This window comes from Streptomyces longispororuber, from assembly GCF_014656095.1.
Lineage (GTDB): Bacteria > Actinomycetota > Actinomycetes > Streptomycetales > Streptomycetaceae > Streptomyces > Streptomyces longispororuber.
This window is the reverse complement of record NZ_BNBT01000046.1, coordinates 1-55,555: the sequence shown is the minus strand read 5'-3', so window position 1 is coordinate 55,555 and position 55,555 is coordinate 1. Positions and strand designations below refer to the sequence as shown.

Annotated in this window: 44 protein-coding genes and 2 pseudogenes; 19 read left to right on the top strand and 27 right to left on the bottom strand. The window is 74.5% G+C overall.

The genetic code is table 11. The annotated features are described in order from the left end of the window. The 3 genes from IE330_RS16905 to IE330_RS16895 form a co-directional block, all read left to right on the top strand. Nucleotides 1–1,754 (top strand): protein-arginine deiminase family protein (locus IE330_RS16905; protein ID WP_190136844.1); only part of this gene is annotated, 1,754 nt, incomplete at its 5' end. 144 nt (nucleotides 1,755–1,898) lie between these two features. After that, nucleotides 1,899–2,915, top strand: a complete 1,017-nt coding sequence (locus IE330_RS16900) for a DUF5954 family protein (protein ID WP_190136843.1) — start codon at nucleotides 1,899–1,901, stop codon at nucleotides 2,913–2,915. A 444-nt stretch (nucleotides 2,916–3,359) separates the two neighbouring features. After that, a complete protein-coding gene (locus IE330_RS16895; protein ID WP_190136842.1) occupies nucleotides 3,360–4,157 on the top strand; it encodes a thioesterase II family protein in 798 nt (265 codons plus the stop codon). A 50-nt stretch (nucleotides 4,158–4,207) separates the two neighbouring features. Here IE330_RS16895 and IE330_RS16890 read toward each other — a convergent pair whose 3' ends face one another. Further along, on the bottom strand, nucleotides 4,208–5,701 hold the full coding sequence (locus tag IE330_RS16890) for an MFS transporter (protein WP_190136841.1): 1,494 nt from the start codon (nucleotides 5,699–5,701) through the stop codon (nucleotides 4,208–4,210). A gap of 176 nt (nucleotides 5,702–5,877) precedes the next feature. Here IE330_RS16890 and IE330_RS16885 point away from each other — a divergent pair, with 176 nt between their 5' ends. After that, on the top strand, nucleotides 5,878–6,318 hold the full coding sequence (locus IE330_RS16885) for a MarR family winged helix-turn-helix transcriptional regulator (RefSeq protein WP_373314666.1): 441 nt from the start codon (nucleotides 5,878–5,880) through the stop codon (nucleotides 6,316–6,318). A 5-nt stretch (nucleotides 6,319–6,323) separates the two neighbouring features. Here the strand turns inward: IE330_RS16885 and IE330_RS16880 are convergent, their stop codons facing one another. From IE330_RS16880 to IE330_RS16870, 3 genes are all read right to left on the bottom strand, one after another. Next, nucleotides 6,324–6,815 (bottom strand): hypothetical protein, encoded by a 492-nt coding sequence (locus IE330_RS16880; RefSeq protein ID WP_190136840.1) that lies wholly within the window; start codon nucleotides 6,813–6,815, stop codon nucleotides 6,324–6,326. Nucleotides 6,816–7,006: 191 nt separating this feature from the next. Next, entirely contained in the window at nucleotides 7,007–7,858 is an 852-nt protein-coding gene (locus IE330_RS16875) for an SMP-30/gluconolactonase/LRE family protein (RefSeq protein ID WP_190136839.1), read from the bottom strand. Next, nucleotides 7,855–8,625, bottom strand: coding sequence for an IclR family transcriptional regulator (locus IE330_RS16870; RefSeq protein ID WP_190136838.1), 771 nt, complete (start codon nucleotides 8,623–8,625; stop codon nucleotides 7,855–7,857). The genes IE330_RS16875 and IE330_RS16870 overlap by 4 nt, the downstream gene beginning before the upstream one ends. Before the next feature lie 203 nt (nucleotides 8,626–8,828). On the opposite strand from IE330_RS16870, the gene IE330_RS16865 reads away from it, so the two are divergent. The 7 genes from IE330_RS16865 (at nucleotide 8,829) to IE330_RS16835 (ending at nucleotide 17,283) form a co-directional block, all read left to right on the top strand. After that, entirely contained in the window at nucleotides 8,829–9,983 is a 1,155-nt protein-coding gene (locus IE330_RS16865) for a mandelate racemase/muconate lactonizing enzyme family protein (RefSeq protein ID WP_190136837.1), read from the top strand. After that, nucleotides 9,980–11,020, top strand: coding sequence for a zinc-dependent alcohol dehydrogenase (locus IE330_RS16860; RefSeq protein WP_229925705.1), 1,041 nt, complete (start codon nucleotides 9,980–9,982; stop codon nucleotides 11,018–11,020). The genes IE330_RS16865 and IE330_RS16860 overlap by 4 nt, the downstream gene beginning before the upstream one ends. Nucleotides 11,021–11,187: 167 nt before the next feature. After that, a complete protein-coding gene (locus tag IE330_RS16855; protein ID WP_190136852.1) occupies nucleotides 11,188–12,156 on the top strand; it encodes a hypothetical protein in 969 nt (322 codons plus the stop codon). A 3-nt stretch (nucleotides 12,157–12,159) separates the two neighbouring features. Further along, a complete protein-coding gene (gene chvE, locus IE330_RS16850) occupies nucleotides 12,160–13,266 on the top strand; it encodes a multiple monosaccharide ABC transporter substrate-binding protein (RefSeq protein WP_190136836.1) in 1,107 nt (368 codons plus the stop codon). Next, nucleotides 13,263–14,828, top strand: coding sequence for a multiple monosaccharide ABC transporter ATP-binding protein (gene mmsA, locus IE330_RS16845; protein WP_190136835.1), 1,566 nt, complete (start codon nucleotides 13,263–13,265; stop codon nucleotides 14,826–14,828). The genes chvE and mmsA overlap by 4 nt, the downstream gene beginning before the upstream one ends. A 38-nt stretch (nucleotides 14,829–14,866) precedes the next feature. Then, on the top strand, nucleotides 14,867–16,096 hold the full coding sequence (gene mmsB / locus IE330_RS16840) for a multiple monosaccharide ABC transporter permease (RefSeq protein ID WP_229925704.1): 1,230 nt from the start codon (nucleotides 14,867–14,869) through the stop codon (nucleotides 16,094–16,096). A 41-nt stretch (nucleotides 16,097–16,137) separates the two neighbouring features. Next, a complete protein-coding gene (locus tag IE330_RS16835) occupies nucleotides 16,138–17,283 on the top strand; it encodes an aldose epimerase family protein (RefSeq protein WP_190136834.1) in 1,146 nt (381 codons plus the stop codon). 112 nt (nucleotides 17,284–17,395) lie between these two features. Here IE330_RS16835 and IE330_RS16830 read toward each other — a convergent pair whose 3' ends face one another. Next, nucleotides 17,396–17,569: a hypothetical protein gene (locus IE330_RS16830; RefSeq protein WP_190136833.1), complete on the bottom strand. Its 174-nt coding sequence runs from the start codon at nucleotides 17,567–17,569 to the stop codon at nucleotides 17,396–17,398. A 106-nt stretch (nucleotides 17,570–17,675) separates the two neighbouring features. Here IE330_RS16830 and IE330_RS16825 point away from each other — a divergent pair, with 106 nt between their 5' ends. After that, the gene (locus tag IE330_RS16825; protein WP_190136832.1) at nucleotides 17,676–18,107 is read left to right on the top strand and encodes a protein-tyrosine phosphatase family protein; all 432 of its coding nucleotides are present in this window, start codon (nucleotides 17,676–17,678) and stop codon (nucleotides 18,105–18,107) included. Between the two features lie 23 nt (nucleotides 18,108–18,130). Here the strand turns inward: IE330_RS16825 and IE330_RS16820 are convergent, their stop codons facing one another. Continuing rightward, the gene (locus tag IE330_RS16820) at nucleotides 18,131–18,712 is read right to left on the bottom strand and encodes a TetR/AcrR family transcriptional regulator (RefSeq protein WP_190136831.1); all 582 of its coding nucleotides are present in this window, start codon (nucleotides 18,710–18,712) and stop codon (nucleotides 18,131–18,133) included. A 115-nt stretch (nucleotides 18,713–18,827) separates the two neighbouring features. Between IE330_RS16820 and IE330_RS16815 the strand changes: the two genes are divergently transcribed. The 3 genes from IE330_RS16815 to IE330_RS16805 all read left to right on the top strand — a co-directional run bounded on the left by IE330_RS16815 (nucleotide 18,828) and on the right by IE330_RS16805 (nucleotide 21,006). After that, nucleotides 18,828–19,061, top strand: coding sequence for a putative antibiotic biosynthesis monooxygenase (locus IE330_RS16815; protein WP_190136830.1), 234 nt, complete (start codon nucleotides 18,828–18,830; stop codon nucleotides 19,059–19,061). A gap of 284 nt (nucleotides 19,062–19,345) precedes the next feature. Continuing rightward, nucleotides 19,346–20,470, top strand: coding sequence for an amidinotransferase (locus IE330_RS16810; protein ID WP_190136850.1), 1,125 nt, complete (start codon nucleotides 19,346–19,348; stop codon nucleotides 20,468–20,470). Between the two features lie 125 nt (nucleotides 20,471–20,595). After that, nucleotides 20,596–21,006 carry a (2Fe-2S) ferredoxin domain-containing protein gene (locus IE330_RS16805; RefSeq protein ID WP_190136829.1) on the top strand — a complete coding sequence of 137 codons (411 nt, stop codon included), beginning with the start codon at nucleotides 20,596–20,598 and terminating at the stop codon, nucleotides 21,004–21,006. Nucleotides 21,007–21,023: 17 nt separating this feature from the next. Here IE330_RS16805 and IE330_RS16800 read toward each other — a convergent pair whose 3' ends face one another. The 3 genes from IE330_RS16800 to IE330_RS16790 all read right to left on the bottom strand — a co-directional run bounded on the left by IE330_RS16800 (nucleotide 21,024) and on the right by IE330_RS16790 (nucleotide 23,716). After that, nucleotides 21,024–21,872, bottom strand: coding sequence for a MerR family transcriptional regulator (locus tag IE330_RS16800; protein WP_190136828.1), 849 nt, complete (start codon nucleotides 21,870–21,872; stop codon nucleotides 21,024–21,026). Nucleotides 21,873–21,968: 96 nt separating this feature from the next. Next, entirely contained in the window at nucleotides 21,969–22,859 is an 891-nt protein-coding gene (locus tag IE330_RS16795) for a DUF2268 domain-containing putative Zn-dependent protease (protein WP_190136827.1), read from the bottom strand. 23 nt (nucleotides 22,860–22,882) lie between these two features. Continuing rightward, a complete protein-coding gene (locus tag IE330_RS16790; RefSeq protein ID WP_190136826.1) occupies nucleotides 22,883–23,716 on the bottom strand; it encodes a helix-turn-helix transcriptional regulator in 834 nt (277 codons plus the stop codon). A gap of 49 nt (nucleotides 23,717–23,765) precedes the next feature. On the opposite strand from IE330_RS16790, the gene IE330_RS16785 reads away from it, so the two are divergent. Continuing rightward, nucleotides 23,766–24,311, top strand: coding sequence for a DUF2000 domain-containing protein (locus IE330_RS16785; protein WP_190136825.1), 546 nt, complete (start codon nucleotides 23,766–23,768; stop codon nucleotides 24,309–24,311). 61 nt (nucleotides 24,312–24,372) lie between these two features. On the opposite strand, the gene IE330_RS16780 is transcribed toward IE330_RS16785, so the two are convergent. From IE330_RS16780 to IE330_RS16740, 9 genes and pseudogenes are all read right to left on the bottom strand, one after another. Beyond that, a complete protein-coding gene (locus IE330_RS16780) occupies nucleotides 24,373–25,128 on the bottom strand; it encodes an ANTAR domain-containing protein (protein ID WP_190136849.1) in 756 nt (251 codons plus the stop codon). A 696-nt stretch (nucleotides 25,129–25,824) separates the two neighbouring features. Then, nucleotides 25,825–26,496 carry a DUF2637 domain-containing protein gene (locus IE330_RS16775; protein ID WP_229925703.1) on the bottom strand — a complete coding sequence of 224 codons (672 nt, stop codon included), beginning with the start codon at nucleotides 26,494–26,496 and terminating at the stop codon, nucleotides 25,825–25,827. Between the two features lie 940 nt (nucleotides 26,497–27,436). Continuing rightward, nucleotides 27,437–30,019 (bottom strand): annotated as a pseudogene (pulA, locus tag IE330_RS16770) (pullulanase-type alpha-1,6-glucosidase); the annotation flags it as partial. A gap of 387 nt (nucleotides 30,020–30,406) precedes the next feature. Next, nucleotides 30,407–31,489, bottom strand: coding sequence for a LacI family DNA-binding transcriptional regulator (locus IE330_RS16765; RefSeq protein ID WP_373314664.1), 1,083 nt, complete (start codon nucleotides 31,487–31,489; stop codon nucleotides 30,407–30,409). Beyond that, a complete protein-coding gene (locus tag IE330_RS16760; RefSeq protein ID WP_190136821.1) occupies nucleotides 31,477–33,129 on the bottom strand; it encodes a glycoside hydrolase family 13 protein in 1,653 nt (550 codons plus the stop codon). The genes IE330_RS16765 and IE330_RS16760 overlap by 13 nt, the downstream gene beginning before the upstream one ends. A 36-nt stretch (nucleotides 33,130–33,165) precedes the next feature. Then, the gene (locus IE330_RS16755; protein ID WP_190136848.1) at nucleotides 33,166–34,017 is read right to left on the bottom strand and encodes a sugar ABC transporter permease; all 852 of its coding nucleotides are present in this window, start codon (nucleotides 34,015–34,017) and stop codon (nucleotides 33,166–33,168) included. 2 nt (nucleotides 34,018–34,019) lie between these two features. Beyond that, a complete protein-coding gene (locus IE330_RS16750; protein WP_190136820.1) occupies nucleotides 34,020–35,033 on the bottom strand; it encodes a carbohydrate ABC transporter permease in 1,014 nt (337 codons plus the stop codon). 2 nt (nucleotides 35,034–35,035) lie between these two features. Continuing rightward, nucleotides 35,036–36,307 carry an extracellular solute-binding protein gene (locus tag IE330_RS16745; RefSeq protein ID WP_190136819.1) on the bottom strand — a complete coding sequence of 424 codons (1,272 nt, stop codon included), beginning with the start codon at nucleotides 36,305–36,307 and terminating at the stop codon, nucleotides 35,036–35,038. A 358-nt stretch (nucleotides 36,308–36,665) separates the two neighbouring features. Then, the gene (locus IE330_RS16740; RefSeq protein WP_190136847.1) at nucleotides 36,666–37,907 is read right to left on the bottom strand and encodes an aminotransferase-like domain-containing protein; all 1,242 of its coding nucleotides are present in this window, start codon (nucleotides 37,905–37,907) and stop codon (nucleotides 36,666–36,668) included. A gap of 350 nt (nucleotides 37,908–38,257) precedes the next feature. On the opposite strand from IE330_RS16740, the gene hppD reads away from it, so the two are divergent. Next, entirely contained in the window at nucleotides 38,258–39,382 is a 1,125-nt protein-coding gene (hppD, locus tag IE330_RS16735; RefSeq protein ID WP_190136818.1) for a 4-hydroxyphenylpyruvate dioxygenase, read from the top strand. Between the two features lie 28 nt (nucleotides 39,383–39,410). Further along, complete coding sequence (locus tag IE330_RS16730; protein ID WP_190136846.1) at nucleotides 39,411–40,577, top strand: alpha-hydroxy acid oxidase; 1,167 nt, start codon at nucleotides 39,411–39,413, stop codon at nucleotides 40,575–40,577. Between the two features lie 58 nt (nucleotides 40,578–40,635). On the opposite strand, the gene IE330_RS16725 is transcribed toward IE330_RS16730, so the two are convergent. The 5 genes from IE330_RS16725 to IE330_RS16705 form a co-directional block, all read right to left on the bottom strand. Then, nucleotides 40,636–42,180 (bottom strand): tryptophan 7-halogenase, encoded by a 1,545-nt coding sequence (locus IE330_RS16725; RefSeq protein ID WP_190136817.1) that lies wholly within the window; start codon nucleotides 42,178–42,180, stop codon nucleotides 40,636–40,638. A gap of 171 nt (nucleotides 42,181–42,351) precedes the next feature. Beyond that, nucleotides 42,352–47,445, bottom strand: coding sequence for a non-ribosomal peptide synthetase (locus IE330_RS16720; protein WP_229925702.1), 5,094 nt, complete (start codon nucleotides 47,443–47,445; stop codon nucleotides 42,352–42,354). A gap of 322 nt (nucleotides 47,446–47,767) precedes the next feature. After that, nucleotides 47,768–48,880 carry a ParB/RepB/Spo0J family partition protein gene (locus IE330_RS16715; RefSeq protein ID WP_229925701.1) on the bottom strand — a complete coding sequence of 371 codons (1,113 nt, stop codon included), beginning with the start codon at nucleotides 48,878–48,880 and terminating at the stop codon, nucleotides 47,768–47,770. A gap of 694 nt (nucleotides 48,881–49,574) precedes the next feature. Beyond that, on the bottom strand, nucleotides 49,575–51,083 hold the full coding sequence (locus IE330_RS16710) for a glycerophosphodiester phosphodiesterase family protein (RefSeq protein WP_229925700.1): 1,509 nt from the start codon (nucleotides 51,081–51,083) through the stop codon (nucleotides 49,575–49,577). A 137-nt stretch (nucleotides 51,084–51,220) separates the two neighbouring features. Then, on the bottom strand, nucleotides 51,221–51,676 hold the full coding sequence (locus IE330_RS16705) for a MarR family winged helix-turn-helix transcriptional regulator (protein ID WP_190136814.1): 456 nt from the start codon (nucleotides 51,674–51,676) through the stop codon (nucleotides 51,221–51,223). 101 nt (nucleotides 51,677–51,777) lie between these two features. On the opposite strand from IE330_RS16705, the gene IE330_RS16700 reads away from it, so the two are divergent. Then, nucleotides 51,778–52,560 (top strand): dioxygenase family protein, encoded by a 783-nt coding sequence (locus IE330_RS16700; protein ID WP_190136813.1) that lies wholly within the window; start codon nucleotides 51,778–51,780, stop codon nucleotides 52,558–52,560. Nucleotides 52,561–52,574: 14 nt separating this feature from the next. Here IE330_RS16700 and IE330_RS16695 read toward each other — a convergent pair whose 3' ends face one another. From IE330_RS16695 to IE330_RS16680, 4 genes and pseudogenes are all read right to left on the bottom strand, one after another. Next, a complete protein-coding gene (locus IE330_RS16695) occupies nucleotides 52,575–53,240 on the bottom strand; it encodes an HAD family hydrolase (RefSeq protein WP_190136812.1) in 666 nt (221 codons plus the stop codon). A gap of 4 nt (nucleotides 53,241–53,244) precedes the next feature. Then, a complete protein-coding gene (locus IE330_RS16690) occupies nucleotides 53,245–53,448 on the bottom strand; it encodes a hypothetical protein (protein ID WP_190136811.1) in 204 nt (67 codons plus the stop codon). 189 nt (nucleotides 53,449–53,637) lie between these two features. Then, nucleotides 53,638–54,567, bottom strand: coding sequence for an N-acetyltransferase (locus IE330_RS16685; protein WP_190136810.1), 930 nt, complete (start codon nucleotides 54,565–54,567; stop codon nucleotides 53,638–53,640). Between the two features lie 74 nt (nucleotides 54,568–54,641). Further along, nucleotides 54,642–55,555 (bottom strand): annotated as a pseudogene (locus IE330_RS16680) (hypothetical protein); the annotation flags it as partial.

Here is a 55,555-nt window from a genome sequence, read left to right as displayed (position 1 = left end):
CGGAAGCCGCCGCGGTCGTCGCGGCGCTCGAATCGCCCGCCCGCGCCGGGGCCGCGCCGCCGCCCGCCCCTGCGCTTGAGGCGCCCGAGGGCACCGTGCTGCTGCCCAACCTCGACGACGACACCCGCCGCTGCCGGCTGCGCCCCGGCGACCTCGACCGCCTCGACATCGCCGTGGACCGGCGGCTCGCCGCCTGCCACGACGCCGCGGACGACGTCGTCAACGGCCCCGCCGACACCGCGGACCTCACACCGGTGCGGGTGCGTCCCACCCGGGCTTCCGGCGACACGGGCGGACGCCTCTCCGTACCGCCCGCCCAGCGCCCGTACGTACGAGTCTTCGTCGAGCGGGACGGGCGATACGTGCCCCTCGGCGACGGCGGGCGGCTCACCGCGAGGGAGGTGCGGCAGGGCGTGCGGCTCACCGTGGAGGGGCGCGACATCGTGCGGGACAAGGCGCGCTGGGACGGCGCGGTGGACCTGACCCTGACGGTCACCGGGGCGGAACCCCGGCGCGCCACGCTCACCCTGCGCATGGCCCCCGTGCTGCTCCACCACGACCTCCAGCGCGCCGAGCACGTCTTCGCCGCCGCGCCGGGGCCCGGCGCCCCGGGCAGCGGGCAGCCCGCCGAAGTGACCGTCCACACGCGGCCGCCCGGGCAGTGGCGGCAGTTCGCCGACTCGCTGCGCGCGGCGACCCGCGCCGCCGGGCTTCCCGACCGGGAGCTGCGCTTCCAGGCCGGTACGGCGCACTGGTGGCGGGACATCTGGCGGCAGGACATCGCCGAGCCCGGCTACGTCACCAAGCCGGTACCGGGCGGCGGCGAGCACACCCTGCGCGTCCTGCTGCGCTCCCCCAACCACTGGAAGGCGAAGGACGGCACGCGCGAGAGCCTGCGCCGCTCGGGGCGGCTGCTCTTCCGCGACCTGCGCGGGCCGGGCGTCGGCGTCGTCCAGCAGTACACGACCCGGCGCGGACCCGGAGTCGACGAACTCCTCAACTTCACCGGCAACATCGAGTCGCTGCCGCCCTACCCCGGCCACCCGGACGGCCGGATCGTCTACGGCGCGACCGAGCGGCGCCACCCCGACCCGTCGTTCACGCGCCTGCTGCGCGCCCAGGGGCGGCAGGAACCGGTCGTCCTCGACACGTCCTGGCTGCTGGCCGGGCACGCCGACGAGACCGTGCACGTGGTGCGCGCGGACAACGCCCGCGGCTGGACCCTCGCCGTGTCCGACCCGCGCCTCGCCCTGGACCTGCTGCGCGAGGCGCGCCGCGCCGGCGCGGGCGGGCAGCGGCTGTTCGCGGACACCGTCGCCCGGGACAAGCCGACCGTCGACGAGGTGCTGCGGCACGAGGAGGCCGAGGGCGACAACGCCGACGCGGCCCGGCACATCGACGGCCAACTCGCGGTGCTGCTGCGCGAGACCGGGCTGCGGGCGGACGAACTCGTCCGCCTGCCCGTCCTGTACACGCGCGTCGAGGCCGGGGCGGGCGGGCCGCGCCGCCACATCGCCCTCTCCCCCGCGCTCGTCAACGGCCTGTCCCTGACCGCCCGCGACTACGCGGCCCCGGTCCCGCACGGGCCCCGCGTCGCGGGGCGCGACCTGTTCCGCGAGACGGCCGCACAAGCCCTGGCCGCGCGGGGCGTCCGGGTGCGCTGGGTGGAGAACTTCTCCTGGGCGCACCTGAACCTGGGCGAGGTGCACTGCGCGACGAACGCGCTGCGCGAGACCGGCCGCGGCGCCCGGTAGGCCCCTCACGGACCGGCTGCCGCCCGGCGCGGAACCGCGGCCCTATAGGGCACAGCGGCTCGGGTGCCAAGCGATCGGCCGATTCGTCATGCTGTCGCGTGACACGGCTGACCCGGACGGCCGTGTCCCGGAACAATGGCGTCCATGTCTGACGACTGGAAGCGGCAGATCGACGCGCTCCACAGCGAACTGGTACGCCGTGACGACCCGGCCGAGTGGGTCGGCGAGGCCGACGCCCTGGACGCCTCGTACCGGTATCCGCACCTCGCCGTGCGCGGCCCGGTGTTCGGGCTCGCCGCCCGCGAGGCCGGGGAGGGGACGGAGTGGCGGCTGCTCAACGACGTCGTGGACGGCACCCCGCAGCAGGCCAGGGACGGCCTCAACTCCCTGCTGTGGTTCAAGGCCAAGGACGAGGTGGACACGCGCGCCGAACGCCGGGCGCTCCTCGCCGCCGTGGCGCGCCTGGAGCGCGAGCGGATCAACGACGTCACCGTGCTCGGCACGCGCTACCGCGTCGTCCGGGGTGAGGAGTTCGCGCGCACCGGGCGTGACGGGCTCGAACCACCCCGCCCCACCGATCCGGAACCGCTCGTTCCGTCGTGGAAGGAGCGGTCGACGACGGCGTCGCACGACGCGGGCTTCGTCCTCGCCCCGGGTCAGGACGGCGGCGTCATGGCGGGCGCGCTGCGGCTCGCGCTGCGCGACTTCGCCTACGTGGCGGACGACTACCCGCCGGAGGCGGAGCAGGAGGCGCGGCGGGCCCTGCGGGACTACCCCGACGTGGTGCTGCTGCCGGTGAGCTACGGGGTCGCGGAGCGGCGCGGAGCGCAGTGGCGGCCGCGCGGCGCCCTGATGCCGACCCCGCACGACGCGCGCCGCCTGCTCGTCCACGGCCTGACCGAGTTCTGGCCGCTGCTGTACGAGCTGGACGAGGCCAGGCGGGCGGCGTTCGCCCGCGCCGCGGAACGCTTCAAGGCGGCGGGCCGCGCCAACGAGGTCGTCGTGGGCAAGCAGTGCTTCCGCATCTGCCGCGTGGAACGCATGGTCCGCGTCGGCCCGAGCGGCCCGGAGCCCGCGCGCCCCTCGGACATCGAGACGACGGAACCGATGAAGCTGCATCCGCGGATGGACGAGGAGGGGGTGGTGCACTTCGGCGAGTGAACGACGCGGGGGCCGTCCCCCGCGGGCCCATGGCCTGGGCCGGGCGGGGCCGGGCTGACGTCGCGTGACTTGTGGGGCGTGCGCACCGGTGGTCGCGAGTGGGCGCGGGGGCGATACCCGCTCGAGGGGCCGCTCAGGTGTTCGCTCGGGGGGGCCTCGCTAGGGGTGCGTTCTCGGTGCGCTCTCGGTGCGCTCGAGGGCGGGCCGGGAGGCCGGGGCCGTCAGCGGGCGTGGGGGCGGGCCCCCCGTCCGGCCGACCGGACACCGCTGGTCACGGCGGTGCCGGGAGGGGCCTGGGGGGTGACCGGGCACCGGGCCGGGCAGGATCCGTCCACGGGGCCCGGGGCCTTTCCGCTTGCGGTGGCCGCCCCGGTTCTGGTTGCGTCACGCGCGGACGTCCGACCGAACCGCGGCCAGACCGCCTCCCGCCTCGACGGAGTGTTGATGACCATCGAACCGAAGACGACCGCCCGGACCGGCGACACCGCCGCCACCACGGCCCTGTGGCTGCGGCGCCCGCAGCGGCGGCCGGGCGCCCGCACCACGCTGGTGTGCCTGCCGCACGCGGGCGGCACCGCCTCCTTCTTCGTGCCCTGGGCCGCGTTCGTGCCGCTGGACGTGGAGTTGGTCGCCGTGCAGTACCCGGGCCGCCAGGACCGGCTCGGCGAGCGGCCCTTCACCTCGATGTCCGAGCTGGCCGACGCCGTCGCCGACGTGCTGCGCGCCGGGATACCCGCCGACCGGGAGCTGGTCCTCTTCGGGCACAGCATGGGCGGCGCGCTCGCCCTGGAGACCGCGCTGCGCCTGGAGGCGGGCCCGGGCCCGGCGCCCCGGCGGCTGTACGTCTCCGGGCACGAGGGTCCGCGCCGCAAGCGCCGCGGGTCCGTCCACCAGTTGCCGGAGGAGGAGCTCGTCGCGAAGGTCAAGGAGCTCGGCGGCACCGACCCCCGGCTCCTCGACGACCCGGACGTCCGCGAGATGGTGCTGCCCGCGATCCGCGCCGACTACCGCCTCATCGAGACCTACCGCCCGGACCTGGAGGCCCGGCTGCGCTGCCCCCTCGCGGTGTTCAGCGGCGACCAGGACCCCGACGTGGGCCCCGAGGACATCGAGGCCTGGCGCGAGGTGTCCACCCGCACGGACGCCTTCTTCTCCCGGGTGCTGCCCGGCGACCACTTCTACCTGGCGCAGCACGCCGAGCGCATCGTCGCCGAGATGTTCGGCCCGGCCGGCCGGGCCTGAGCCGCGACCGGCCCGGCCGGGTCCACCTCCGTGCCGGGGGTGCCGGCGGGTCAGACCCCGGCGCGCTCGGGCTCCCGCGCGGCGCCCTCGGGGGCCTGCGCCGGTGCCGTCGTACGCGGTGCGTGCGCGGCCCGGAGTCCCAGCAGGGCGACCGCCACGACCAGGACGAACGCCGCTCCGGCGATGGCGAAGCTCAGGGTGAACTGGCTCTCCTGGGGCAGCGCGGGCAGCCCCGCCGGCAGGTCGAGGGTCTTCGACGCGAGCAGCGAGGTGATCATCGCGCTCGCCACGGCGCTGCCCACCGAGCGGGAGATGGAGTTGATGCCGTTGGCGATGCCGGTCTGGTGCGCCGGGACGCTCGCGACGATGAGCGCGGGCATGGAGGCGTAGCCGAAGCTGATGGCGAGGCCGACGACCATGCCCGCCCCGATCACCGAGGCGCTGGTGCCGTGCGCCAGGGTCAGCCAGGCGAAGCCCAGCACGCCGAAGGCCGCGCCGAGGGCCAGCGTGAGCCGCGCCCCGATCCGGCGCACCAGGACGCCGCCGAACTGGGCCGCCACCAGGGAGACCAGCGTGGTCGGCAGCAGGTACACCACGGACGCGCCGAGCACGGAGGCGCCGAAGCCGTACTCGGCCACGGCCTCGGGCATCTGCACCAGGTACGAGACGCCGATGAACTGGGCGAACATGGCGAAGCCGAGCAGCAGGCCGGCGAGGTTGGTGAAGAGCACCGGGCGGTGCGTGAACATCCGCATGTCCACCATCGGCTCCTTGACCCGGCTCTCGGTGAACGCCCATACGCCCGCCATCACGACCGCGGCGGCGAAGGAGCCGAGCGTACGGCCCGACGTCCAGCCCCACTCGTGGCCCTGCGAGATCGGCAGGAGCAGCAGGACGAGCAGCAGCGCCAGGGTGAGCGCGCCCAGCCAGTCGGTCCTGCCGCCGGTCTTGGAGCGGGAGGCGGGCACGACGAGGAGCACCCCGACGAGGGCCACCACGGCGAGGACGACCGCCAGCCAGAAGACGCGGTGGTAGTCGGGGTCGTCCCCCTGCGTGAGGAGCCCGGCGCCGACCAGGGCGAGGCCGCTGCCGAACGCGAGCGTGCCGCTGACCAGGGCCATCGCCCCGTGCAGCCGCTCCGGTCGGACCTCCTCGCGCAGCACGGACAGGGCCAGCGGGAAGATCGCGGTCGCCGCTCCCTGGAGCACGCGGCCGACGACGAGCCAGGTCAGCGAGGTCGTGGTGGCGGCGAGCACCGAGCCCGCGATCATCACGAGGAGGACGCCGACGAGGGTGGGCTTCTTGCCGTGCTGGTCGCCGAAGCGGCCGAGGAGCGGGGTGAAGACGGCGGCGGACAACAGCGTGGCCGTGGTCACCCAGCTCACGGCGGCCGTGGTGGCGTCCAGCTCGCTCTGGATGATCGACAGGATGGGCACGACCAGCGTCTGCATCATCGAGACGACCATGGCGGCGAGCCCGAGCACCAGGACGACCGCGGTCTGCCCTGAACGCCGTGGGTGCGCCGTGTGCTGTGCGTGGGACACGGAGACTCTTTCCAACTGCTCGCGCCCCCGGCCCCCGAGTACGCGAGGGCTGGAGGACCGCGAGGACCTTGAGAACGTCGAACCTTGAGAACCTGGAAGCTTGAGAATCTCAAGCAAGGGCCCACTGTAGAGAACATTAATTGAGATGGTCAAGTTTCAAGGCGTAAGGTGGTCCCATGCCAGAAACCTCGCGCACGGACACCGGCCGGCTGATGGAGATGCTCTCGGTGTCGCTCGGCGCCTACTACGGCGACTTCACGGCCGCGTCCGCCCGGGAGAACCTCACGGCCAGCCAGGGCAAGACGCTGAGCGTGCTGCGCCGCGGCCCCGCCGCCATGCGCGTGCTCGCCGAGCTGCTGGCCTGCGACGCCTCGAACATGACGGGCATCGTCGACCGGCTGGAGAAGCGCGGCCTGGTCCGCCGGGAGCCGAGCCCCGGCGATCGGCGCGTCAAGAACGTCGTCCTCACCGCCGAGGGCGAGCACGCCGTCGACAGGATCCGCGCCAACATGCGCACCACGCGGGAGGGCCTCGAAACCCTCGACGAACAGGAGCGGGCCACCCTGCACGACCTCCTGGACCGCGTCTTCACCACCCGCCCCACCGCGTCACGCTAGGCGCGTCACGGCGTGTCGCGTATGCGCAGGGTGGTGAGGAACGCGCGGACGGCCGTCGCCGTGCGGCGCGGCGTGGGCCCGACCCCGCGCTCGGCGTACGTCCGGGCCGACACGAGCACCTCGTCGTCGAGCCACACGCAGTGCGTCTTGGGCTTGCCGATGCCCTCCTCCTTGGCGCACCGCAGTTGGCCGTCCGCCGTCCTCACGGCGTACGGCCGCGACCGTTCCGGTCCCACCGCGGAGTCCAGCAGCGCCTCGGCGGCCTCGTCCAGGTCGGCGGCGCCGACGCCCGGGTCGAGACTCAGTCGGACCTCCAGCCGGTACGACCTGTCGCCACGGGCCGGGACGTAGGTCACGTATCCGCTGCGGCCCGAGGAGACGTACGGGTACGCGCTGCCGCCCCAGGTGGCTTCACGGGCCCGTATACGCCGAAAGCCGTCGAAGCGATCGGGCATGGTGGCGAAGTGCTTCTCCGGCCGCTTCTCCTCCTCGTCCATGAGCCAGATCCCGCCGGTGACGAGCAGGAGAACGGTGGCGGCCCCCAGCCAGCCCCTCCTGCGCCGTCGCCTCTTGCGCCACCTCGCCTGCGCCAGGGTCTCGGCGCCGATGCGCCGCCCCGGCAGTGCGTGCGAAGTCCTGGGTTCAGGCCCGGCACCCGGCGCGGCGCCCCGCACAGCTCGTAACCGCCTCACCCCGCGAACACCTCCCCCGCCAGCCCCTCCCCCGCGTCCGGGACCACCAGGACGGAGCCCGCCATCGGGTGGGGGCGGCGGTGGCCGACGCGGGCCGTGGTGACGTAGAGGTCGCGGAGGCCGGGGCCGCCGAAGGCGCAGGCCGTGGGGCGGGGTACCGGGAGCCGCAGGACGTGGTCCAGCGTGCCGTCGGGGGTGTAGCGGCGGACCTGGCCGCCGTCCCACAGGGCCACCCACACGCAGCCCGCCGCGTCGACGGTCAGGCCGTCGGGGAAGCCCGCGCCCTCCTCGACGACTGCGAACGGGCGGCGCGCGCCGGGGAGCCCTCCCTCCATGCGGCAGACGTCGACGCGGCGCGTGGGGGTGTCCACGTAGTACACGAGCGTCCCGTCGGGGCTCCAGCCGATGCCGTTGCTGACGGTCACGGACGGGAACAGCGTGGTCGTGGTGCCGTCGGGCGCGACGCGCGCGAGGTGACCGCCGCCGGGGGCCTCGTCGTAGCGCATGGTGCCCGCCCACAGGGTGCCGTCGGGGGCGACGGCCGCGTCGTTGCCGCGGCGGCCGGGCACGGGGTCGCGGACGAGCCAGGAGAACGCGCCGTCCGGCGCGTAGAGCCCGACGCCGTCGCGGAGGTTCACCACCAGGCCGCCGCCCGCGCGGGGCTTCGCCGCGCCGACGTGCTGCTCGGTGGCGAGGACCGTACGGCGGCCGGTCGCGGGATCGTACGTGTGGACCCGCGCGCCCAGGACGTCCACCCAGATCAGCCGCCCCGCCGCCGCGTCCCAGGTGGGGCCCTCGCCGAGTTCGGCCCGCGCGTGGACGGCGACCTCGGCCGCCGCGCGCGTCACCGTGGACCCCGGTGGCCGAGCCGCGCGGACAGGTCGCCCGCGCCCTTGAGGGCCAGCTCCGAGAGCTCCGTCTCGCGCTCCTCGTTCCAGCGGATCATCGGTACGGAGATGGAGAGCGCGGCCACGACGCGCCCCGCGCTGTCGCGCACCGGGGCGGCCACGCAGCTCACGTCCGGGTTGGACTCGCGGTGCTCGGCGGCGACGCCGCGCTCGCGGATCGCGGCGAGCTCGGCGCGCAGCGCGTCCGGGTCGGTGACGCTGGCGGGCGTCATCGCCGCCAGTTCGCGGTGCGTGACGCGGGCGTCGAGCTCCGGCGCGGGCAGCGAGGCGAGGAGCATCTTGCCGACCGCCGTGCAGTGCGCGGGCAGCCTGCGGCCCGCGGCGGAGACCATGCGCACGGCGTGCGTGGAGTCGACCTTCGCGATGTAGATGACGTCGGTGCCCTCCAGGATCGCCACGTGGACCGTCTCGTCGCACGTCTCGGCGACCTCCCGGGCCACGCGCTGCCCCTCCGCGGCGAGGTCGAGCTGTTCGGCGTACCTGCTGCCGAGCTGGTAGGGGCGTACGCCGAGGCGGTAGCGGCCGGGCTGCTCGGGGACGGGGGCCAGGTAGGAGCGCGCCGCGAGCGTCGTGAGCAGCTCGTGCACGGTGGTGCGCGGCAGTTGGAGCTTCCGCGTGACCTCCGGCGCGGACAGGGTGCCGTCGCCCTCCAGGAACAGTTCCAGTATGTCGAAAGCCCTGGTCACCGCGGGGACAAGGCGCCCCATTCCGTCCACCCACCCTCTGTGTTCGATACCTCGGCCAGTGGCCGGTATGACGAACACAGGCTACGCACGGCGGTGTTGGTCAGGCAATGGTCCCTCCGAGCGCCCTCCTGCGCGACCCATTGACACCCGTGAGAGAGGCCCTTTACGGTCACGCCACCATTTCGAACGCATGACGAAATATCGAACGGGACGGGGCAACTGCCGTGCGCATCACGGGAATCAGTACTCACGTCGTCGGGACCCCCTGGCGCAACCTCACCTACGTCCTCGTCCACACCGACGAGGGCCTGACGGGGGTCGGCGAGACCCGCATGCTGGGCCGCACCGACGCCCTGCTCGGCTATCTGCGCGAGGCCGAGTCCCACCACATCTCCGGGTCCGACCCGTTCGCGGTGGAGGACCTGGTCCGCCGGATGAAGTACGGCGACTACGGCCGGGCCGGGGAGATCGTGATGTCCGGCATCGCCGTCGTCGAGATGGCCTGCTGGGACATCAAGGGCAAGGCCCTCGGCGTACCGGTGTGGCAGTTGCTCGGCGGCAGGGTGACCGACCGGGTCAAGGCGTACGCGAACGGCTGGTACACCACCGAGCGCACCCCGGAGGCGTACCACAAGGCCGCTCAGGAGGTGATGGCCCGCGGCTACCGGGCCCTGAAGATCGACCCGTTCGGGACCGGGCACCTCGAACTGGACGCCGAGCGGAGCCGGTACGCGGTGTCGCTGATCGAGGCGGTGCGCGACGCGATCGGGCCCGACGCCGAGCTGATGCTGGAGATGCACGGCCGGTTCTCGCCCGCCACGGCGGTGCGCCTGGCGCGGGAGCTGGCGCCGTTCCGGCCCGCCTGGCTGGAGGAGCCGGTGCCCCCGGAGAACCTCAAGGCGCTGGCCAAGGTCGCGGGGAAGGTGGACATGCCGGTCGCCACGGGCGAGCGCATCCACGACCGGATCGAGTTCCGCGAGCTCTTCGAGTCGCAGGCCGCCGACATCATCCAGCCGGACCTCGGGCACATCGGCGGCATCCTGGAGACCCGCAAGCTCGCCGCCACCGCCGAGACGCACTACACGCTGGTCGCCCCGCACAACGTGGGCGGCTCGGTGCTCACCGCCGCCTCGCTCCAACTCGCCGCCTGCACACCGAACTTCAAGATCCTGGAGCACTTCAACGACTTCGCGGACGCGGAGATCAAGAAGGTGGTCAAGGGCGCCCCGGCCGTCGACCCGGAGACCGGCTGCTTCGCGGTGTCGCACGCCCCCGGCCTCGGCGTCGAGCTGGACGTGGACGCGGCGGCCGAGTTCCCGCAGCAGCGGGCGCGGTTCGACCTGTGGGCCGAGGGCTGGGAGAAGAGGGCGCCGAAGTGAGCGGGCCGCCCCTGGACACGCCCGGCGGCAGCCGCGCGGTCGTCGTCGACCGGCCCGGCCACCACCGCCTCGTACGGCGCGAGGTGCCGCCGCCGGGCCCGGGCGAGGTCCTCGTCCGCGTCGCCGCCGCCGGGATCTGCCGGAGCGACCGCGAGGTGTACGACGGCCACCGCGACGCCGCGTACGTGCGCTACCCGGTCACGCCCGGCCACGAGTGGGCGGGCACCGTGGTGGCCGTCGGCGAGGGCGTCGACGCGGGGCTCGTCGGGCGCGGGGCCGTCGCCGAGGGCTTCCGGGCCTGCGGCACGTGCGAGCGCTGCCGGTGCGGCGAGACCAGCCTGTGCGCCGGCGGCTACGCGGAGACCGGGTTCACCGAGCCCGGCGCGTTCGCCGACCACCTCACCGTGCCCGCCCGGCTGCTGCACCCCCTCGCCGACGACGCCGACCTGCGGGCCGCGGCCCTCCTGGAGCCCGCCGCCGTCGTCGCGGCCGCCGCGCGGATGGCCCGGCCCCGCGCCGGTGAACGCGTCGCCGTGGTCGGCGCGGGCACCCTCGGGATGCTCGCCGTGCAACTGCTCGCCGCGTCGTCGCCCGCCGATCTCGCGGTCGTCGACCCCCGCGCGGCCCGCGGCGAACAGGCGCTGGCCTTCGGCGCCACCGCCGCGCTGGACCCGGCGGAGGCCGCGTCCGCGAACGGCCGCTTCGACCTGGTCGTGGAGACCGCGGGGGCGCCGTCCACGGCTGCCTCGTCCTGTCTGCTGGCGCGCCGCGGCGGCCGGGTGGTGCTCACCGGGATGTTCGCGCCCGGCGCCACCGGCATCGACCCGGTGCACCTGTCGCTCAGCCAACTGGAGCTGCGCAGCGTCTTCGGCGCGTCCTCCGCGGCCTGGACCGACGCCGTGCGCGCGTTCGGCACCGGGCTGCTCGACCCGGGCGCGCTGATCACGCACGAGTTCCCGCTGGAGGAGTTCGGCGCGGCCGTCGCCCTCGTCGGCGGCGGCGACCCCGGCACCGGGAAGGTGCTGCTGCGCCCGTAGGCCCCCACCCGTACCGGACCACCCCGCACCGCCGTGCGCCCCGGCTCAGCGCTGCCGCGCACCCAGCACCCCGTACGACGTCCGACATACCGAACACTGGAGCCCGCGTGCCCCCCTCACCGACCCCGTCCGTCCCGGCCGCCGCCGTTCCCGCGGTCCCGTCCGCCGTGCTCCCGCCGCGGGCGCCCCGCCGCCCCGGTGTGGACGCCCTCGCCCGCATCGGCCACGCCGTCCCGGTGCCCGACCCCGCCGACGCCTCCGCGTACGCGTTCCCCGACGGCGGCACCTGGCGCACCGAGGTCCCGTCCGTGGAGGGGCCCGAGGCCCTGGCCGTCGTCCTCAAGGAGAGCGCGCGCCTCGACGTGCCCGTGCACCGCGTCAGCCAGGGCAGCGGCGTGTGGATGCTCACCGACGCCGAGATCACCGAGATGGTGGACGCCTGCGCCGGGCGGGACGTCGAGCTGTGCCTGTTCACCGGGCCGCGCGGCACCTGGGACACCGGCGCCTCCACCCGTACCGACTCCGGCGGCGCGGGGCTGCGCGCCCGCGGCCACGACGCGCTCGCCGGGTGCGTCGAGGACGCCCTGCGCGCCGCCGAACTGGGCGTGCGCTGCCTGCTCGTCGCCGACGAGGGCGTGCTGTGGACGCTGCACCGGCTGCGCGCGGCGGGCCTGCTGCCCGCGGACACCACGTTCAAGGTGTCCGCCCTGACGGGCCCGGTGAACCCGGCCTCGTTCGCGGTGTACGAGCGGCTCGGCGCCGACTCCCTGAACGTGCCCTCGGACCTGACCCTCGACCACCTCACCGAGATCCGCCGGGTGAGCCGGGCGCCGCTGGACATGTACGTCGAGGCGCCCGACGACCTCGGCGGCTACGTGCGCATGTACGAGGTCGCCGAGCTGATCCGGCGCGGCGCCCCGCTGTACGTGAAGTTCGGCCTGAGCAAGTCGCCCGGCATCTACCCCTACGGCGCCCACCTGCGCGAGCACACCCTCGCCACCGCCCGCGAGCGGGTGCGGCGCGGGCGGCTCGCCCTCGACCTGCTGGCCCGGCACGGCGCGGACGGCGGCCTGTCGCCGCTGGGCGCGCGGCTCCCGGGCAACCTGGAGCGATTCCCCGTACCGGAAGGGAGCTGACCCATGCGCATCCGCACACCGGCCGCCCTGCTCGCCGCCGGGCTGCTCGCCGCGTCGCTGACCGCCTGCGGGCAGGAGGCCAGGGGCGGCAGCCGCTACGAGCCGGACACCGGCAAGGGCACCACCATCGGCCTCGCCATGCCCACCAAGGCCTCCGAGCGGTGGATCGCCGACGGCGAGAACATGGCCGAGCAGTTCGAGAAGGCCGGCTACCGGACCGACCTCCAGTACGGCGACGACAAGGTCGAGAACCAGATCGCCCAGCTCGAAAACATGATCACCAAGGGGCGCAGCCTCCTCGTGGTCGCCGCCATCGACGGCTCGGCCCTCACCGAGGTGCTCCGGCGCGCGCACGACGCGGGCATCCCCGTGATCTCCTACGACCGCCTCATCCTCGGCACCGAGCACGTCGACTACTACGCGTCCTTCGACAACGAGCGCGTCGGCCGCCTCCAGGCCCAGTACATCGTCAAGAAGCTCCGGCTGGGCAAGCCCGGCGAGGGCGGCGACCCGTACCACATCGAGCTGTTCGCGGGCTCGCCGGACGACAACAACACCAGGTACTTCTGGAACGGCGCCATGAGCGTGCTGCGGCCGTACCTGAACAGCGGCCGACTGGTCGTGCGCAGCAAGCAGACGCGGATGAACCAGGCCACCACGCTGCGCTGGGACGGCGGCACCGCGCAGAAGCGCATGGACGACCTGATCAGCAAGAACTACGGCTCGGCCCGGGTCGACGCGGTCCTGTCGCCGTACGACGGGATCTCCATCGGCGTCATCTCCGCGCTCAAGAGCGCCGGTTACGGCACCAAGGGCCGGCCGCTGCCGGTGATCACCGGGCAGGACGCGGAGCTGGCGTCGGTGAAGTCCATCATCCGCGGCGAGCAGACCCAGACGGTGTTCAAGGACACCCGCAAGCTGGCCGCGCGGACGGTGGCGATGGGCGACGCGGTGCTCAACGACAAGAAGGTGCGCGTCAACAACACCACCGACTACGACAACGGGAAGAAGACCGTACCGGCCTATCTGCTCGACCCGGTCAGCGTCGACAGGACCAACACCCGGCTCCTCGTCGACGAGGGCTACTTCACGGCGGGACAGCTCAAATGAGCGGGCCCGTCCTGGAGATGCGCGGGATCACCAAGACCTTCCCCGGCGTCACGGCGCTCTCCGGCGTGCACCTCACCGTGCGGGCCGGAGAGGTGCACGCGGTCTGCGGGGAGAACGGCGCGGGCAAGTCGACCCTGATGAAGGTCCTCAGCGGTGTGCACCCGCACGGCAGCTACGACGGGGAGATCCGCTTCGAGGGCGCCCCCGTCGCCTTCAAGGACATCCGCGCGAGCGAGCGGCACGGCATCGTGATCATCCATCAGGAGCTGGCGCTGGTCCCCCACCTGTCGATCGCGGAGAACATCTTCCTCGGCAACGAGCGCGCCCGGCGCGGCTTCGTCGACTGGGACGACACCCTGCGCCGGGCCGGCGCCCTGCTGCGGCGCGTCGGTCTGCGGGAGAGGCCGACGACCCCCGTCGCCGACCTCGGCGTGGGCAAGCAGCAGCTCGTGGAGATCGCCAAGGCCCTGTCCAAGGAGGTGCGGCTGCTCATCCTCGACGAGCCGACGGCCGCGCTGAACGACGAGGACAGCGCGACCCTCCTCGACCTCATCCTGGAGCTGCGCGCGCAGGGCGTCGCCGCGGTGATCATCTCCCACAAGCTGAACGAGATCCGGCGCGTGGCCGACGCGGTGACGGTCCTGCGCGACGGGCGGACCGTCGAGACCCTGCCGGTCCGCGCGTCCCCGGACGCCGAGCCCGAGCTGTCGGAGGACCGCATCATCCGCGGCATGGTCGGCCGCGACCTCGACCACCGCTTCCCCGCACGCACCCCGTACACGGGCGCCGACGCGGGCGCCGACGCGCTGACCGTGCGCGACTGGACGGTCCGGCACCCCGTCGACCACCAGCGCACCGTCGTCGACGACGTGTCCCTGACCGTGCGGCGCGGCGAGATCGTGGGCGTCGCGGGCCTGATGGGCGCGGGCCGCACCGAGCTGGCGATGTCCGTCTTCGGCCGCTCCTACGGGCAGTACGTCGCCGGGACCGTGGCCGTCGGGGGGCGCGAGGTCTCCACGCGCACCGTGCCCGCGGCCGTCGCCGCCGGTATCGCGTACGTCACCGAGGACCGCAAGCGCTACGGCCTGAACCTCATCGACGACATCAACCGCAACATCTCCCTGACGTCGCTGCCGGGCATGCGGCGCCGCGGCGTCCCGGGCCTGGTGGACGCGGACCACGAGCGGTCCGTCGCCGAGCGCTACCGCAGGACGATGAACATCAAGGCCCCCACCGTCCTGGAACAGGTGGGCCGGCTCTCCGGTGGCAACCAGCAGAAGGTCGTCCTGAGCAAGTGGATCCACGCCGACCCCGAGGTGCTGATCCTCGACGAGCCGACGCGGGGCATCGACGTCGGCGCCAAGTACGAGATCTACACCGTCATCGACCGGCTCGCCGCGCAGGGCAAGGCCGTGCTCCTCATCTCCTCCGAACTGCCGGAGCTGCTCGGCCTGTGCGACCGGATCTACACGATGGCCGAGGGCCGGCTGACCGGTGAGGTCACCCGGGCGGAGGCCACCCAGGAAGTCCTGATGCGCCACATGACGGCGCACCGAAGCTGAAGCGCCCCCGACCCGAGACCAGAAGCCGAGGCTCCGCCATGACCACCACGACCACCCCGCCGAAGGACGCGCCCGCGCCCCCGCCCGCGCCCCGGTCGGCCGGCGCGCTGCTCGTCGAGTTGGCGCGCGCCAACATGCGCCAGTACGGCATGCTCGTCGCGCTGGCCTTCCTCGTCGTCCTGTTCCAGATCTGGACGGACGGCACGCTGCTGCTGCCGAGCAACGTCTCCAACCTGATCCAGCAGAACGGCTACATCCTGATCCTGGCCATCGGCATGATGATCGTCATCGTCGCGGGCCACATCGACCTGTCCGTGGGCTCCCTGGTGGCCTTCGTCGGCGCCATGTCGGCGGTGATGATGGTCAAGCACGACCTGCCGTGGGTGCTCGCGCTCGTCCTCTCACTGCTCATCGGCGCCGTCGCGGGCGCCTGGCAGGGCTTCTTCATCGCGTACGTGGGCATCCCGTCGTTCATCGTCACCCTGGCCGGGATGCTGCTGTTCCGCGGGCTCACCCAGATCGTCCTGGAGGGCCAGTCGCTGTCGCCGTTCCCCGACGGGTTCCAGAACATCGCCAAGGGCTTCATCCCGGAGATGGGCCCCTACACGCAGTACCACAACCCGACCCTGGTGATCGGCGCGGCGACGGTCGCGTTCCTGCTGTTCCGCGAGTGGCGCCACCGCAGGCGGCAGCTCGCCCACGGCCTCGACGTGACGCCGGCCGGGCTGTGGGCGGCCAAGTGCGTGGCCATGACGGCGGCCGTGGTGGCCTTCACGCTCACCCTGGCCAGCTTCCACGGCGTGCCGGTGGTGCTGCTCATCATGTGCGGGCTGCTGATCGGGCTCGGCTACGTGATGCGCAACGCGGTCATCGGCCGCCACGTGTACGCGCTCGGCGGCAACAAGGCCGCCGCGAAGCTGTCCGGCGTGAAGGACAGGCGCGTCACGTTCCTGATCTTCGTGAACATGGGCGTGCTCGCCGCGCTCGCGGGCTGTGTGTACGCCGCCCGTCTGAACGCGGGCACCCCGCAGGCGGGCCTCAACTTCGAACTGGAGGCGATCGCCGCGTCGTTCATCGGCGGCGCCTCGATGAGCGGCGGCGTGGGGACCGTCATGGGCGCCGTCATCGGCGGTCTGGTGCTCGGCGTCCTCAACAACGGCATGTCCCTGGTCAACATCGGCACGGACTACCAGCAGGTCATCAAGGGCCTGGTGCTGCTCGCCGCCGTCGGGTTCGACGTCTGGAACAAGCGCAAGGCCGGCCGCTGACGGCAAGCACCCTCCACCCGATCCTCCACCTGGGAGCCCCCATGGAAACGAGCAGACGGACCGTCCTGACGGCGGCCGCCGCCGCGGGCCTCACCGCCGCCGCGGGCACCGCGCACGCGGCACGGCCGGCCACGCCGTCGAAGGAGCCCTTCGGCACCCTGCCCGACGGCACGAAGGTGCACCGCTGGAGCCTGGAGAACGGCGGCACCCGGATGAAGGTGCTCTCCTACGGCGGCATCGTGCAGTCCCTCGAACTCCCGGACCGGCACGGCCGGTACGCGAACGTGTCCCTCGGCTTCGACGACCTCACCGACTACCTGGACGCGACCACCTACTTCGGTGCCCTGATCGGCCGCTACGGCAACCGTGTCGCTGGGGGCCGCTTCACCCTCGACGGCCGGTCGTACCAGCTCTCCGTCAACGACGGCGGGAACAGCCTGCACGGCGGCGCGCAGGGATTCGACAAACGGGTGTGGGACGTCGAGCCGTTCGCGGACCGCTCCGGCGTCGGCCTGGTCCTGCGGTACGTGAGCGCCGACGGCGAGATGGGCTACCCCGGCACGCTGCGCACCAAGGTGACGTACACCCTGACCACGGGCGGCGACTGGCGCGTCGCGTACGCGGCGACGACCGACAGGGCCACGGTGGTGAACCTGACCCAGCACACCTACTTCAACCTCGCGGGCGAGGGCAGCGGCGACGTCCTCGGCCACGAACTGCGGCTCGACGCCTCCCGGTTCACGCCCACGGACGCCACGCTCATCCCCACCGGGGAGCTGGCCGCCGTGCGCGGCACGCCCTTCGACTTCCGGCGGGCGAAGCCGGTCGGGCGGGACATCCGCGCCGGGCACGAGCAAGTGGTCGCTGCCAGGGGCTACGACCACAACTGGGTTCTGGACAAGGGCGTCACGCGGCGCCCGGGGCCCTGTGCCACGCTGCGCGACCCGGAGTCGGGGCGCACCCTGCGGATCGCCACGACGGAGCCGGGCGTGCAGTTCTACTCGGGCAACTTCCTGGACGGCACGCTGACGGGGCCCTCCGGCCGCACCTACCGGCAGGGCGACGGGCTCTGCCTGGAGACACAGCACTTCCCCGACTCACCGAACCAGCCGGCGTTCCCCTCCACGGTGCTGCGGCCCGGGGAGGCGTACACGTCGACGACCGTGCACCGCTTCTCGGCCGCGTGAACGGCAGGGCGGGCAGCGGGTGAACAGCGGGTGATCAGCGGCGGCCGCGCACGGCGCCGTGGCGGACCGGGGCGAGCACCGCGACGGCGTCCGGGGCTCGCCCCGGGTCCGGCTACGAGGGCGGCGGCGCGGCCGTCGGCCTCGTCAGCCGGGCGCCACCGGGCGTCGCGGACGGGGACGGGAACGCGGAGGCCACCGCGGACGCCGGTACGGGGCCGCCGCCCAGCGCCGGGCAGATGCACTCGACCCGCCCGCAGTACGGGCAGACAGGAACCATGGTTGTCATGTCATGCACTATGCCCCGCTGAAGTCAAGATTCCGTGAGAAACCGATAATTATCGGCTAGCTCACAGTGGCCCCGGGCTCCGTCCGCGCCGGGTACGGTGACCGACGTGGCCGACACCTGGAACGACACCGACGCGGGCGTACTCCGGTTGCCCTCGGGGCGGTTGGTGCGCGGGCGCGGGCTGCGCCACCCGCTGCCCGAGGGGCCCCTGCCCACGTTCGCCGTCCACCTCCTCGGCCGGCCCGCGCCGCCGGTGGCGTGGGAGGCGCGCCGGCTGCGCTGGCCCGACTTCCGACTGCCCACGGACCGCGAGGAGGCGCGGCAGTTGCTCGGCGAGGCGTGGGCCCGCGCCGCCACGGAGCGCGTGGAGGTCGCCTGCGGCGGGGGCGTCGGCCGCACCGGGACGGCCCTCGCGTGCCTCGCCGTCCTCGACGGCGTGCCCGCGGAGGAGGCCGTGGCCTACGTCCGCGCGCGCTACCACCGCCGCGCGGTGGAGACGCCCTGGCAGCGCCGCTTCGTGCGCGGCTTCGGAAGCTAGGGGGAACCTTCCCGCACCCGTCCTCAGCCGACCAGGCGGCGCACCAGGGTCACGAGGGCCTGGCGCTGGCCGGCGGGGCCCGCCTCCACGACGGCGGGCATCAGCATCCGGGCCAACTGCGGCAGCGTGAACCACGACGCGGTCAGCACGATCACCGCGTGCATGAGCTGGCCGGGCGCGACGTCGCCGGTCAGGGCCCCGGCCCGCTGCGCCTCGACGACGGCGGCGATCTTGTCGTCGTAGTGGTCGGTGCGTTCGCACTCGGCCGCCACCCGGTCCTGGCACTGCAGGCCCTCCCAGGCCAGCAGCCGCACGAAGTGCGGGTGCTCGCGGTGGTAGTCGAAGACCCGGCCCGCGTAGTCACCGAGGTCGCAGGCCTGCTCGCGGGTCAGCGGCACCGCGGCCGCGATCTTCTGCAGCTCGGATTCCAGCACCGCGACGAAGAGCTGCCGCTTGCCGCCGAAGTACTGGTAGATCCGCTCCTTGTTGACGCCGGCGCGGTCGGCGACCCGGGCGACGCGGGCTCCCTCGGGGCCGTGCTCGGCGAACTCCTCCACCGCGGCGTCGAGCAGGAGCTGCTTCGTGCGTGCTGTGTCCCAGGCCATGGTTCCATCCTAAGCCATTTCCAACCATGCGGTTGGACTTCGGCGAACGCCTGTGCCAGACTCCAACCCAATGGTTGGAGATCTCGGCTCCAGCCCCTCTGACCTGGAGACATCCATGCCCACCGGTACGCCTTCCCCGTCGGCGGCCCCGTCCGTCCACCGCCGGGCCCTGATCACCTGGCTCGCCGTCTACCCGACCATCACGGTGGCCCTCGCGGCGCTCGGACCGGCCACCGCCCACCTGCCGCTCCTGCTGCGCACGCTGATCCTCACCGCGATCGTCGTCCCCGTCGCCGCCTACGCCCTCATCCCCCTCCTGATGAAGGCCAACGCCGCGCTCACGCGCTGACCGGCCCCTCCCGCAAGGGCACGGGCCCCTCCGGCACCGGCGCGAAGGAGTCGCGGCCCGCCGGACGCGCGGGAAACGCGCGCCGCGGGGCCCGCGTGCGGGTGCGTACACGGGGTACCCGGGTGATGCGCACGGCGAAGGACGGCGAAGGACGGCGAAGGACGACATCAAGGGCGGCCGGGGCCACCGGGGTGTGCACGGCGATCGACAGACGGCAGACACCCTCAGTAAAATTGTCAACACGCAACGTCATCTGTTTCCGCGAACGAAAGCAGTGGGCCCACGTGAAGGCAGCCGCGTCGGACGGGACGGACACCGCCGGGGAGCATCTCGTCTCCCCCGTCAACTCGCACACCGAGTGGGATCCGCTGGAGGAGGTCGTCGTCGGCCGGCTGGAGGGCGCGACGTTCCCCTCCAGCCACCCCGTCGTCACCAGCAACGTCCCGCCGTGGGCGGCACGGCTCCAGGGATTCGCCTCCGGCTTCAAGTACCCGTCCGTGCTCGTCGAGCCGGCGCAGCGGGAGCTCGACGAGTTCATCACCCTCCTCGAGTCCCTCGGCATCACGGTCACGCGCCCCGACGTGGTGGACCACAAGGAGCGGTTCAGCACCCCGCACTGGTCCTCGCACGGCTTCTGCACCGCCTGTCCGCGCGACAGCATGCTGGTGATCGGCGACGAGATCATCGAGACGCCGATGGCGTGGCCGTGCCGGTACTTCGAGACGCACGCCTACCGCACGATCCTCAAGGACTACTTCCGGCGCGGCGCCCGCTGGACCGCGGCGCCCCGGCCGGAGCTCACCGACGCCCTGTTCGAGAAGGACTTCTCGCCGCCGGAGGAGGGCGAGCCGCCGCGCTACATCACCACCGAGTTCGAGCCGGTCTTCGACGCGGCGGACTTCGTGCGGGCGGGCCGCGACCTGTTCGTCACCCGCAGCAGCGTCACCAACCGCACGGGCATCGAGTGGCTGCGCCGCCACCTCGGCCCCGGCTACCGCATCCACGAGATCGAGAGCCGGTGCCGTACGCCCATGCACATCGACACCACCTTCATGCCGCTCGCACCCGGCAAGGTGCTGGTCAACCCCGAGTACGTCGACACCGACCGGCTGCCCGACGTCCTGCGCTCCTGGGACGTGCTGGTCGCCCCGGAGCCCAACCCCATCGACGAGAACGTGCTCAAGTTGACCTCGATGTGCGGCAAGTGGCTCAGCATGAACGTGCTCATGATTAACGAGCGGCAGGTGATCGCGGAGCGGCACCACACGGACATGCTGCGCGCGCTGGAGTCCTGGGGCTTCGAGCCGATCCCCTGCGACCTGCTGCACTACGCGCCGTTCGGGGGCTCGTTCCACTGCGCGACGCTCGACGTCCGGCGCCGCGGCACCCTGGAGTCGTACGTCGACTGAGCGCGGCCGGGTGGCGGGGCGCGCGACCGCGCCGCCCGGCCCTGGCCCCGGTCGCGGTCCCGGTGGTGCCGCTGCCGGGGACCCTGATGATCACGGCCCGGGTGCCCGCGGTCATACTGGCCCCCATGCCGCAGCCGTCCCCCAAGAAGGCCTCCGCCGCGCCGCGGGCCGCCCGCCCCACCGTCTCCGTCTGCCGCGGCTGCTGCTGCGGGACACCGGCGAAGGTCCCGCTCCTCGACCACGAGGCCCAGCTCACCGACCTGCGCGCCGCGCTGGCCGAGGTCGCCCAGGTGCGGCGCACCGACTGCCTGGACGTGTGCAAGCGCGCCAACGTCGTCGTGGTCCAGCCCTCTCCCGCGGGCCGCGCGGCGGGTGGCCGTCCCGTCTGGCTCGGCCAGGTCAACGACCCCGGCGCGAGCGCCGACATCGCCGCCTGGGTACGGGCCGGCGGGCCCGGCATCGCCGAGCCGCCCGCCGTCCTCGACCTGTACGCGTTCCGGCCCTCGCGCCGGGTGCGGCAGGAGCACGAGGACTGACCCGGGGCGCGGGCCCGTCACTCCCACACGGCCGTGTCCGGGTCGACGCCGTGGGCCCGGGCACCGGCGTGGACGACGTCGCGCAGCCAGACCGCGAGGCCGGGCGAGAGGCCGTCGTAGAAGTCGGCGTACCCGGACTCGGTGACGTACGACCGGGCCAGGCACACCTGCATCGCGCGGGTGCAGTCGAAGTACGTCGACAGCAGCTCCCGGTGCCGCTCGGCGAGGGCGTTCGCCGCCGCGGAGCCGGGGGCGGTGCCCGCCCTGTGCGCGGCGGCGAGGTCGGCGTGGAAGGCCTCGGTCGCGGCCACGGCCCGCCGCCAGTCGTCGGGCGTCATCCCGGCGGCCCGCTCGGCGTACTGCGCCCACTGCGCGCTGTCGCCCCAGCGCTCCTCGGCCTGCTCGACCCAGGCGGGCCGCCAGTCGGCGCCGAAGATCTCCACCTGCTCCCGCGGCGTCAGCCGCATGCCGGTGCCCGTCGCCTCCAGCATGCGGTCGACCGCGCCGACCATCTTCTCCAGGCGGGCGATGCGCTCCACGAGCTGGGCCCGCTGCCGCCGCAGATGGCCGCGCGCGTCGACCTCCGGGGCGTCGAGGACGCGGCCGATCTCGGCGAGCGGGAACCCCAACTCCCGGTAGACGAGCACCTGGTGGATACGGGCGATGTCGCCGTCCCCGTAGACGCGGTAGCCCGCCCAGGTGCGGCCGCTCGGGCGGACGAGGCCGATCGCGTCCCAGTGGTGGAGCGTCTTCACGCTGACGCCGACGAGCGCCGCCGCGCGGCCGACGGTCAGGCCGCCGGAGCCGGAGGCGTCGCTTCCGTCGTCGGCGGGGCCGGGCTCCCGGGAGCGGGTGTCGCTGGTCATCCGCACAGTGTCACGCACCTCGCGCGGCAGGGGCGTACGGGAGGCGGGCCGGGGGCGCCGGTCCCGGGGCCGGGTGGCACGGCTGCGGGTGCCGCCTCACGCACGGGCCGGCACCCCCGCGTTCGTGAGGACCTCACGCGCCGGCAGCGCCACGCTCCCCGCGGCGGTCAGGCCGGAGGCCGCCAGATGCGCGTCGGCGATCCGCAGCCCTGCGGCGTACCCGGCGCAGTAGGGCAGGCCGACGGGGTCGAGGCCCATGGACCGCGCGATGGCGTCGCCGTACACGTACGGAGGCAGGTTCGCCATCCCGGCCACGTCGATCGCGGCCGTGACCTTCTCGTGGGCGGTGTCCAGCTCCGCGCCGGACAGCGACGTCGCCCAGGGGCCCATGGCCGCCTCCCCCGCCAGCTCCCGTACGAACGCCTCGGCGAGGCCCTCCGCCACGACCTGCTCGCCGACCGTGACCGTCGCGGGGTCCCAGGTCACGTTGGCGTAGCGGACGTTGTGGTGGAGTTCGTGCGCCGCGGCGTGGCCGATCTTCGCGAGGCTGGTGGCGGTGGGCCACATCGTGAGGTGGATCGCGCCGGGGATGCCGCCCATGCCGAAGTAGCCCGCGCTGTCGACGGCCAGCAGCTCGTCGTCGGGGTCGCCGAGCACGAGGACGACATGCACGGTGTCGGCGCTCCGGGCGCCGGGCGCCGCGGCGGCCAGCCGTTCCCGTGCCGCGTGCAGGCTGTCCTCGATCCGCTGCCAGACGCCCGCGTTCCGCATCCGCCGCAGGGCCTCGGGGTGGCGGGGGTCGTCGCGGTCGACGCGGAAGCCGCTGCCCCGCCGGTGCGTGTCGGTGACGTCCGCCCCGCCCAGGGCCGGGCCCATGACCTCCTGCAGCGGCGCGAGCATGTCCCGCAGGGCGTCGGGCCGCTGTGCCACCGGGCGGCGCAGGAGGTCGGCCATGGCGGACGCCGTGTCGTGCACAACTATGTTCATGCCCGGGACGCTAGGGCCTCCTGTTACGGGAGGGTCCAGTCGTCCGGCGCCGGTCCGCCGGGCGGGCGGCGCCCCGCGTAGCGTCCCGGGGTCACGCCGAGCAGGCGCTTGAAGTGCCGGGTCAGGTGCGCCTGGTCGTAGAAGCCGGCCGCCGCCGCGACCTCGGTGACGGGGTGGCCGTCGAGCAGCAGGCGGCGGGCCCGGTCGACCCTGCGGGCCATCAGGTACTGGTGCGGCGCGATGCCGAAGGCCGCGCTGAACGCCCTGACCAGGTGCGAGGGGTGGGCGTGCACCAGGGCCGCGGCCTCGCCCAGGGTGAGGCCGTGCGGCAGCCGCGCGTCGAGCAGGTCGCGCAGCCGGTGCGCGACCGTGCGCGTGGGCCGCCGCGGCGGCGCGGCGAGGCGGGGGCGCAGATGGGCGCGGAGCCGGTCGCCGATCAGGGCCAGGCGGCTCTCGGCCTCCAGCTCGTCGCCCGGCCGCGCGAGGGCGGTGTGCAGTTGCCCCACGCGGTGGCGCAGCAGCGGGTCGGCGATGTCGGGGGCGTCCACGGCCGGGCCGACGAAGCGGTCGTCGAGGACGGTCGTGGCCAGGTACAGCACCCGCTTGCGGAAGCCGTGCGCGGTGGCGGGCGAGCCGTTGTGCGGGACCTGCGGCGGCAGCAGGGAGACCGTGTCGTGCGGGGTGCCGCGCTCGTGCCGGTCCAGGTCGTAGCGGACCGCGCCGTCGTCGACGATCAGCAGGGTCCAGGCGTCGTGCACGTGCATCGGGTAGGCGTGCTCGGTGAAGCGGGCGTGGAGGACCTCCTCGACGCCCGGCACGCGCGGGCGCCACGCGGTGACCTCCTGCGGGCGCGGCATGCAAAGAACGTACAAGACGGCCCGGCGGGGTGATCGGCAGGCTCAGGGCATGACGACGACCGACAGCACCACCACCGCGCCCGAGCCCGCGTCCGTGACCACGCCCGCGACCGCATCCGCGCCCGTGCCCGCGACCGCGCCCACACCCGCATCCGCACCCACGCCCACGCCCGCGTCCGCACCCGTACGCTTCGACACCAAGATCGCGGTCCTGCTGCGCGCGGACCTCAGGACGTGGCAGCGCCTGAACGTGACCGCCTTCCTGGTCAGCGGCCTGGGTACGCAGGTCCCCGAGGTGATCGGGGAGCCGTACGCCGACGCGGACGGCACGCCGTACCTGCCGATGTTCCGCCAGCCCGTGCTGGTCTTCGAGGGCACGAAGGAGGTGCTCACCGCGGCCCACGGCCGCGCCCTGGCGCGCGGTCTGCCCCGGGCGGTGTTCACCTCCGACCTGTTCGCCACCGGCAACGACCGGGACAACCGCGCGGCGGTACGCGCCGTCCCCGCCGCCGACCTGGACCTGGTGGGCCTCGCCGTGCACGGCCCGCGCACCGCGGTCGACAAGGTCCTCAAGGGCGCCCGGATGCACCCCTGAGGGGCGTTCGGCTGCGGTGGTGCGCCGGTGGCGCGGGCCGCTGCGGGCTGCGGAGAGGCCGTCAGGGGCGACGCCGGCCGGGCGGCGCGCCGAACGTCTCGATGGCCACGCGGCCCTCGATGACCTGCTGGCAGAGCTTGGTCAGGGACATGCGGTTCGCGCGGGCGTGGGCGCGCAGCCGCTGAAAGGCGGTGTCGGGCGAGAGGGCCAGCCGGGACCCGAGGGCTCCTTTGGCCTGTTCGATCACGATGCGGCTGTCGAGCGCGGTCTGGAGCTGGCCGACGCGTTCGGCCTGGTCGTGGGAGAGGCGCTGGTGCATGATGCCGATGGTGGCCGCGTCCGACAGGGCCTGCCCGAGGCGCAGCGCGGCGGGGTGCAGGCCGTCGGGGCGGACGTGGAAGACGTTCACCGCGCCGATGACCTCCTCGCGCAGGCGCAGCGGCAGCGCGGCCACAGCGCCGAGACCGGCCTTGCGGGCGGCCTTGGTGAAGCGCGGCCAGCGTTCGACGGTCGCGGGCTCGGACAGGACCACCGGGCCGACCTGCGCGCGCTGCGCGCAACTGTCCTTGCAGGGGCCCTCGTCGAACTCGACCTGCGCCTCCTCCAACTGGTGCGCGGTGTGGGTGGAGGCGGTCACGTCGACGAGCCTGCCCTGGGCGTCGACCATGACGACGCCGATCGCCGACACGTCCAGCAACGCGATCATGTGGTCCGTCAGCACGTGCAGGAAGTCGACCAGGTAGAAGCCGTCCTTCAAGGTGTCGGCCAGCTCCAGGAAGGCCCGCGCGAGGCGTTCGTCCCGCTCCCACTGTGCCATCACGCAACCCTCTCTCCTGGTGTGCGAGCCGCCCCGGACTCGCTGCCCGGGGCACGGCGCCGACCCCGGTGCCATTGTTCCGCTGATTGCCTCACGCCGGAACGGATACTCGCGCACGGGCGGCCGCCCCGTCCGCCGAAGCGGCCCTCGGGCACCGGAAAGGCTGACCCGGGCGCGCGGCCCGGCACGAACCGGCTCCGCCACGCGGCCACTGCTCACCGCCGGGCGGCCGCGCAGCGGGGGCGGGTGCGGGCCGCGTAGGAGCGGGCGGCCACGAGAAGGGCGAGGCCGAGGCCGCCGAAGGCCAGACCGCCTCCGTATCCCCGTCGTCCCGGTCGTCCTCGGCGTCTCGGGCGCGCTTCCGCGCCCCGGACGACAGGCTCCGCGAGCGCCGGGTCCGGCGCGTCAGCCCCGGGGACCACCCGCCTCCGCCGCGCGGCGGACCGCAATCGGCGCGGGTGCAGGGCGAGTTCGAGCACGCGGCGCTGCCGGGGCTTGTCGCCCGGACCGGAACCACCGCGCAGGAACGGGGTGACGTCGGTGCGGTACGCGGCCCACCGCGCACCGGCCCTGGCTGTGCCGCTCAGGAGCACGTACGGCTCACCGTCACCGGGCGGCCTCGGTGAGGCCGTCCGGTGACAGTGAGCCGTACGCGTGCGGGGGCGGGGTGCCGCCCCGGCCTCCGGGGCCCTTCGTTCACAGCGACTTGCGGCGCGGGACCTGGGGGGCCTTCGGTGGCGTCGCGGGCGGTGCCTCCGGGGTGGGGCGGCGTACGCGGTGGCGGGGTACGGCGCGGCGGGGCGGGCGGGTCAGGGTGATCTGGCGGATCAGTTGCTGGAAGCACGCCAGCGACGCGATGCAGGGCAGGGCCGCCACCATGTGGCCCGTGACGGATCTCGGCGACTGCAGGACGCACATGACGACCGCGGTCACCGAGAAGAAGAGGACGACGCACCAGGAGTGGACGGCGCGCCGCTGGTGCAGCGCGGCCCGCAGAACGGAGAGCGCCGCCACCACCCAGGGCCCGTACACGAGCAGCGGCCACCACGCGACCATTCCGTCCGACGTACGGCTTTCGGCCACGAGGTGCAGCGGGCCGTAGGCGACCATGCCGCCGAAGAAACTCACCGCGGAGGCGATCGCCGCCGCGAGTCCGGCGACGATCAGGCTGAGGAGCCGCAGCCGGCTGTAATTCCGGCGTTCCCGGACGCGGCGGTGTCCTCGGCGCACCCGTCGTACCGGCGGCAATTCCTCCGTGATTGCCTGGAGGTTGCTCAGGGTGGAGTCGGGAAGGGGGTCGGCGTCGTCGCGACCCGTGGGGAACTTCAGGCGCGGTTCACGTTGTTCCTCCATCGCGTCCTGAAGCATGAAGGCCAATTCCTCGGTGGGATCCCAGGTCGGATCCGTGGACATCGAGGCGTCCAGGAAAGCGTCCGCGGAAGCCCGGTGCCGGCCCGTTCCGACCTGGGGAAACGTACCCGGCTGACCGAAGAGGTCAGGGTGGTCGGCTCGCTCGTGATACACGGTACGGCCCGACTACTCTGCTCCGGAGAAAACGGACCGGTCCTGCGTACCGAGCCAGCGGCGGGAAAGGTCGGCCTCCAAACAGCTCATCGCTTCCACGAATTCCCGGATCAACGGCTCCGTCGCCCGGAGCGTCACCGGGAGTCCACCTTTGGTCAGCGTTCCATTGGTGGGGGCCGAGGGGTGTCTCGGAGCGGGAGTGTAGATGTACGGCCCCAACCTCACCGATCGCTCAACCGGATCATTATCCCGCTGCTGAGCTGCGAGAACTCCAAAACACCCGTCACCAGTAGCCTTCGTCATATCCCAACTAACGCCGCCCCACTATGGCGGATACTGCGGCGAATGAGTGAAGGAATCTCATGAAAAACACTTATCGCGCGTGCGTGGCCGAAGGGGCCGTGCCGGGGCGCGCGGTGCAGCGGGACGCCGGGGTGAAGTCGCCCCCAGCGTCGCCCCGTTGACCCGCCGCGCGGGCGTGCACCGCGTACGTGTCGTCACCCGCATCGCGCCTGCCGTCCGGGGGCTCGTACCGGCCGGCGAACAGGTGTCGCCCCACCGGCACGGCCCGGCCGGGACGCAGGGTCCAGCGGTGGACGAGGAAGCCGTCGCGTTCGGCGACCCTTGGGCGGGGTCGTGGACGGCGCGCCACCCGCCGCCGGGCGCCGGAGCGCGCGCCGCGCGCCCTCCGGCTCCCCGCCCCCTGCGCTGGCGTCGGCGCAGCCCCGCGTCGCGCGGTTGCGTGTCATGCGGCTCCGTGGGGGCAGCGGGGCCGGGCGCGGGATCAGCCGCGTCGGAAGACGGCGACCGTGCGGGCAGGCACCCGGAAGGTTCCCGAACCCTTGGCGTACGTGGCCGACTTGACCACGGCGTCGGCGCCGCGCGCCTGGACGGGGTGCAGCCCGTACGCCGTGCCGGCGAGCCCGGCGACGCGCTGGTCCTGCGCGTCCGGGGTGGCGTTGAAGACGACCACCAGGTCACCGAGGCGCATGGTGAGCACGCCGGGCGTCTCCCCCGGTGCACCGGACAGCGGGAAGGACAGCGTCCGCTGCACCTGGCCGCTGGTCGCGAGGGAGAACACCGGCTCGGTGGTGCGTACCGTCAGCAGGTCCCGGTACGTGGCCGATGCGCCCTCGATCCGTTCGCAGTCGGGCACGAGGGCGGAGTCGGCCAAGAGGGGCTTGGCGTACGGCCACTTGTCCTTGTTGTCGGCGGCCGGGGGCAGGCCGCGGCCGAAGCCGTTGCCGTCGCGGCAGTCCCAGCGCAGGGCGTTGAACCAGTCGCCGCTGTCGAAGGAGTTGCGGTCGAGGGACTTGGAGCGGAGCAGGTCGCTGCCCGCCTGGGAGAGCTCCGGGCCCTGCGACAGCGTGGCGGTGGCCATCGCCAGGACCTGCATCCGGGCCCGGTCGGCCGGGGTCGTGGACGGCGGAAGCTTGTAGGCGAGGGCGTCGTACAGCGTCTCGTTGTCGTGGGCGTCGGCGTAGGCCACGGCGTCGCCGGGGGCCGCCGCGTAACCCGCGGGCGCCCCGTTGTAGTCGACGTCCGCGCCCGTGACGCGGCGGCCGGAGGAGTCGGTGAAGGCGTACGCCGCGAGGTTGCCGGTGAGGCCCACCTTGAGGAGGTCCTGGTAGTGCAGCAGACGGGCCCGCTGCTCGGCGCGGCTGCCGTTGGCGGGCGAGCCGTTGGGGTCGGTGTACAGGCCGCTCGCGAAGCCCTGCACGCGCGGGTCGGCGTCGAAGGGGCCGCCGCCGCGCACGGCGTCGCGGGCCCGGTCGGAGAAGGTGGCGACGCCGGTGCCGGCCATGTTCTTCTGCGTGGCCTGGACGAAGCGGGCGTCGTCGGCGACCTCGCCGAAGTTCCAGCCCTCGCCGTACAGGACGATCCTCTTGCCGTCGACGCCGTCCTTCGCGGGCGTCAGCGCGTCCAGCGCCTTGCGCACGGCGAGGACGTTCGCCTTGGGGTGATGGCCCATGAGGTCGAAGCGGAAGCCGTCGACCTTGTACGCGCGCGCCCAGGTGACGACGGAGTCCACCACGAGCTTGCCCATCATGGCGTTCTCGGGCGCGGTGTTGGCGCAGCACGTGGAGGTGGCCACCGAGCCGTCGGCGAGCAGCCGGTGGTAGTAGCCGGGCACGATCCTGTCGAGGACGGACCTGTCGTCCTGCCCGGCGGCCACGGTGTGGTTGTAGACGACGTCCATGACGGTCCGCAGGCCGGCGCGGTTGAGGCCCTGCACCATCTCGCGGAATTCGAGCGTCCGGCGGGTCCCGTCGGGGTCGCTCGCGTAGCTGCCCTCGGGCACGGTGTAGTGCAGCGGGTCGTAGCCCCAGTTGTAGGCGTCCTCGGCGGCGGTCCGCGCCACGCACGCCTGCTGCTCCTCGGAGTCGGGCGCGGCGGCGGGCAGGTCGCAGTCGGGGCGCGCCTGGTCGGCGGGGCGCTCGGGGACCGTGCCGAAGTCGAAGGCGGGCAGCAGGTGGACGTACGACGTACCGGCCTTCGCGAGCTTGCGCAGGTGGCGCATGCCGGCGGAGCGGGTGTCGGTGAACGCCCGGTACCGGCCCGGATACTTCGCCGTGCGGTCCGCGACGGAGAAGTCGCGGACGTGCAGCTCCTGGACGCGCGCGTCGCGCAGCGGGGCCGCCGGCGGCTTGCGCAACTCCTTCCACCCCTTGGGCGCGAGCCGCGGGTCGCGCAGGTCGGCCACGAGGGCGCGCCGGGAGTCGGCGGTCAGGGCGGTCGCGTACGGGTCGGTGACCTTGTTGACGACGACCTTGCGGACGCTGGGCGCCCACACCTTCACGACGTACCGGTACGGCTTGCCCGTCCAGCTCGCGGGTCCCCGTGCCGACCAGACGCCGGAGGCCGCGTCGCGCCGCATCGGCACGGTGCGCCCGCCGATGTCGAGCCGTACGTCCTGCGCGGTGGGCGCCCACACGGCGAGGCGGGGCCGGCCGTGCCGGAACACGGGGCCGAGTTCGGCCCTGGTCGCCGCCCGGGCGTACAGGTCGTCGAGCACGCCCTGGGTCTGGACGCCGGTCGCGGCGCGCGCGGTGCCGTCGGGGCCGCGCAGGACGGCGGCGAGCTGCCCGGTGAGGGCCCGGCGTGTCCGGTCGCGGTCGCGGGGGTCCACGCGGAAGGCCGCGTAGTCCTTCAGGTGCGGGTACGCGGCGCGCTGCGCGTCGGTGAGGCCGCCGGGGACGCGGGTGAGGCGGATGCGGTCGGTCGCGCCTTGGACGTCTCCGCCCTCCGTGGTGAGGCCGCCGTCGCGTGCGGACAGCACCTCGGCGTGCCGGGCGTCCGGGTCCCGCACCGTCCACGCGACGGTGGAACGGTCTATCCACTGCGCGCGGGACACCGTGAGGTCGAGCGCGGCGTCCCGCGGCGCGGCGGTGGCAGGTGTGGCGATGGGTCCGGCGGCCGCCAGCAGGGCGAGCGCCACCGCGCCGGGCAGGGCGGCTCGGGCCGGTGCCGCCGGAGTGGTGGTACGGGACCGGCTGCGGCGGGGGCCGCTGGTCCAGGGTGTCACGGTGCCTCCTGGGGTTGCAGGGAGCGGGGATGAAGGACCTTGCAGCAAACTTCGTGGTGCCGTGCCGTGCCGTTTGGGGCCGTCCCGTGCCGTGGGGCGCCGGGGCCGCCGGGGGCGCGGTGATGCCGCGCCGCCGCGGACGCCGTGACCCCGTCAGGGGCGCCCCGGTGCCGTCACGGGCGCCCCGGTGCCGTCAAGCCCGGGGGTGCCGTCACGGGCGCCGTGCCGTCATGGGCGCCGGGGTGCCGCCGTCGAGCCGCGTACCACCAGCTCCGGCTGGAAGACGAACTCCGTGCGCTGCACGGGGTTCCCGGCGATCTCCTCCAGGAGCGCGCCGACCGCCGCCGACGCCATGGCCTGCACCGGCTGGCGGACCGTGGTCAGCGGCGGGTCGGTGAACGCGATGAGCGGGGAGTCGTCGAAGCCGACCACCGAGAAGTCGCGGGGCACGCTCAGCCCGCGCTCGCGCGCGGCCCGGACCGCGCCGAGCGCCATCATGTCGCTGCCGCACACCACCGCCGTGCAGCCCGAGTCGAGCAGCGCGCTGGCCGCCGCGTGGCCGCCCTCGACGGTGAACAGCGTGTTCCGCACGAGCCCTTCGGCCTCCCCCGGCGCCAGGCCGAGGTGGGCGCGCAGGGCCGCCGTGAAGCCCTCCGCCTTGCGCCGCGAGGGCACGTACCGGGACGGGCCGATGGCGAGCCCGATCCGTTCGTGGCCCAGCTCCGCGAGGTGGCGCACCGCCATCCGCACGGCGGCGCGGTCGTCGGGCGAGACGAAGGAGACCGGGACGTGCGGGTTGTAGCCGTTGATGAGCACGAACGGCACGCCGCGGCCCGCGAGGCGGAGGTAGCGGGCGGGGTCGGCCGTGGTGTCGGCGTGCAGCCCGGACAGGAACACGATGCCGCTGACGCCGCGGGCCTCCAACTGCTCGACCAGCTCGTCCTCGGTGGCGCCGCCCGGCATCTGCGTACACAGCATCGGGGTGTAGCCGTGCCCGGCCAGGACCTGCTCGACGACCTGCGCGAACGCCGGGAAGATCGGGTTGATCAGCTCGGGGATCACCAGCCCCACCAGGCCCTCGCTGCGCCGCTTCAGCCGCACCGGCCGCTCGTAGCCGAGGACGTCGAGCGCGGCGAGCACCCGCCGCCGGGTGCCGGCGGCGACGCCCGCCTTGCCGTTGAGCACGCGGCTTGCGGTGGCCTCGCTGACCTCGGCCTGGGCGGCGATGTCCGCGAGCCGCGGGGCGCCGCGCTCGGAGTCACGCGGGCTCCGGTCGGCGTCCCGCGGCGGGGAGGTCGTCACACCGCCCACCAGACGGTGGTGTCGGCGGGCAGCTCCACCTCGGGGCCGGTCACCTCGACGGGCCCGCTGGCGAGCAGCACCGTGCCCGGGGCGGGGACGCGGACGGGGTCCGCCGTGGTGTTCGCCGTGCACACGAACCCCTCGCGGCCGAAGGCGAGCACCCCCTCGGGCGCGTCCAGCCAGGTGAGGGCGGAGCCCGCGCCGAGGCCCGGCCGGGCGCGGCGCACGCGCAGCGCCTCGCGGTACAGCTCCAGGGTCGAGCCGGGGTCGCCGGTCTGGGCCTGGACGCTCAGCTCGCCCCAGCCCTCGGGCTGCGGCAGCCAGCTCCCGCCCGCCCCGAACCCGTACGACGAGCCGTCCTTGGTCCAGGGGATCGGCACCCGGCAGCCGTCGCGGAAGCCGTCCTGGCCCTGTGCCCGGTGGAAGGACGGGTCCTGGCGCACCTCGTCGGGCAGGTCGGTGACGTCGGGCAGGCCGAGCTCCTCGCCCTGGTAGAGGTACGCGGAGCCGGGCAGCGCCAGCATCAGCAGGGTGGCGGCGCGGGCGCGGCGCAGGCCGAGCGCCCGGTCGCCGGGGGTGCGCAACTGGGTGCCGAGGCCCGCCGGGTTGGCGAACCGGGTGGCGTGCCGGGTGACGTCGTGGTTGGACAGCACCCAGGTGGCCGGGGCGCCGACGGGGCGCATCGCGGCGAGGGAGGTGTCGATGACCTTCCGCAGCTCGGCGGCGTCCCAGTGGGTGCCCAGGTACTGGAAGTTGAAGGCCTGGTGCATTTCGTCGGGGCGCACGTACAGGGCGGTGCGCTCGACGGTGGGCGTCCACGCCTCGGCGACCAGGATGCGGTCGCCCGCGTACTCGGCGAGGACCTGCCGCCAGCTCCGGTAGACCTCGTGCACGCCGTCCTGGTCGAAGAACGGCATGGTGTCGCTGCCGAGCAGCTTGAGCTGGTCGTGGTGGCCGATGTCGGGCAGGCCGGGGGCCTTCACCAGGCCGTGGGCGACGTCGACGCGGAAGCCGTCGACGCCGAGGTCCAGCCAGAACCGCAGGATGGAGCGGAACTCGTCGTGGACGGCCGGGTGGTCCCAGTTGAAGTCGGGCTGCTCGGGGGCGAAGAGGTGGAGGTACCACTCCCCGTCCTCGACCCGGGTCCAGGCGGGGCCGCCGAAGATGGACTCCCAGTCGTTGGGCGGGAGTTCGCCGTGCTCGCCCTTGCCGGGGCGGAAGTGGTAGCGGTCCCGGAGCGGGGAGCCGGGGCCCTCCCGCAGGGCGCGCCGGAACCAGTCGTGCCGGTCGGAGGAGTGGTTCGGCACCAGGTCGACGATGACGCGCAGGCCCAGGCCGTGGGCGTCGCGGATCAGGGCGTCGGCGTCGTGCAGGGTGCCGAACATCGGGTCGACGGCGCGGTAGTCGGCGACGTCGTAGCCCGCGTCGGCCTGCGGGGACGCGTAGAACGGGCTGAGCCAGACGGCGTCGACGCCCAGGTCCTTCAGGTACGGCAGCCGGGTGCGGACGCCCGCGAGGTCGCCCATGCCGTCGCCGTCGGCGTCGGCGAAGCTGCGCGGATAGACCTGGTAGATCACCGCGCCGCGCCACCAGTCCGTACGCGTGCCGGAGGTGGGGGCGGCGGCGGGGGCAGCGAGATGCTGGGTCATGTCTTCCCTGAGAAGTGGTGGCGGGTGCGAGGGGTGTCAGGACTTCGTCGCGCCGGCGGTGAGGCCGGAGACGAGGTGGCGCTGGACGAACCCGAAGATCACCGCGGCGGGTACGGCCACGATGACCGCGGCGGCCGTCAGCGAGCCCCAGTCGCTGGTGTACTGGTTGACGAAGGTCTGCAGGCCGCCCGCGAGGGTGAGGTTCTCCTCGCCGGTCATGAACGCGGAGGCGTAGGCGACCTCGGCCCAGCCGGTGATGAAGCTGTAGAAGCCGGTGACGGCGAGGCCGGGCTTGGCGAGCGGCAGGATGAGCCGCCAGAAGGTGCCGAACGGGTTGAGCCCGTCCACGCGCCCCGCCTCGTCGATCTCCACCGGGATGGTGTCGAAGTAGCCCTTCATCATCCAGGCGCAGAACGGCACCGCGATGGTGAGGTAGGTGAGCACCAGGCCCAGGGGCTGGTTCAGCAGCTCCATGCTCGCGAGCAGGTTGTACAGCGGCACGATGAGCACGGCGACGGGGAACATCTGCGTGATGAGCAGGAGCCACATCAGGGGCCGCATGCCGGGGAACTTGAACCGGCTGACGGCGTACCCGGTGGTCGCGGAGATGAACACGCCGATGACCGTGGTCAGGCCGACGACGAACAGGGAGTTGGCCACCCAGTGCAGGAACTTGGTGTCGTTCAGGACGTGGTCGTAGTTGCCGAGCGTGAAGTCCTTGACCAGGGCCGTGGAGAACGCCTCGCTCTGCGGCTTGAACGAGGTCACCAGGAGCCACAGGGGCGGCAGCACCGCGATGGCACTGGCGATCAGCAGGGTGGTGTGCAGCGCGACGGAGGCGAGCGGGCCGCGCTCGCCGCGCGGCCGCGGCGTGCCGGTCTTCTTCATGGTCACCACACCTCTCCTTGCTTGCGGAGCGCGCGGCGGTAGACCACCGCGAAGAGCGACAGGAGCACCAGGATGAGCACGCCCCAGGCCGCGGAGCCGGCGAAGTCGCGGGGGCTGACGACGAACGACAGGCGGTAGGCGTACGTCACCAGGATCTCGGTGGCGTCGCCCGGGCCGCCCCGGGTCAGCAGGAAGATCACCGGGAACATGTTGAAGGTCCAGATGGCGCTGATGAGCACCACGGTGGTGGCGACGGGCCTGAGGCCCGGCAGGGTGATGTGGCGGAAGCGCTGCCAGGCGTTCGCGCCGTCCATCTCCGCGGCCTCGTACAGCTCCGCCGGGATGGACTGGAGGCCGCCGAGCATGGCGACGAGCATGAACGGCACACCCAGCCACACGTTGACCGTGATCACCGAGAGCTTGGCCCAGGTGGGGTCGTTCAGCCAGGGGACGGCGTCGATGCCGCCGCCTTCGAGGATCTTGTTGAGGACGCCCTTCTTCTCGTTGAAGAGCAGGCGCCAGGTGAAGACCGAGACGAAGGCGGGCACCGCCCAGGGCAGGATCAGCGCCATCCGGTAGAAGGAGCGGCCCCTGAGCTTGCGGTTGAGCATGTTCGCGAGGACCAGGCCGAGCGCGAACGACAGGGCGACGCAGGACACCGTCCAGATGACGGTCCAGGTCAGCCGGTCCCAGAAGACGCCGTCGTCGAGGATGGCCCGGTAGTTGTCCAGGCCGACGGACTCGTACGTCGCCGGGATGTGGTTGACGCCGATGGTGCGCTCGACGTTGGCCTCGTTGGCGTCCGTCGTCGACAGGTACAGGCCGCGCACCAGGGGGTAGCCCACGATGACGCCGATGACGGTCACCACGGGGGCGACCATGGCCCAGGCGTACCAGTGGGTGCTCAGCGCCCTGCGCAGGCGTCCGGGGTTCTTGCCCGCGCGGGGGGCGCGGCCGCGGACGCCGTCACGGGCGTCCGCGGCCCCGGCCACCCGGGGGCCGCTCTCGACAGCCATCGCTACTTGTAGTCCTTGAGGAGCTTGCGGTAGGCGTCGCCGATGCCCTTGGCGCCGCCCTCGGGCGAGGTCTTGCCGCTGAGCACCTTCTGCATCTGGAGGCGGACGGGCTCGAACAGCGAGTTGCCCTCGGGGATCCACGGGCGCTGCACGGACTTGTCGACGGCGGGCTTGAAGAACTGCACCATCTGGTTGTCCTTGACGGACTTGACCTCGTACACGGAGGTGCGGGTCGGCAGCAGGCTGAGCTTCTCGGTGGTCTGCTGCTGCACCTTCGCCGAGCTCATGTACTTGATGAACGCGTAGGAGGCGTCGAGGTTCTTGGAGCCCGCGTACGCGGCGAGGTTCCAGCCGCCCTGCGGCGAGGCCTGGCGGGCGCTGCCGCCGGGCACGGGCGCGACGCCGAGGTTGGCCTTGTCGTTCTTGAACTGCTTGCCCGCGAGGGCGCCCTCGATCGACCAGGGGCCGTCGAGCGCCATGGCGACGTCGCCGTCCTTGAAGGCGTTGAGCTGGTTGTTGTAGCCGTCGCTGGCGTCGGTGACCGCGGCCTTGGAGTCGACGAGGTCCTTCATGACGGCGAAGGCCTTGCCGCCCTCGGCGTCGTCGACGGTGATCTCCTTCTTCTCGGTGTCGAGGAGGTCCCCGCCCTCGCCGTAGAGGTACGGCAGGTAGAAGTACGGGTCGTCGCCGCGCAGGTAGAGGCCGGTCTTGCCGGACTTCGACTTGATCTTCTTCGCGGCGGACTTCACCTCGTCGAAGGTCTTGGGCACCGCGACGCCGGCGTCCTTGAGCATCTTCTTGTTGTAGAAGAGCGCGAGGGTGTCGATGGTCTGCGGGACCGCGTACGTCTTGCCCTTGAACTTGGTGCTGGCGGCGGCCTGCGGCAGGTAGTCGTCGGGCTTGTCGAGCGCGGCGGTGCCGTCCAGCGGGGCCAGGTAGCCGAGGTTGGCGAAGTCGGCGACCCAGGCGACCTCGGTGCGCATCACGTCGGGGGCGCCGGAGTTGCCGCCCGCGGCGTTCTTGAACTTGGCGTTGGCCTCGCCGAACGGGACGTTCACGTAGTTGACCTCGACGCCCGGGTGGAGGTCCTCGAAGCCCTTGGCGAGCTTCTCGTACGTCGCCTTCTCGGCGTCGTTCGCGGTGTCCCAGAAGGTGACGGTGCCGGAGAGCTTGCCGCCGCTCTTCTTCCCGCTGTCGCCGTCGTCGCCGCCGCACGCCGCCGCTGTCAGCGCCAGGGCGGCGGCCACCGCGGTGGCCGCTATGCCACGCCGCATGTGAACTCCTTCAACTGGTCCCGGAAAAGCCCGGGGTGGTCCCGGAATGACCCGGAAGAGGGGGAGACGAAGAGGTGCCTCCTGCCGGCCGCACTCGGACGCGGCGCCGGGTTGGCAGGAACGTAACAGGCCTGCAAACGTCTCGAAAGACCTTGCGGCGATTTTCTGCAAGAACCGGCGATCGTTACCGGCGCGTGTCCTGCGGGTTGCGGTCGATGCCGCCGGAGCACGCCGCAAGCTTGCGCAAGGGGTGGGCGCCCGGGCCCGCCCTCACCGGGCTGGGGGCGCAGTTCCTCGTCCGGCTGGATAGAACGCTCGTTCTACGGGAGAGGTTGTCTGGCGGGGGCCCTGCCCGTGGTCAGGCCCGCGGCAGCCGTTCGGTGACGAGCGCGGCGAGCCGGTCCAGGCCCTCCTCGATGCGGTCCGGCGTCAGGGTGCTGATCGAGAGGCGCAGTTGATGGTGGCCGGCCGTGGAGCCGTAGAAGTGGTGCATGGGCGTGAAGAGCACGCCGTGGCGGCGGGCCGCGTACGCGAGGAGCTCGTCGTCGACGGTGAAGGGCACGGTGACGACGAGGAAGAAGCCGCCGGTGGGCGCGTTCCAGGTGACGCCCGGGCAGTGACCGAGGCGGCGCCGGAGGCCGTCGCGGACGTGGTCCAGGTTGCGCCGGTAGACCTCCGCCTCGCGGCGGTTGGCGGCGGCCATGCTGCACCCGTGGGCGAGCAGCTTGCCACCGATGACGGCCTGCGCGATCGGCGGGGTGTTGACGGTCAGCATGCTCTTGATCTTCGAGAGCTCGTCGGCGAGCAGGACGCTGCCGCCGCGCCCGCCCGTCACCCGCTGCCCGGCCACGACGTAGCCCACCCGGGCGCCCGGCATGCCGGTCTTGGCGAACGAGCCGAGGTACACGACGCGCTGGTGCCGGTCCAGGGCCTTGAGGGTGGGCGGCCGCTCGGGGGCGGTGTTCAGGAGCCCGTACGCGTTGTCCTCCAGGAGCAGCAGGTCCTCGGCCTCCGCGAGGTCGAGGAGCCGCCGGCGGTCGGCGAGGGAGAGGCTGACGCCCACGGGGTTGGCGAAGTCGGGGGTGACGTAGCAGGCGCGGACGCGCCGGCCCGCGGCGCGCGCCTGCCGCAGCCGGGCCGACAGGTCGTCGAGGTCGAGGCCCGTCTCCCCGGTGCGTACGGGCAGGACGGGCAGGTCGGCGAGGAGCGCGGCGCCGGTCAGGCCGACGTACGTGGGGCTGGGCGCGAGCAGCGCGTCCCGGTCGCCGGCGCGCAGCGCGCGCAGGACCAGGAACATGGCCTCCTGGCAGCCGACCGTGACGACCACGGACGCCGGGTCGGCCTCGATGCCCTCGTCCACGGCGAGGCTCCGCGCGACGAGACCGGCGATGATGCCCTTGGTGTCGCCGTACTGGAACAGGGCGCGGGCCACGGCGGCCTCGCTCATGCCGAGGTCGCCGCGCAGGTGCGCGCAGAACTCCCGCAGGTAGGCGTGGATCTGCTCCACGTCGTAGAAGCCCTCGTAGGGGCGGCCCGCCGCGAAGGAGATCGCGTCGGGGTACGTGCCCGCGATCTCGTTGAGGAGGGTCATGGACTCCATCGACGCGTCGCCGAGCGAGGCGTGCAGGGTCTGTGCGTGCAGGCTCACCGCGTCCGACGCGGCACGGCTGATGTCCGGTTCGTGGATGTCCCTCACCTGCGTCCTCGGCCGGCGGTGGGCGGCGCCGGGGCGCGACCCCGCACGCTGCTGGTCTCCCTCCCGTCCTTCCCGTCCTCGCCCGCCTCGCCCTCCCCGCGTCGTCTTCTCCGCGTCGTCTTCTCCGACAGGTGCGGCGACGCGGCGGACCACCTTACGATCGGGTCGCCTCCGCATGTTCGGCCCCGCAGTGTCCGGCCCCGCCGCCCGACGGTAACGACATCCACCCCACCCATGGAAGTGCGAGGGCTCCGATGACGCATTCACCCGAACGGCCCCCGGCGAGGGGCCGCCCCGGCGCCGCCGCGGACCTCACGGACCTGGGCGTCGACTACGTCGAACTGTACGTCGAGGACCTGGACTCCGCCGTGTCCGCCTGGACCGGCGGCTACGGCTTCGCGGTCGCCGGCACCGGCGGCGGCGCCGGGCACCGCGGTGTGGCCCTGCGCCAGGGGCGTACGACGCTGGTGCTGACCTCGGCGTCCTCCGGGCGGCACCCGGCGTCCGCGTACGTGAGCGCGCACGGCGACGGCGTCGCGGACATCGCGCTGCGCACCGCCGACGTGCCCGCGGCCTTCGCCGCGGCAGTGGCAGGCGGGGCGCGGCCGGTGCGGCGGCCGGTCCCGCACCCGGGTGCGGGGCCGCGCGTCACGGCGGCCGTGGGCGGCTTCGGCGACGTGGTGCACACGCTGGTGGAGCGCGCGCCCGGAGAGGGCCCGGGGCTGCCCGCCGGGTTCGTCCCGGTGCCGGGGGCCGCGGAGCCCTCCGGCGGGGCGGGGCTCCTGGACGTCGACCACGTCGCGGTGTGCGTGGAGGCGGGCGACCTCGACGCGACCGTCCGCCTCTACGCGGACGCCCTGGGCTTCCGGGAGATCTACCAGGAGCGCATCACCGTCGGCGCGCAGGCGATGGAGTCCAAGGTCGTGCAGTCCGCGGTGACCGGCGCGGTCACCCTGACGCTCATCGCGCCGGACCCGGCGGCGGAGCCGGGGCAGATCGACGAGTTCCTGAAGGCGCACCACGGCGCGGGCGTGCAGCACCTGGCCTTCTCCAGCGACGACGCCGTCCGCTCGGTGCGGGCGCTGTCCGCGCGCGGCGTGACGTTCCTGAGGACCCCGGGCACGTACTACGACCTGCTCGGCGAGCGCATCGGCCTGCGGACGCACACGCGGGAGGAGCTGCGGGCCACGAACCTCCTCGTGGACGAGGACCACGGGGGCCAGCTCTTCCAGGTCTTCACCGCGTCGGCGCACCCGCGCGGCACGCTCTTCTACGAGGTCATCGAGCGCCGGGGCGCGCGGACCTTCGGCAGCGCCAACATCAAGGCCCTGTACGAGGCCGTGGAGCTGGAACGGACCGGCAGGCGTGGCGGGCGCTGACCTCCCGGCGGGAGTGCCGGGCGCGGGCCTGCCGGGCGCGGCCGGTCCCGCGCCGGACGGCCTCCCGGCCGCGGAGGGCGCCGGTCCTGCCTGCCCCGACGGGCTCGGGGAGCTCGACGACCTCGCCGCCGTCGAGCGGGCGGCCGCGGCCGTGCTGCCGCGCGACGTGTGGGACTTCGTGGCGGGCGGCAGCGGCCAGGAGCGGACGCTCGCCGCCAACCGCGCGGCGTTCGACCGCCTGTACGTCACGCCCCGGGTGCTCAGGGACGTCTCGGCGTGCGCCACGGACACGACGCTCCTCGGGCGCCCGGCGCGGCTGCCGGTGGCCGTCGCGCCGGTGGCCTACCAGCGGCTGCTGCACCCGCACGGCGAGGTGGCCGCCGCGCGGGCGGCACGCGCGGCGGGCGTGCCGTTCACGGTGGCGACCTTGAGCAGCGTCCCCGTGGAGGAGGTCACCGCCGTCGGGGGCACCGTCTGGTTCCAGCTCTACTGGCTGCGGGAGCCGGGGCGGTCCCTGGACCTGGCGCGCCGGGCGGAGGACGCGGGGTGCGCCGCGGTCGTGCTCACCGTGGACGTGCCCTGGATGGGGCGCAGGGCACGCGACGTGCGCAACGGCTTCGCGCTGCCCGCGCACGTGGACGCCGCGCGCCTCGACGCCGGGGCCGGCTCGGCGGCGCACCGGGCGCCGGGGCGCGGCTCGGCGGTGGCCGCGCACACCGCCGGGGCGTTCTCGGCGGCCCTGACCTGGCGTCGCGTGGCCGAGCTCCGGGCCGCGACCCGACTGCCGCTCGTCCTCAAAGGGGTCCTCGCGCCCGAGGACGCGGTGCGGGCGGTGGAGCTGGGCGTGGACGCGGTCGTGGTCTCCAACCACGGCGGGCGCCAGCTCGACGGCGCCCTGCCGGGTGTGGAGGCGCTGCCCGCCGTGGCCGAGGCGGTGCGGGCGGCCGGCGGCGGGTGCGAGGTGCTGCTCGACGGCGGGGTCCGCCGGGGGGTGGACGTGCTCGGGGCGCTGGCCCTGGGCGCCGACGGGGTCCTGGTGGGCAGGCCGCCGCTGTGGGGGCTCGCGGTGGCCGGGGAGGCCGGGGTGCGGCACGTGCTCGACCTGCTCACGGCGGAGCTCCGGGACGCGCTGGGGCTCGCGGGGTGCGCCGGGGTGGCCGCGGCGCGGGAGCTGCGGGTGACGCGGCTGCCGTGAGGGGACGTCAGGGCTACGGGGTACGGGGGTACGTCGGGTCCACCGGGGCACGTGCGGCTTAGTGGAGTACGTCCGGGTTCCGGGGTACGTCCGGGTGGGTGGGGGCCGGTGGGACGCCCGGGTCGTGCCAGAGCATGCCGTCCGCGGTGGGCACCAGGCCGCCCTCGGACAGCGGCGCCTCGGGCTCGGCGTCCTCGCCGAGCAGGGCCCGCATCTGCACCTGCCCGCCCTCGCGCATCACCTCGCGCACCACGGAGGACGTGAACAGCGGCACCATGCTGCCGTCGGTGCTGCCCGCGACCGCGTCGACGGCGTCGGCGAACTCCGCGGACCCGGCGCGCAGCCGCGCCGCGACGGCATCGGCGTCCGTGAGGACCTGTTCGCCGGAGGAGACCCCGCCGATCAGCTCGACGAACGACTCCAGCTCGGGGCGGTCGGCGCGGGTGACCTTCTTGGCCCGCCAGAAGTACGAGTCCTCGTCGTGGTGCATCTCGTAGAAGGAGAGCAGGAACTCGTAGAAGACGCCGTACTCGCGGCGGTAGCGGGCCTCGAACTCCCGCAGGGCGCGCGGCTCGTCGACGGTCCCGGCGAACACGCTGTTGAGGGAGCGGGCCGCGAGCAGCGCGCCGTACGTGGCGAGGTGGACGCCGGAGGAGAAGACGGGGTCGACGAAGCAGGCGGCGTCGCCGACGAGCACCATGCCGGGGCGGGAGAACGTCGTGTGGTGGTACGAGTAGTCCTTGCGCACGCGCAGCTCGCCGTAGGGGCCGGTGGTGACGCGCCGGGCGTCGGACAGGTACTCGCTGATCAGCGGGCACTCGTCGATGAGGGCGAGGAGGGCCCGGTGCCGGTCGCCGCGGATCTTGTCGGCCAGCTCGCGGCGGACGACGGCGCCGACGCTGGTCAGGGTCGCGCTGAGGGGGATGTACCAGAACCAGCCGCTGTCGAAGGCGACGGAGAGGATGTTGCCGGAGTTGGGTGCGGGCAGCCGCTTGCCGCCCTCGAAGTAGCCGTACAGGGCGAGGCTGCGGAAGAAGTCCGAGTACACGCGGGTGCCGCCCACCCGCTGGTGGATGCGGCTGCCGTTGCCGGAGGCGTCCACGACGAACGCGGCGAGCGCCCGGCGCTCGTGGCCGTCGGCGTCCGTGTAGCGCACGCCCCGCACCCGCTCGTCGTCGGCGACGACGTCGAGGACGGCACAGCCCTCGCGGACCTCGGCGCCCACGCGGCGCGCGTGCTTGAGCAGGATGTCGTCGAACCGGGACCGCTCCACCTGGTACGCGTACGACGTCGGCCCGGACATGCGTGGCGACACGGCGAAGGCGAACGTCCAGGGCTCGGGGTTGGCGCCCCAGCGGAAGGTGCCGCCGCGCTTGCGCGGGAAGCCCGCCGCGGCGAGCTCGTCCGCCACCCCGGTCAGCCGGCACACGCCGTGCACCGTGGCCGGCAGCAGGGACTCACCGATCTGGTGGCGGGGGAAGTGCTCCTTCTCCAGGACCAGGACGCGGTGTCCGCGCAGCGCCACCAGCGCGGCCAGGGTCGATCCGGCGGGACCCCCGCCGACCACCACCACGTCGAACTCCTCGGCGTCCGGCAAGGCCATCCCGCTCCCCTCTCGGGTCTCCCGCGTCGTCCCGGGGCTTCTCCCGGTCCGGTCCGTGGTCTTTCGGGGGCTTCTCCCGCGGCCGGAGCCCCGGCTCCTCGCCCGGCGGTCCCGCAGGTGCCGTCGAGTCTGGTGAGGTCCGCGGCGGGGCGTCAAGCGGGTGCGGGGCCACTACGCGCGCCCGCCGGTGCGCGCGGCCACGGCGGTCAGCGCGGCGCGCCACGTCGCGCCGGTCCCCGCGGCGGCCGCGGTGTCGAGGAGGGCGCCGGGCCAGCTCAGGGTGAGCGTGAGCGCGGGGCCGTCCGGGGTGGCGCGGACCGCGGCGCTCGCCTCCAGGACGTGGCGGACGGGCATGCCGGGAGGCGCGCAGCCGCCGCACGCCGGGTCCCCGGCCGGTTCCCAGGCCGCGGCGGCCCGCGGTGTGGCGCCGCCGGGGAGGCGGTCGAGGAAGGTGAAGCCGATGGGGGGACGCGGCGGGGCGGCCCGGGGGCTCGCGGTGCCGGGGCGGGGGGCGCGCGGGAGGCCGTGACCGGTGGCGTCGGCGGGGACCGCCCGGGCCTGTTCCCTGACCGCCGCCAGGAGCGCGCCCGCCGCGGGGCCGCCGGACAGGGCCTCCGGCAGGTCGATGCCGCCGAGGTCGAGCCGGACGGGGCGGGTGCGGGTGAACCAGCCGATCGTGCGCGCCAGTTGCGCGCCGTCACCGGCCGCCGTGCGGCCGTCCTCCTCCACGTCCACGAGGTACGTGGTCACGCCTCGGCCGTGTGCCAGCGCGCCCGCGAGGCCCGCGAGGAGCACCTCGTGCGGGGTGCAGTCGAAGAGCGCCGTCGTCCTGGTCAGGAGCGTGCCGGTGGGGCCGGGGGACAGCGTCCACGAGCGGTGCTCCAGGCTCGCCACGGTGTCGCGCCGAGGGTCGAACGCACGCCGGGCCAGAGCGGTTTGCGGGGTGTCGAGCGCGGCTGTCCCCGCCTCCGGTTCCGCCGCGCGGTGGTCCGTGCGGGCCCGCGCGGTCAGGCACTCCGCCCACCGCCGGAACGAGGTGCGCTCCGGCTCCGGCGCGGGCTCGCGTACGGCGGCGACGGCCTCGCAGGCCGTGCGCAGGTCCGACAGCAGGATCCGCCACGACGCCGCGTCGACGACCAGGCGGTGCACGACGAGGACCAGCCGCCCGACCCGGCGCGGACCGGCGTCCAGCCACACCGCCTGCAGCAGCACACCGGAGGCGGGGTCGAGCCGCCGGACGGCGTCCCGGGCGACACGGCACGCGACTCGGTCCAGGGCGGCCTCGGTGGGGGCCGTGTGGGCGCGCGACGCCTGGGCGCGCGACGCTTCGGTCGGGGCCGCCTCGGTGCGGGACGCCTCGGCCAAAGCCGCCTCCGTGCGGGACGTCTCGATTGGAGCCGCCTCCGTCGGGGCCGCCTGGCTGCGCATCGCCTCGGTGCGGGCCGCCTGGGCGCGCGGCGCCTCAGCGCGGATCGCCTCGGTGCTGGACGCGCCAGTCAGAGCTGCTTCGGTCGGGGCCGCCTGGGTGCGCGACGCCTCAGCGCATGTCGCCTCGGTGCGGGACGCCTCCGTAGGGGCCGCCTCGTCCGTGGCGGTGTCGGGGGAAGGCGCGTCCCCTGTGGGGGCGACGGGCGCGGGGGGCCGGTCCGGAGCCGTGTCCACGGGAGTGGCCTCGGTCGCGTCGACGCGTGTGACGAGCGCGCCCGCGTCCACCGTCCCGGGTGGGCCGGCCACCAGCACCCGGCGGTCCGTCGTGCGGGCCCGCAGCATCGGGTGGGCGTCGAGGACGACGCCGAGCCCGGCGGCGAGCACGTCGCGGCCGAGGCCGGGCGGCGCCCCGACCACCGTCCACTGGGCGAACTCCGGGTGGGCCGCCCACTCCCCCAGCTCCCGCATCACCGGCGTCCACGGCACCTCGCCCACGCCCTCGTCGCTCCCCGCGCGGGCGGCGGCGCGGGCGGCCACGGCCGCGAGCGCGGCGGGGGTCTCGTGCGCGAAGACGTCCTGGGAGGCGAAGGCCAGGTGGGCGCGGCGGGCCCGCGCCGCGAGCCGCATCGCCAGGAGGGAGTCACCGCCCAGCTCGAAGAAGCTGTCCCCGACGCCGACCCGTGCGACGCCGAGCACGTCGGCGAACAACCGGCACAGCGTCGCCTCGGCATCCGTGCGCGGCGTCCCCTCCGCCACCGCGTCGCCCGTGAGGTCCGGCGCGGGCAGGGCGGCCCGGTCCACCTTGCCGTTGCGCGTCACGGGCAGCTCGTCCAGGACCAGGACGACGGCGGGCACCATGTACGCGGGCAGCGCCGCGGCCGCGTACCGGCGTACCGCGGCGCCGTCCACCGGCTGCCCGTCGGCGACGACGTAGCCGGTCAGCCGCCGCTCGCCGGGGCCGGAGCGCGGGGCCGTCACCACCGCCTGCGCCACACCGGGGCAGGCCGCGAGGACCGCCTCCACCTCGCCCGGCTCCACCCGGAAGCCGCGGATCTTCACCTGCTCGTCCGCGCGGCCCGCGAACACCAGCGTCCCGTCGCCGGTCCACCGGGCCAGGTCACCGGTGCGGTACATGCGTCCGCCGGGCGTGTACGGGCACGCCACGAACCGCTCCGCCGTCGGCCCGGGCCGCCCCCGGTAGCCCTGGGCGAGGCCCCCGCCCGCCACGTACAGCTCGCCCACCACGCCCGGCGGCACCGGCAGCAGGAACGCGTCGAGGACGTACGCCCGGCGGCCGGGCAGGGGGCGGCCGATCGGCAGCACCGGGCCGACCGGCTCGCCCGGCCGCCAGGTGTGCCAAGTGGCGCACAGGGTCGCCTCCGTGGGGCCGTACAGGTGGCGCACGGTCAGGTCCGGGCACGCGGCGCGCACCCGGGCCACCGACGCCGCGGGCACCACGTCCCCGCCCGTCAGGACCTCCCGCAGCCCTCCAAGGCAGCCGGGCGTGTCAGCGGCGACGACCCGGAAGGCGCCCGCCGTCAGATGCAGCCGCGTGACGCCCTGCGCCGCGTACGCCCGCACCCGCGCGGCGTCCACAGGACCCGGCCCCGCCACCACCACCCGGGCGCCCGCCGCCAGCGGCACCCACACCTCGTACAACGAGACGTCGAACGCGTGCGGCGCGTGCATCAGCACCGCGTCGCCCGGCCCCACCCCCCACTGCGCCTGACCCACCAGCGCCGCCACACTGCCGTGCGGCACCGCCACCCCCTTCGGGACGCCCGTCGACCCGGAGGTGTACATCACGTACGCGACGTCGTCCGGCCCGACCCGCACCGCGGGCCCGTCCCCGCGGGCGGCCGACTCCCGCTCGGTGGCGGGCTCGTCGAGGACCACGACGTGCGCCCCGCTCGCCGGCACCGCGCCCCGTGTCGACCGCGTGCACAGCACCACCGCCGGGGCGCCGTCGCGCAGGAGCCGCGCGTTACGAGCCGTTGGCGCCGACGTGTCGACCGGTACGTACGCCGCCCCGGCGCGCCAGACGCCGAGCAGCGCCGCCACCAGGCCTGCGGAACGCTCCATGGCCACCGCCACGAGGTCGCCGCGCCCGACGCCGAGCCCGGCGAGGAGCCCGGCCACGCGGCCCGACGCCTGCCACAACTCCGCGTGGCTCAGGTGTCGTTCGCCGTCCGTCACGGCGGTCGCGCCGGGGGTGGTGGCGACCTGCCGCGCGATGAGCTCCGGCACCGGCCCGGCGGGGGCACCGCCCGCCGTGGCACCCCGGTCCGCGCGGACCGGTGCGCGTGCGGGGCCGGTGAGGACGGCGACGCGGCCCAGCGGTAGCGACGGGTCGGCCGCGATCTGTTCGAGCACGCGGGTGAGCATGTCGCCGACGGCATCGCCGAGTTCGCGGTCGACGAGGCCGGGGCGGCGGGTGACGTCCACGCGGAGGCGCGTGCCGGGGACGACGCCGACCGTCAGGGGGTACCGGGCGGCCCGGTGGTGCTCCACCGGGGTGAAGGTGACGGCGCCGGAGCGGGGGGCGGCACCCGCGTCGCGGGGGCGGTCCTCGTCGCAGGGGCGGTGCTCGTCGCGGGGGTGGCCCTCGTCCACCAGCAGGGTGTCGAAGGCCGCGCCCGGACCGGCCGCCTCCTGGATCCCGGCGAGGCCCAGGTGCCGGTGCGGCAGCAGGGCCGCCCGGCGCTCCTGGAGCGTGGTGAGCAGCCGTACGACGGGCTGTGCCGGGTCGAGGCGCACGCGTACCGGGATCGTGGTGCCGAACGGGCCGACCGCGGACGCGGCGCCGGGCGGCTCCGGCGGGCGGCACGCCACCGTGGCCCCGAAGACCACGTCCGTGCGCCCGGCCGGGCGGGCGAGGACCAGCGCCCAGGCGCCCCACACCACCGTGCTCAGGGGGAGGTCGTGGTCACGGGCCAGGCGGGTGAGGGCGGCGGAGGCCTCCGGGGACAGGTGGACCGACGTCCTGACCGGGGCCTCGGCGTCTCCCGCTGTCGACGCCAACAGGGACGGCACGACGGGCTGTTGGGGCGTCCCCTGCGGAGGTTCTCCCTCTCGTGGCCCCGGTGGCGTCCCGCCGATGAGCGTCGGCTCCTCCGCGTCGGCGAACTCCGCGCGCCACGCGGCCCGCGCGGCCTCCTTGTCCTGGCGGTCCAGCCACGCCGCGTACGCGGTGGGGGACATCACCGGCGGCAGCGACGAGGTGTCCGCCCCGGCCGCGTACGTCGTGGCCAGTTCGTCGAGCATGACCGTCAAGGACCGGTCGTCCAGCGGGAGGTGGGCGTACGTGAGGAGGAGCCGGTGGCGGCCTTCGGCGAGGCGGACCAGGAGCAGGCGCGGGAGCGGCGCGTCGGCCGGGTCGACGCGGCGGGCGCGCTCGTGCGCCGCGAGGCGGTCCAGCTCCGCGCGGGCGGCCCGTTCGGGGAGGCCGGAGAGGTCCGCCTCGGCCCACGGGAGTGTGACCTCGCGCAGGACGCACCGGCCCGCCGCACCGGGGCGGAACCCCGCCCGCAGGGTCGCGTGGCGGGCGGCCAGGGCCTGCCAGGACGCACGCAGCCGGGCGGGGTTCAGCGGCCCCGCGACGGACAGGACGGCCTGGGCTGTGGAGGTGGCAGACCCCTGGCCGTCAGGTTTCCCGCCGTTGGGTTCCTGGTCGTCACATCCCACCCCGGCTTCGGAGTCGGCGTGGGAGGTCAGGCCTGACGGGCGCGGCGACAAGGCCGGGTCCGGGGCCTGGCCCGGCGTCGGTACCGGGGTGGCGCTGTCGCGGTCGGCGGAGTCCCGGCCCGCTGGTTCCTGACCGTCCGTGCGTGCCGTCACGGCCACCGTCCTCCTTCGCGTGCTGCGCGTTTTCCGGGGCGGGGTGAGGCCAGGGGTCGAGCGGGTGGGAACGGGCCGGGTGCCGGTGGCCGTGGCGCTCGTACGCAAGGACGGTAGCGCCCCGCGCCGACGCCGACCAGCGAGCGGCGGCAGGTGCGAGAAGCACACGGCGCACGCACCCCGGCCAGGCGTCCGCCGCAACCCACGCCCCCACCGACCGACCGACCGCCCAACCGCCCGAGCGCCCAACCGCCCGAGCGGCCGACCGCCCGAGCGGCAGGATTGCGCGGTTGGACGGCGGGGCCCGTGCCTCCGTGTCGTATCAGGCCGTCTCGGCGACCTTCCGCTGGACGCGTTCGGCGACGTCCGCCCACATCTCGGCGCAGTCGACGGCGAGGCGGGCGACGATGCCCCCGCAGTGCGGCGGCACCTGCTCGATGATCCTTTCCCAGTCCGCCGGGGCGAGGGTGTGCAGGGTGAGCAGCCGCAGCAGCGTCCGCCCGGTCTCGCTGAACCGCAGCGCGGGGTCCGCCATGAGCCGCTCCACGGCGGCGGCCCGGTCCTGGGCCGGGGCACGGTCTCGGGCCGGGCTGCGGCCCTGCGCCCCGTCACGACCCTGGGCCGGGGTGCGGTCCTGGGCCGGGCTGCGGTCTCGTGTCGGGGCGCGGTCCGGGGCCCGTGCCGGGGCGAGGTTCCGGGGCGGGGCGTGGTCGGGCACCGCCACCGGGCCGGAGCCGCCGCGCCGGGCGGACGGTCCGCCCGGGCCCGCGGGCCGTCCACCGCGGCGGAGCTGCGGATCCTCGCCGCGCAGCATGCGGTTGCGTACGTCGCGGACCGTCTCGGGCGAGATGCGGGCGGCCCGGGCGACCTGGCGCAGCGACAGGCCGGGGTTCGCGGCGATGATCTCGCCCGCCAGCCTGCGCCCCTCGGCGCCGTTGACCGGGCGGACCCGGCCGTCCTGGCCGAGGCGGCTGGTCCCGCGGGCGCCGCCGGGCGCGCGCCTGCGGATCTCGGCGACGGTGCCCGGCGCGATGCCCGCGACCGAGGCGATCATGCGGTCCGACCAGTGCGGGTGCGAGGTGATGATGCGCCGGGCGGCCCCCTTGCGGTCGGCCGTCGTCAACGGCAGGCCGTGGGCGATGTTGGCCTCGACGGCCAGCACGAACGCGTCGGCCTCGGCGCCGTGGAAGAACCTGGCCGGGATCGTGGCGCGGCCGCGCAGCTCCGCGGCCCGGACGCGGTGCAGCCCGTCGATGACCCGCATCGTCGGGTGGTGCACGGTGATGGGCGGCAGCGCCGCGCGCACCGCGGCGAGCACCTCCACGTGGTCCGCGTCCACTCCGGAGAGCCTCGGCGAGCAGGCCGTCGACAGCGCGGCGATCTCGACGTCGACGACCTCCCGCCGGTCGACGCGCGGGGGTCCTGGGATGGTCAACTCACCTCACCCCCGCGGATCGTGGAACGCCGCACACGGGCAAACCGCGCACGGGCAGGCCGCACACGGGCAGGCTGGCTATGGTCACCGTCACTGTGTCTCCCCCGCTGTGAGCCACGGCACCCCGCACCGCGGACGTCTCCCCAGAAGTACGCGGTGTCGAGAAGTACACGGTGTCGAAGGACGTGCCGTGGACGTACGTATAACGAGAACGGACCGTACGGACGAAAGGCGCCGCACGGGCACGTGTCGAGCGGCGACGGCGGTGCCGCGCGCCGGTGGTCCCCCCAGCGACTGCTGGTCAGGCAGCGGCTGTCGTCGCGTGGTCGTCCGGCCGCCGCGATGCCCCGTTGCCGTTGCGCCGTCGCCCCGGCTGCCGCCGTTGCCGCGCTGCCGTACCGTCGGCCGGACACGACCACCTTAACAACGCGCTTTCCGGCTGAATACCCCTCATTAACAGGCAGGCCAGGGCGTGGACACCCCTACCGACCCCTGTTTTGGGGACGGCGGACGGGACGCGTATCCGACGGCTTGCCCCGGCCCGGCACCGGAAGGGCGGCCCGGACCCGGCTTTCGGCCACGGCTCCCCCTCCGGCGACTACCAGCGGCTTGCGCGCCCCGCCGGTCGCCCACCACCCACATCAGGCCGACCGCCTTACGAGCGGATTACCCGGCTCCGCCTTCCCGGCGGCGCTCACGGCCCTTTCGGTGGTGCGGGCGAAGCGTCCGCGACGGAGGGCCCGTCGGCCCGCCGGACGGGCCGCCACCTCGGTTCGAGCTGGAGGTAGTCCAGGTTCCAGTTCTGGAACGCGCCCTCGTCCAGGGACAGCCGCAGCGTGTGGCGGCCGCGGGGCAGGCGCAGCGTGACGCGGCTGCGCTGGAGCTCGTAGGCGCGGTGGGCGGTGGTGATGCCGACGGCGACGGGCCCGCTCGGCGCGCCCCGGCCGAGGGCGATCCGGTAGCTCCCGGCGGGCGAGTACGGCGAGGAGACGCGGGCCGCCACGGTGTAGCGGCCGGGCCGCGCCACGTCCACCTGGTACGTGAGCCACTCCGAGCCGCGCATCCAGCACACCGCGATCGCGCCGTCGTGGTCGCAGACGTCGACGCCCTCGCCGGGCCGGCCGGGGCCGTCGCCGCGGTTGTCCGCGTCGGTGTCGTGGTACGCGACGCCCTCGCCGCCCTCGGCGTAGGCCTCGCCCTGGACGCGTACCGCGCCGCGCGGCACCGCGCCCGCCCGCCCGGTGGCCAGGTACTCCTCCAGCGCCTCGACGTCGTCGGTCTGGATGACGTTCGCCCGGTAGGTGCGCAGGAGCGCGCCCCAGCCGCGCGCCGGGTCGATCAGCGAGGCCTCGTCGGTGTGCCCGGCGGCGAGGTCGTCCTCCATGCTGTTGATCCAGACGCGGCCGGTGGACCGCAGCCGCCCCAGGAACGCGGGGTCGGCCACCGCGTCGTCGGTCTTGTCGAAGCCGACCTCGTAGGCGAGGGGCTGGTCCGGGCCGAACTCCTCCACGGCGCCGCGGTTGTCGTCGTCGAGGGTGTGCGCGTACAGGGCGCCGCGGTGTCCGGCGAGGAACGCCCGCACCTCGTCCACCGGCGCGGCGGACTTGAACAGGCCGTTGCGCACGGTGCCGGTCGCGGTGAGCACCCGCCACGCCTCCTCCCGGGCGTCCCACGCCTTGTCGAGGTTGACCAGGCCGCGCCGCTTGGCCACGCGCATCACGTCGGCGAGCGTGGGGACGCGCTGCCCGGTGAGCGGGGCCTGTGCGCCGCCGAGCCCCTTGCGCAGGCGCAGCCGGCCCAGCTCGGCGAGGGTGAGATCGGCGACGCGGCCCTTGCCGTCGGTGGTGCGGTCCACGGTCGCGTCGTGCATGAGGACGGGGACGCGGTCCTTGGTGAGCCGTACGTCGACCTCGACGAGTTCGGCGCCGTCCGCGAAGGCCGCCCGTACCGCGGCGAGGCTGTTCTCGGGCGCCTCGCGCCACTGGCCGCGGTGGGCGACGGTCATGACCTTGGCGTCGGCACCGCGGTCGAGGAAGTCGCGGTACGCGCGGTCGGCGGCGCTCTCCTGGGGCACCGCGCGCGCGACGGCGTCCGGCGCGGCGCCGAGCACGACGAGCGCGCAGACGGCGGTGAGGGCGGCGACGGGGCGGCGCGGGCCCGGCCGGGCGTGGGGGTGCGGGAGGTCCTGGGGGCGCTGGATCATGGCCGTGAGCATCGGGCAGCGAGGGCCCCGGGTCCACGACCCCGCCCCGGCATGTCCCCCGGCCGTCCGCCGCCCGGCCCCCTGGTGTGGCCCGCGGGACCGGCCCCGGCACCGTCACCCGCCCGGCCCGCGCGCCCTCATCCGCCCAGCCGTCGGGCCACCTCCCCGAGCCCTTCCTTGACCGCGGCGAGCTGGTCGGGCGTGAGGACGTCGACGAGGTGGGCGCGGACCACGCCGACGTGGCCCGGGGCGGCGGCCTCCAGGCGCCGGCGGCCCTCGTCCGTGAGGACGGCGTAGACCCCGCGCACGTCGTCGCGGCAGGAGCTGCGGCGCACCAGGCCCGCCTTCTCCAACTGCGTGACCTGGTACGTGAGGCCGCTCTTGCTGGTGACGACCACGGCGGCGAGCTCGGTCATGCGCAGCCGCCCGCCCTCGGCGGCACCGAGCCGCACGAGCACCTCGTACTGGAGGTGGGACAGGCCGGACTCGTCCTTGAGCTGCTCCTCGATGCGCCGGTTGAGCAGCGCCCCGGCGGTCAGGAAGGCCTGCCAGGCGGCCATCTCGTCGTCGTTGAGCCAGTGCGTCTCGGGCATGGGCCCAGCCTACGCCCTGTTGTTCAAATTCAAACAAGCCGGTACGGTGGGGTGTGGTTCAAATTTGAACTTCCCCGTCCTCCGTACCCAAGGAGCCGACCATGACCGGCGCAGCCGCCCAGCGCATGCCGTCCCTCTTCCTGAGCCACGGCGCCCCCACCCTGGCCGAGGACGCCGACTGGCCGGGCGAGCTGGCCCGCTGGGGCGCCGAGCTGCCCCGGCCGACGGCCGTCCTGATGGTCTCCGCGCACTGGGAGGAGGCCCCGCTCGCCCTCGGCGCCACCACCACCGTGCCGCTGATCTACGACTTCTGGGGCTTCCCGGAGCACTACTACGGCGTGCGGTACGCCGCCCCGGGCGCCCCCGCCCTCGCCGAGAAGGTGCGCAAGCTGCTGCGCGGCCCCGGCATGCCCGTGCAGGACCTGCCCGAGCGCGGCCTGGACCACGGGGCGTACGTACCGCTGCGGGAGATGTACCCGGACGCCGACGTGCCGGTGCTCCAGATGTCCCTGCCGACGCTGGAGCCGCGGCGCCTGCTGGACATCGGCCGCAAGCTGGCCCCGCTGCGCGACGAGGGCGTCCTGATCGTCGGCAGCGGGCACTTCACCCACAACCTGCGGGCCATCAACCCCGGCAACCAGGTCCCGGCCGTGCTCGCCGAGTTCGACGAGTGGGGCGAGCGCGCCCTGGCCGCCGGGGACGTGGACGCCCTCCTGGACTTCGCGCACAAGGCGCCGGGTGCCCGCCTGGCCCACCCCCGCGAGGAGCACTTCGTCCCGCTCGCGGTCGCGCTCGGCACGGCGGCGGACGACCCGCGCGCCCAGCGCAGCGTCATCGAGGGCACCTGGCTGGGCCTGTCCAAGCGCTCGGTGCAGTTCGGCTGAGGCCCGGCGGCCGCTCACCGCTCGCCGGTGAGGACCCCGCTGTCGATGTCCTTGAGCAGGTCGGCGGGGGTGCCGTACACGGCGGCCGCACCGGCCTCCTCCAGGTCGTGCCGGGGGATGCCGCCGCAGAGCAGCCCCACGGCACGCACCCCGGCCCGGCGCGCCGCCCGCATGTCCCACACGGTGTCGCCGACGAACACCGCGTCGTCCGGGCCGCACCCGGCGATCTCCAGGGCGTGGTGGACGGGGTCGGGCGCGGGCTTGCCCGCGGAGACGTCGTCGGCGCTCGCGACCCCGGCGATCACGTCGTCGGCGTCGATGGCGCGGCGCAGCGCCGCCAGCTCGCCGCCGCCCGCCGAGGTCGCGAGGACGATGCGCCAGTCGCGGTCGGCGAGGGCGTACAGGAGGTCGCGGGCGCCCTCCAGCGGGGCGAGCCGGTCGAAGTAGGTGCCGTACAGCGTGGTGTGCGCGGAGCTGAGCTCCTCGTCACGGTCACGGTCGCGGCCGTCGCCGAGCAGACGGGCGATCAGGTCGCCGGAGCCGAGCCCGATGGACCGGTGGATGTCGTGCGTGGCGACCGTCTCGCCCGCCTGCCGGAACGCCTCCCACCAGGCGACCACGTGCAGGTGGTTGGTGTCGGCGAGGGTCCCGTCGACGTCGAAGAGCGCTGCGCGCGCCATGGTGCTACGCCTTCCCGCCGCCGTGACCGCGCCGGGCGTCCTCCTGCGCCCCGACGCTGGGGGTGAGCGGGTCCGCGGCCTCGCTGTCCTTCTCGGCGTCGCGGTCGTCCCCCAGGTGCCGGGTGGCCGCGTCCTCGGCCTCCTCGAAGACCTCCTCCGCGGCCGTGTCCGCGGGCTCCTCGGGGCGGTGGTCGGGGCGGTGCGTCATGGTGTTCCTTCCGTACGAGGTCAGGACAGGCCGGTACGGGCCGGGCGCCCCCGACGGCTCCCGCCCGGCGGGGACGCCGTGGTGCTCCCGTCCCACCCTCCGACGGATGGGACGCGGACACCACCGGAACGACCCGTACGTCTGTCCGGTCCGACGCGGACACGGGTGCCCCGGAGCCGCCCGGCTGAATCAGGGGCGCGCGGTCGCGTCCCGATGGCGCCAGCCCCGGTCCGTGCGCACCAGCTCGGTGAAGCCCAGCCGCTGTGCCCGCGCCAGGGCGGCCGTGTCGTGCGCGTCCTCGTAGGTGAGCAGCCGGTCGGCCCCGGCCAGGCGCAGCCACCGCGCGGCCCGGCCCAGGAGCCAGGCGTCCAGGCCGTCGACGCCGTGGCCGGGTGCGGTGCGGAAGTCGCCGACGTCCGCCAGGGAGCCGTTGCGGGCCTGCCGCTCGGGCCGGCCGAGGGAGGTGTCGACCTCGATGTGGCCGAGGTCGCGCCCGTCCAGGCGGGCCGTGAAGCGGGTGCCGCAGGCGCCGAGGGTACGCACGGCGGACAGCCCCGGGTGCGGGGCCTCGGGCACCGGCAGGTCGGCCACGGCGGCGAGGAGGACGACCTCCGTGTGGCCCTCGTGCCGGAACCCGTGGCGCTCGTAGACGGCGCGGACGTGCGGCCAGGTCCGGGGCAGGCCGTACACGGCGGGCGCGGGCAGGGCGCCGTCGGCCTCGCGCATCCGCACGCCCCAGCGGGCCAAGCGCGCGAGGCAGGCGCCCATCAGCAGGTCGGCGGCCTCGTCCGCGTCCGGCCGGAAGGGTGCGGCCGGGTGTGCGACGAACCACTCCACGGCGCCCGCGCCCCGGTGGTCGGGCCCGACGTCGGCGCCGTCGCGGTAGCGCAGCAGGTGCGCGGCGGCCACGACGGACGACCGCTGCTCGGCGACGAGCGTCACGCGCTCGGCCACCCACGGGTCGACGACGAACTCGTCGGGCCGACGCTCCAGATGGCCGAGGACGGTGTTCACGGAGACGGAGACGCCGGGCACGACGGCGGCCACGTGGGCGTTCACCAGCTCGGTGAGCTGGTCGCGGTCGTCACGGTGGAAGGGGCGTACCTGCGCTGCGGGCATGGCGGAACCTCACGGTGCGGAGCCGGTCGGGCTCGGGGTCGTGGAAGCCGCCATGCGATGCGGTACGCCGCGCATCATACGGCCGGTTCGAGCGCCGCCGCCACGGTCACGGCCTTCAGCGCGAGGTCGTTGCCGGCCGTCAGGCAGGGGCGCAGCTCCACCACGCCGTCGGCGCCGGCGTACCGGGCGACGGGGAAGGCGTCGGTGCGGCGCCGGTCCACGATGTCGCCGCGCAGCCGGGCGATCCGGACCGCGTCGCCCTGGTCGTCGTACGGCTCCAGGCGCAGGTCCCAGGTGCCGTGGCCGCCCGCGTGCCGCGCCGCGTCGGCCAGCGGGATCTCGGCGGTGAAGCAGCCCGCCTCGTCGATCCGGCAGCGGGCCTCGAAGGCGGCGCCGCCGCCGCGCAGGCGTGCCGTGAGCCGGTAGTGGTGGCCGCGCGTCGCGTCGCCGTACAGGCTGCCGGTCAGCGTGACGGCCTCCTCGCCGACGGCGAGGGTCTCCAGCTCGGCGTGGCCCTGCCTGCTCCAGGTCCGCAGGGAGAGGTTGCCCTCGCGGGTGCGGTACGGCACCGCCGTGGCGAAGCCCGCGCCGGAGGGGTGCGGCGGCACGGTGGGCGCGAGCAGGCGCCCGGTCTCCACCAGGCCGGCCGGTGCCCGCCGGACGCGGCCCTTGTCGCGCCCGTGCCGCAGGTGGACGTTCCAGCACCCCTCGGCCATGGGGCGGCCGCTGCGGTGCAGCAGCAGCTCGACCTCAGGACCGGTGCCGCCGGTGACCTCGAAGGGCAGCCGTACCTCGGTGTCCTCGGTGCCCGCGCGCGGCCGGAGCAGGAGCTGCCAGTCGCCGCGCGGCAGGTCCGCCGTCGGTACGCGGAAGTACAGGGAGCCGTCCGGGGCCACGCGGCAGCCGACGGGGACGGGCGGCAGGCCCTTGCCGAGCAGGGCGGCCACGCCCAGGCGCTCGGCGAGGGCGCCCGCGCGCTGCCGGTTCA

Coding starts and splice junctions, on each gene's coding strand:
- IE330_RS16835 (WP_190136834.1), top strand. CDS start 16,138: ATGGAAACGAGCAGACGGACCGTCCTGACGGCGGCCGCCGCCGCGGGC.
- IE330_RS16690 (WP_190136811.1), bottom strand. CDS start 53,448: ATGACGCACCGCCCCGACCACCGCCCCGAGGAGCCCGCGGACACGGCC.
- IE330_RS16785 (WP_190136825.1), top strand. CDS start 23,766: ATGACGACGACCGACAGCACCACCACCGCGCCCGAGCCCGCGTCCGTG.
- IE330_RS16900 (WP_190136843.1), top strand. CDS start 1,899: ATGTCTGACGACTGGAAGCGGCAGATCGACGCGCTCCACAGCGAACTG.
- chvE (WP_190136836.1), top strand. CDS start 12,160: ATGCGCATCCGCACACCGGCCGCCCTGCTCGCCGCCGGGCTGCTCGCC.
- IE330_RS16695 (WP_190136812.1), bottom strand. CDS start 53,240: ATGGCGCGCGCAGCGCTCTTCGACGTCGACGGGACCCTCGCCGACACC.
- IE330_RS16780 (WP_190136849.1), bottom strand. CDS start 25,128: ATGGCACAGTGGGAGCGGGACGAACGCCTCGCGCGGGCCTTCCTGGAG.
- IE330_RS16895 (WP_190136842.1), top strand. CDS start 3,360: ATGACCATCGAACCGAAGACGACCGCCCGGACCGGCGACACCGCCGCC.
- IE330_RS16705 (WP_190136814.1), bottom strand. CDS start 51,676: ATGCCCGAGACGCACTGGCTCAACGACGACGAGATGGCCGCCTGGCAG.
- IE330_RS16725 (WP_190136817.1), bottom strand. CDS start 42,180: ATGGCCTTGCCGGACGCCGAGGAGTTCGACGTGGTGGTGGTCGGCGGG.
- IE330_RS16750 (WP_190136820.1), bottom strand. CDS start 35,033: ATGGCTGTCGAGAGCGGCCCCCGGGTGGCCGGGGCCGCGGACGCCCGT.
- mmsA (WP_190136835.1), top strand. CDS start 13,263: ATGAGCGGGCCCGTCCTGGAGATGCGCGGGATCACCAAGACCTTCCCC.
- IE330_RS16820 (WP_190136831.1), bottom strand. CDS start 18,712: ATGGCCTGGGACACAGCACGCACGAAGCAGCTCCTGCTCGACGCCGCG.
- IE330_RS16885 (WP_373314666.1), top strand. CDS start 5,878: ATGCCAGAAACCTCGCGCACGGACACCGGCCGGCTGATGGAGATGCTC.
- IE330_RS16685 (WP_190136810.1), bottom strand. CDS start 54,567: ATGCCCGCAGCGCAGGTACGCCCCTTCCACCGTGACGACCGCGACCAG.
- mmsB (WP_229925704.1), top strand. CDS start 14,867: ATGACCACCACGACCACCCCGCCGAAGGACGCGCCCGCGCCCCCGCCC.
- IE330_RS16755 (WP_190136848.1), bottom strand. CDS start 34,017: ATGAAGAAGACCGGCACGCCGCGGCCGCGCGGCGAGCGCGGCCCGCTC.
- IE330_RS16740 (WP_190136847.1), bottom strand. CDS start 37,907: ATGGAGTCCATGACCCTCCTCAACGAGATCGCGGGCACGTACCCCGAC.
- IE330_RS16870 (WP_190136838.1), bottom strand. CDS start 8,625: ATGGGGCGCCTTGTCCCCGCGGTGACCAGGGCTTTCGACATACTGGAA.
- IE330_RS16760 (WP_190136821.1), bottom strand. CDS start 33,129: ATGACCCAGCATCTCGCTGCCCCCGCCGCCGCCCCCACCTCCGGCACG.
- IE330_RS16795 (WP_190136827.1), bottom strand. CDS start 22,859: ATGAACATAGTTGTGCACGACACGGCGTCCGCCATGGCCGACCTCCTG.
- IE330_RS16800 (WP_190136828.1), bottom strand. CDS start 21,872: ATGACCAGCGACACCCGCTCCCGGGAGCCCGGCCCCGCCGACGACGGA.
- IE330_RS16745 (WP_190136819.1), bottom strand. CDS start 36,307: ATGCGGCGTGGCATAGCGGCCACCGCGGTGGCCGCCGCCCTGGCGCTG.
- IE330_RS16805 (WP_190136829.1), top strand. CDS start 20,596: ATGCCGCAGCCGTCCCCCAAGAAGGCCTCCGCCGCGCCGCGGGCCGCC.
- IE330_RS16830 (WP_190136833.1), bottom strand. CDS start 17,569: ATGACAACCATGGTTCCTGTCTGCCCGTACTGCGGGCGGGTCGAGTGC.
- IE330_RS16790 (WP_190136826.1), bottom strand. CDS start 23,716: ATGCCGCGCCCGCAGGAGGTCACCGCGTGGCGCCCGCGCGTGCCGGGC.
- IE330_RS16815 (WP_190136830.1), top strand. CDS start 18,828: ATGCCCACCGGTACGCCTTCCCCGTCGGCGGCCCCGTCCGTCCACCGC.
- hppD (WP_190136818.1), top strand. CDS start 38,258: ATGACGCATTCACCCGAACGGCCCCCGGCGAGGGGCCGCCCCGGCGCC.
- IE330_RS16775 (WP_229925703.1), bottom strand. CDS start 26,496: ATGCTTCAGGACGCGATGGAGGAACAACGTGAACCGCGCCTGAAGTTC.
- IE330_RS16880 (WP_190136840.1), bottom strand. CDS start 6,815: ATGGACGAGGAGGAGAAGCGGCCGGAGAAGCACTTCGCCACCATGCCC.
- IE330_RS16700 (WP_190136813.1), top strand. CDS start 51,778: ATGACCGGCGCAGCCGCCCAGCGCATGCCGTCCCTCTTCCTGAGCCAC.
- IE330_RS16710 (WP_229925700.1), bottom strand. CDS start 51,083: ATGATCCAGCGCCCCCAGGACCTCCCGCACCCCCACGCCCGGCCGGGC.